Raw genomic sequence first — 55774 nt, forward strand, 5'->3', positions numbered from 1 at the left:
AGCGCTGGGGCGTCGCCGCGATCTGCATCGGCGTCGGCCAGGGCCTGGCCGTGGTCCTGGAAAACGTCACCGCACCCGCCGTGACGTCAGCAAAATCGGTCACAGTAAAGGGCTAGGACATGCTGAACTTCGTAGACACCGTCGGCGCGGCCGTCGCCGGAATTAAGGACGGCTCCACCGTAATGATCGGCGGATTCGGCAACGCGGGCCAGCCGTTCGAACTCATCGACGCCCTCATGGACTGCGGCGCCACGGACCTCACCGTGGTCAACAACAACGCCGGCCAGGGCGATCAGGGGCTCGCCCTGCTCATCAAGGAAGGCCGGGTCAAGAAGATGATCTGCTCCTTCCCGCGGCAGTCCGACTCCTGGCACTTCGACGCGAAATACCGCGCCGGTGAAATTGAGCTCGAACTCGTCCCCCAGGGCAACCTCGCCGAGCGGATCCGCGCCGCCGGCGCCGGGATCGGCGGCTTCTTCACCCCCACCGGCTACGGCACCATGCTCGCCGAAGGCAAGGAAACCCGCTTCCTCGACGGCAAATGGCAGGTCTTCGAAACCCCCATCCACGCCGATATCGCCCTCATCAAGGCCCTCACGGCCGACGGCAAAGGAAACCTCGTCTACCGCAAGACCGCCCGGAACTTCGGCCCGATCATGGCAGCCGCGGCCCGGCACACCGTCGCCCAGGTGTCCGAAATCGTCCCCACCGGCGGCCTCGACCCGGAAAACATCGTGACCCCCGGCATCTACATCAACAGCGTCGTGCGCATCGGCGCCCCCGGCACGGCAGAACAGGTGGCCTGACATGAGCACCCAGACAGCATCGATCCAAACCAGCGGGACACCACTGGGCCGGGACGATCTCGCCCGCCTCGTGGCCCGCGACATCGCCCCCGGATCCTTCGTGAACCTCGGCATCGGCCAGCCCACCCTCGTGTCCAACTACCTGGCCCCGGCACAGAACATCACGCTCCACACCGAGAACGGCATGCTCGGTATGGGCCCGGAAGCCACCGGCAACCAGATCGATGGTGACCTCATCAACGCCGGGAAGATCCCCGTGACCGAACTGGCCGGGGCATCCTATTTCCATCACGCGGACTCCTTCGCGATCATGCGCGGCGGACACCTCGATATCTGCGTGCTCGGCGCCTTCCAGGTCTCCGCCACCGGCGACCTCGCCAACTGGCACACCGGCGCCCCGGACGCGATCCCCGCCGTCGGCGGAGCCATGGACCTCGCCACCGGCGCCAAGGACGTGTTCGTGATGATGACACTCCTGACCCGCGACGGTGCCTCCAAGCTCGTCGAGGCGTGCAGCTACCCGTTGACCGGGATCGGCTGCGTCACCCGCGTCTACACCGACAAGGCCGTGTTCCTGACCGGACCCGGCGGCGTCGAGGTCCGTGAGACGTTTGGCTGCACCCTGGAGGAACTCCAGGACATGGTCCCCGTGCCGCTCAGGGCCGCATCTGCACGCTGAGGTGCCGCCCACGCGGATAAAGTAAAGCGGGATCGAGAGGCATGGACATGATTAACGCAGAAAAAAGCGCAAGGGCCGACGGCGCGCCGGTGGCCAGTGACCAGTACGTACAGTCACTGGCGCGCGGACTGGCGGTAATCCGCGCCTTCGACACGGACCATCCGAAGATGACGCTCACCGAGGTGGCGGCCCGGACGAACCTCACCCGCGCCACCGCCCGACGGTTCCTGTACACGCTCGTGGAGTTGGACTACGTCCGGACCGACGGCAAGATCTTCGCCCTGACCGCCAAGGTGCTGCAGCTCGGGTTCGCTTATTTGTCCGGGCTGTCGCTGCCGCAACTCGCCCAACCGCACCTCGAGGAGCTCTCCCACCGGCTGGGGGAATCGACGTCGGCCGCAGTGCTGGACGGCACGGACATCGCCTACATCGCCAGGGTCGCGACACGCCGGATCATGACCGTCAGTATCACCGTCGGCACACGCTTCCCGGCCTACGCCACCTCGATGGGCAGGGTGCTGTTGGCGGCCCTGCCACCTGCCGGGCTCGAGAAGTACCTCGCCAGCACTGACATCCGGCCACTGACCCCGCATGCCATCGGAACCCGGAAAGAACTGCTCGCAGAACTGGATACCGTCAGGACGCAGGGCTGGTGCCTGCTGGACCAGGAACTCGAACCCGGGCTCATGTCCATCGCCGCGCCGGTCCATGACGGACCCAAAACGGTCGCCGCCATCAATGTCTCCCTGCAAGCCCAGCCGGTCGCGGTCCGGCCGGACCCGGCGGCATACCTGGACTCGGTGCGGAAGGCCGCCGTGACCACGGCCGCAATCATCTCCGCGGATCTCTCCGGCGGCCGATAGCGGCCAGTCCCTGGTGCCGCTGATGGGTGCCATGGACACTGTACGGCAGAGTACGCGGCCGGGACCCGGCCCCCCCTCTAGAGACGCTGGCCGGGACCCTGCGCGCTTACTCCCCATCCGGTTCCCCGTCTTCTGTGAGCTCGCCAGCGGCAATGCGTTCGCCGGTGCGACGGTACGCCTCCGTGATGAAGTCTTCGACGTCGTTGACCCCAACGCGCCACAGGCCCCTGCCGCCAACCTGGATCCCGCACAGCTCACCGATCCTCAACAGGGACCGGACCTGGGCCACTGAGACGTTCAGCTCCTCGGCGGCCTGGCCAATGGTCAGAAACCGGCGATTCTAGGGTTCGTCGGACACCGACCCATCCTACGTGCGGGCCCGCCCGTCCAGCGGGATCACCCCCCCAGCCCGGCAACGAAACCGCCGCCCCCAGACAGGAACTATGCCAGTGAGCCTCTTGGACCTCAGGTGCCAGTAGGTGGCATTCCACATTCCTGGCAAGGGTAGGCCCGAACGGGATGCTCGCCGTCCTTACCGCGAGAACGGACCGACTCCAGAACCCGCAGTGCCAGATACCGGGTAGGGTACGGGCTTTTGTGACCGACCCTTGAGGGCACCAATCGTTGGTGTGACCGAACGGTTCATACCCGCCTACAGCCGCCATGTTCAAAGCGGCTTGCTTCTGTCCGGCCAGCACAGCCCCTGCAGATTAGGCTTCTGAGATGCACACCGATTCGCGAGCACACCAGCCCTCAACAGGCCACGCTCCGCCGAGACCGCCAGTCACCAGGACTAACCGCCGGGCACCGGACCCTGAATTCGTGCAAATGTACCGGAAAGGCATCCCCGCCCCGAAGATCGCCGCCGCCACCGGCCTGGCCGCAAGCACCATCCGGTACCACCTACACCTCGCAGCCCAAGAGGAGCCCGGGCTCCGAGACCAGCACAGAACAGCGCACAGCAAGGCACCACGCAACAACCGGGCCGGACTGCGCAACCTCCACGATGTCCTGGCTTTCCACCAGACACAGGGACAGCTGCCCACGACCGGCGGGAACACAGCACGGGAACGGGCCCTGGGCGTGTGGCTGCACCACCGCCGGCAAGACGCCGCCGCTGGCACCCTCTCCCCCGCCTATCAAGGCCTCAATGTCATTCCGGGCTGGAACAAACAGCCGACACAGAGCGAGGTAAACGCAGCCCGCTGGGACCGCCGGCTGGCCGAACTCGCGACATACCGGGCCGCCGGCAATAACTGGCCCCTGCACAAAAAAGCCGCCACAGAACAGGAACGGATCCTCGGCGTATGGCTGCACAGCCAACGGATCAACCACCGCCACGGCACCCTGAACCCTGCCAAGGAGGCGGAACTGGATGCAAGCCTGCCTGGCTGGCGCGAAGGCCGGGCACGAAGCGGAGGACGCCGGACTATCAGCCCTGCCGCAGGGCCACTAGGGCCGATATCCCCAGCATCAGTGGGTGCGGATGACAATGAGGGCAACAAGCCCCAGACTGACGTAATGCCCCTGCACTCCTCAGCTCAGGTCGAGGTATAGCCAAACCGGACGATCAAAAACGCTCCCCCATACCTTTCGACCAACTTTGATATCGAACTCGAGTTCTGACCACTTGGACCCGAATGCGGCTCCTGGGTCGAACTTCGGGCATGCCGACGCTATCTACACGCCATTGCCGGACATTTGCCGCCGACCCTGGCTGGCGAGCTGCTACCGGATGCGACGGCACTGCTGGAGCAAGGCAGTAAGGGTCGTTTCTGACTGGCGTCGAATGGACTGTCGAGAGGCCGGCATCGTTCGTTCATGCATGAAAGCATGCATGCATTCTTTATCGACCGCCCGATTGCTTTCTTTCATGCATTAATGGGTGCGACAAGGACTGCTGCCCGCCGCAGGCGGCACCGCACCGCGCCAGGGTTTCTTGAACTACAAAAATCGAGCCACGGAAGTCGTGCATTCTGCCATCCATGCATGGATTCTTTCTTGCCTACTTTCTTTCATGCAAGAAAGAAAGAAAGCCTGCAAGCATGGCAAACTGCCCCACGTCAGGTAGGTGTCAAGCAAACGGGTAACGTCCCCCCATCATCGACCGCAGAGTGGGTGTCTGATGACCCCAAGGTAGGAGACTCCACAATCGCTTCATGCATGCATTCATGCTTTCTTTCAAGCATGAATGCATGTTCGCGAGTCCGCAATCTACCGCACGTCATCTAGGCATTTCGTAAGCGAGTAACGTCCGTCAGTTACCGCAGACTGGGTGTCTAACCACCTCGAGGCAGGAGACTCAACGATTCTTTCATGCATGAATGCATGAAAGAATCCATGTATGGCAGCAAGCAAGAATACATGCAAGCTTGATCACAATGGGGGAGTGATCGGCGTGGCTCCTTGTAACGCACTCATGGCTACGGAATCCTTTCAAGCATGCAAACAATCATGGTTTACAGCGAGTCTGGCGGTGCCACGAAGACGACAACTGCTGTGTCCCTCGCCGCAGTCACCGCCGCTTCAGGACGCAAAGTTGTACTCGTCGACCTAGATCCGCGCGCTGCGGCGAGCAAGTGGATCGGAATCGAGCCGAAAGAGGATGGGCTCCACGTCGGCGCTATCCTGGGCGACTCCGATCCTGAAGGCTGGGCCCAGGACCTCGCTGTGGAGTCCAATTGGTTCCCCAACCTTCGCGTCGTTCCCTCCGCCCGCAGCGTATCCAACCGCGAAGCAGACCGCGCCGACCATGCCGAACTCCGCCTGCGCACGTCCCTCATAGGAATTGACGCCGACGTCGTCATCATCGACTGCCCAAACCGCCAGGGCGGGCCACTCACTCTCTCCGCCCTGAACGCCGCCGACACGATCGTGTACGCCGCTGGCGCCACCGTCGATGGCGTGGACGGTGTGGCCGGTGCACGCAAGAGTGTAGAACAGTTCCGGATGTCCCGTAAGCGCCTAGGGGCGCCGGACAACTTGCACGAGGCTGGCATCGTCGTCGGCGCCGTCGCCTCGACGGTTATGTCCCGCATCGCGGTGGCCAGCATCGACGAACTCCGAGAGACCGGAATGCTTCTCACCCCGCTGGTCCCGCACCGGACCATCGTCCAGGAAATGCGCATGACGCAAGAATGGTATGGGGAATACCGCAAGGGCCAGCCCGTCGTGGAAGCCTACAACGAGCTGATGAAGGAGATCGTCCGATGACCGAAGACTTGAAGGACCGCCCGGCCGTCCTGCGCCGTACGCCACGTCCGGCACCTGACGAGAAGGTCGACCCGGTCGACTATTCACCGGCAGCTGTGGCGCCGGCAATCGTGAAGGCTGAGGAACCGGCCCCGACAGGCGGGGGAATAGACGCAGTGGCCCCGACCGAAGAACCGGCCCCCAGCCGCCTCCAGGACTCCGTGACCGAGTCCTTTGTCCCGACTGCCGCCACTACCGTCCCGACAAAGGCTCCAGCGCGCCAGTCCTCCAAACCTGCAAAGGCTTCGAAGACGCACGCGAACCGGAAAACCACGCGCCGCGAGGTGACATTTCCATTGAGCACGCGCCTATCCCAGGAAGTCCTTGACGTGCTATATGCGGCCGCGGAGGACGAAGGCATCTCCGTCCGTGAAGCGATCGAGCAGGCTATCAAGTCCCGCTGGGGCTAGAGCGAGGGGAGTGGCCGAGATCACCGCGACGAGAACTCTTAGTACTGTCATGCATGAATGCATGACAGTACTGGCCCTACGGGCCGAACCCTTACCCGCCCCTGGTGAACGCCATGTCTGCGAGGGCCCACTCATCCGGTGGGCCCTCATACGCCTCCCACGGATAGTCTTCACCGGGGGAGAGGAGCTCCGCGACAGTGTTCACGTTCTTGGACAGCCACTCCTTCCACAGGATCCGTTCGATCCGGTACCGCTGCAGCTGCGCCGCGACGGCTTCCAGCACGCCGAAGTGCTCGGCGAGATCCTTCAACGACGTAGTAGCAACCACAGACCAGGCCCGTGTGATGTCCCGAGCGATCATGTTCCACGCAGCCATCACCTCGAGCGCTTCACTGACCGCTGTCCGGGAAAGCTTGGTCAACTTCACGAGCTCGGCCGTGGAAAGTCCGGGGGAGTTCTCCAGCGCCTCGTAGACGAATGCCGCCGGCAGTCCAAGCTCCCGGAACACCGGCCTCAAGGCATGAATCTTCCCCTTCCGCCAGGTTAGGTCTTCGGCCGCCGCCTTCATCTCTTCCGGCACGGTAAGCATGTAGAGATCCCCTTTGGTGCCGCGGCCTTCTTCGACCAGGGTCACCAAGCCGTCGCTCTCCCCGCGCAACGCCCTCAAATGGGATCCGACAGTCGTGTGGTCGAGTCCTGTGGCAACCGCAATGGACCGGGCACCGAATTCAACGAACCGGGAGCCTGTCATGTGTGCAGCCTCCCCCAGTGCCCTTAGCACCATTCTTCGCGCCAGCCCTGTCCTCGAATCGGTGTAAGCGTGCTCCCTAAGTCTGAGTGCATTTCGCCAAGTCCTGATAGACCGATGCTCAGCATCGGGATTCGTAGAGATCGAGTTTGCTTGTAACCCCTGGGCGTGTGTATTTGGCTGGCTTGTGGGGGATTTACGATCATTGTTCTTACCGTCCCTGGATCCTCGGTCTTTCAAGTAGCTGACCGCATTCAGCCAGTCCCGGCGCAGGGCAGGAACCCTGTGCCGGGAGGCATAACGGGCATAAAAGGAGGCAAGCCCTGGCCAGGTCCCCTGTAGCATCCGACGTTCCACATCGGTAACTTCCATCCCTGCGGACGCAGCCCCCGTGATGATTGCCTGGCGAGCCTCCGAGTCAGACGCGTACCGGTTCGAGTCGTACAGTCCGGTTTGAGCCATCAGCTGCATTACCCTGGACATCCGGCCAGCCGGATGCTGGAGCTCGGGTGTCTCGCCGGCCTCCGACGTGAACGTTTGCTCGAGGCGGAACGCCCGGACGGCTCCGATCTCCCCTGCTAGTTCAGCGTTCATCGCAGTCCACACGGATGTTGAGTTGGGCCGACGGGCAATGTCGTAGGCCATATTCAGGCTCATTGCGAGTTCTTGGTGGCCGCCTCGCTTGTGCTGGGAACCCGGCGTGCGCATGCAGCCGTGGAGGAGGTTCTGGTGCGGGGTCTTGTCCAGGGTCCGGTGCCGGGTGCCCAGAGCCTCGACAAGATCACGCGCTTCGGAGAATGTAACTCGTTGCGCCAACGGGATGTAAATGTGGCGGCCACCGTTGGGGGAGTAGTCCTCAATCCAACGGGCCCCGCAGTTGTGCAGCCAGGCCTGGACCGCGCGGACGTCGGCCTGCACCCAGTCGACGCCGGCGACGGAGGAGTCGAAGTCGAGGAAGATCGCGGCGCAGGTGCCGTCTTTTCCGAAGATCCGTACCGCCGCAGGGAACGTGGGGAGCGCCACAGTTAGTGCCCGTTCGTGCTTCTGTGGGTACGTATTTCCGCCGTCCTTGGAGAGACGTATGCGGGGCTGACCTGCGAGAAGAGGTGTCAGGGCGGCCCAGGTCTGAGCGGCGCTGGCCAAGGAAGACTGCTGGCGAGACACGCCAGCTTCGTCTAGTGCTGGCAGCCCAAGAGCGTGTTGTTGTACGATGATTCTGTTCCTGTCGAGGGAATGGGTAAGGGCCGATCCTGCAAGATCGGTTTTGCAACACAAATGAAGACCTGTGAAGGTCTTCCATACGATTTACGATCTGATCGCCGGCAAGCTTCCCGGATCGTGAATCTTCAGCTTCGAAGGCCCGCCTAGTGCGGGCCTTCTTCTGTTTATGAGGCTATGCGGATAGGAAGTTCCTCCTGGTGCGCGAAATGATCCAGCATTGCCAAGTCTTCGCGTAGCGACCGGTCGACGGCAGCGGAAACGTAGTCAGTAACGGTCATGCCTTTGGCGGTGGCGATCATCTTAACGTCCTCCGCGGTCTTAGCCGGCGTCCGGAAGCCAATGTATTCGCGGAGCCCCTTGCTGGGTCGTCCGCCTCCACGATTGATTACTGCGCTCATTGTCATGTCCTTTGAATCTCGCACAAACCGATAGGTCGTGACTGCTTCATCGCTGGCCCTACTCGATGTCGACGCTAACGAGTTTCTGTTTACAGCTATCGACTCAGTCGAAAGTAGCACTTCCTTGAGGGGTGTTCGGGGATTTGTTTACAGAAAACGACCCCGCGTGTCGCACCGCACTTTTGTTGGTCTTCGCACATCTGGCCTGAATCTCTATTTTCCTCGTGGGGTGGCAGCGATACGAGTCGACATGAGTGTCCCTCCCCTTCGCCCCGACGAACTGGAATGCTGACGGAGCTGTCGGACACATTGTGCTTTCGCGGGTGGGACGTAGACCATGTGCATCCTTCCTTCCCCTGGCGATGACGAGAGCTTCTGGGATCCGCTTGGTATGGTTAGGCCCGTTCTGCCCGGGATTAACTCGATCCTAAACCTGGCTAAGACATGTTTGAAACATGTTTCAGCCTAGCCTATCCCCACTGAAGCTAATGAAGGGTCATGTTGTTGTGACGCAAGCTCTGCGTTCCCTGTCTGTTACTACGTCTGGGCAAGCTTTCAACGATGCCTCCAGTGCATTCGCATCCTTGGAACTCCCGGGAGGCCTGACTTTGAGTCTGCTCCTGAGTGTTATCGAAGACATTCGCGGCAAACGGATCAGGATTCGGGCAACTGAGAAGCTGGTCGGTACATCCATCTGTGGCCTGTGGCTACCGGGGGCGAAGGTCGAGTGGGTGTTTCACCCCCCAACGCCTTGGGAGCTGCAGCGTCAGCAGTTCATTCTTCATGAACTTGCTCATATGGTCCTGGGCCACGACACTACTGCCGGCGCGGGAACCGTCTTAAAGAGCGGCTTTCGTGGCCTGTCTCCGGAGATTGTGAGCAGGGCCCTCATGCGGACCGAGTTCCGGACTTTAGAAGAGGCAACAGCCGAATACCTCGCCGACCTCATGGCAGAGGCACTGAGAGAAGGGCCCGGTGAACCGGGCGCCTTCGAGGAGGTCTTCGGCTAATGGAGTTCATCGCAGCGGGGCTGATGGTAAGTCTGACGCTGATCGTCATCGCGTCACGCGGCCAGGGTAAAGACACCAGCATCCTATGGGCCTCGGTGCTTATTTCCGTGTCCATGGTCCTCAACATCAATACTGTTTATTTTCTCGCGGACGCGTGGGTAGGCGGCAAGAACTACGCGGACCTTGGAGCGAACCTTCTCCTGGTGACTGGTGTCTATTTTCTCGCCCGGGCCATTCATCGGGCTGCACGGCCAGCATCCTACGGCAGGAAATCCTTCTACGACGTATTGGCCAAAGCAGGGCTTGCAGGCGCTGCGATATCGGCGACCGTCCTATTCCTGCTTATCGATGCTCCCGTTACGTCGACGTCGTTCATGCGGGACTACGGCGGGCAGTGGGCGGCAGGTCTGTATTCGGCGGCCCAGTACCTTTACATAGGCGCAGTCATGGCTAGCGCCGGCTGGACCTGCGTGCGCTTTCGGAAGGCTTGGACCACGAGAATCTACACCGCGGCGTTTGCACTCGTCGGCTTGGGATGCCTGTTCGCCGTTTTGCTCGTCGTTGATGTGCTGGTACTCGATGCACTTAACGTTCTCGGCATGGTTGGGGCGCTCACGGCCCTGTCCGGAATCTATGCGGTGTTGAATTCGGCTACGTTCGTTTTTCTTTGCACCGGCATGGCCCTGCCTCCCGCCAGCCGCAAAGTCACTGCCATCTACGAAACAGCGCGAACGAGTTCGGTACTTGCGGGCCTGCAACCCGTCTGGAGACAGGCAGTAGCCGGGAATACGGGGCTGACCCTGGACCTTGGTGTGGTTCCGAAACGCCCGGACCGCCGGCGCCGCGAGCTGCACCGCATGATCGTGGAGATCCAGGACTCCTTGGCACGGGATCCAGAAGCAAGAGAAAGAATCGGTACCAAGGGCCTTGGAAAACTGGCCATCGCCTCCGGTCACCTCGAAAGGCTCTCATGGCGTCCCCGCTGAAGGCCGCTGGCTGGACGGGGTTACTTGGTGCCGCAGGCGCCTTAGCCAGTGCGCTATGGGCCGCACGTCAGGCGACTTCACCCACGCACAGGCCCCGCTATGACATCGTCCCTTTGGCAATTTCCGATAACGAGATAGAGCTCCAAGCCACGAGACACACGCTGGCTCCCGGGCAGTTCGGCATGCAGCTCTCCGCAGGTGGCCCCCCGGCCGTTATCGGCCCGGTCATTTCCACCCGTGAGGGCAAAGTCAGCCGGCGCCTCCTTTATAGGCCTGCTGGACTGTCCCTGAAGTCAAGAGGTAGGTGGAGTGGCGTTGTCTCGATCGATCCATTGTCAGTTGCAGCTGACGTGGTCGAGACCTTCGTCGAGACAACTCTTGGCCCAGCCCCTGCTTGGATGGTCGACCTGGGAACTTGCCGCTGGGCCATTCATGTCCATGGGCAAGGGAGCACCAGAGTACAGACGCTGCGCGGGGTGGAGACCGCATCGCGTATGGGACTCAGCTCATTGGTCATCTCATATCGGAATGACGGCGAGGGCCCTCGGTCGAGGGACGCTCGATCGCATTTAGGCGAATCGGAGTGGCGCGATCTAGAAGCAGCTCTTCGGTTTGTTGCGGAGTGCGGCGGAACTGAATGTGTGGTGTTTGGCTGGTCCCTCGGGGCAACGATGGCTCTCAACGCCGTGCAGCGGTCGTCGTTTGCGGAGATAATCAAGGGAATCGTTATGGTCTCGCCGGTATTGGTCTGGGAGGACGTAATGCGTGCCAACGCCGGCCATCAACGGTGTCCGCAAGTCCTAGGCTCACTTGTAGCCCGGCTACTAGCGCTCAACGGACTCAGCAGACTTGTCGGCCTCGATGGTCCGCTGGACGTACGCGGTCCCGACCGGACCAGATTCCAGGAGGCTCTGAGTATCCCGGTCTTGATCCTCCACAATAGGAATGATTGGTCCGTTCCCTTTGAAGTTTCCGCTCGCTTCGCGCAAGCACATAAAAACCGGATAGAACTTGTGGAGTTCGACTGTTCGGGACACACACAAGAATGGAATTCCGACCCGGTAGGCTGGGATCTGGCTGTTCGCCGCTGGTATCAACATTGGTTTCCACCGAGCCCGGCCGGGGAAAAAGCGGCGGCAAACAGCGAATGAAATTGAATGGGGTTGAATTCATGGTTGGCGGTGACAGTCCCCGCGATCGGCTAGAGCGGGCCGAGACCCTTGCTCGCAAGGTGAACCTCCTCTTGGACGTCGTGGTGGCCGAAGGCGGAGAACCCTATGAGTTCGCCGACATCCAGGCAGGCGTGCGTGAAAACGGTTACGAGCTTTCTCGAACGCGCTGGTGGCGAATTCGCTCCGGTGAGTCGCCCGACACCGCCCCCAAAGAGGCTCTGGTCGCGATGGCCAAATTCTTCAAGGTGGAACCCGCATACCTAACCGATGAATCTGGAGAACTCCCGGAACGGATAGAGCGGGAGCTGCAGCTCCTCAAGAAGATGCGCCGGAACAAGTTGAAGAATATCGCGGCAAGGACTCTCGGCGACATCGACATTAAGACGCTCGAGGCGATCAACGCACTCTTGGACGAAATTGATTCCTACGAAAGCGACGATCCGGAACACGGATGAACCATGGTTGAAACATGTTTCAGTCCTGCTATCGTGGTCAGGTGCCCACAACGATGAGTTTTACGAACCGCGAACGAGCGCCAGCTGGCCCTCGGCCCCGGTTGAGACAGTCGCGGTTACGCACCTACGACATAGCTGGCATACTGCTGAGTCAGCTCCCGGACCCGCGCGGATTGCACGACATAGACAACGTCCTTGCCGTGCCGCATACCTGCCGGAGGATCGGTCAGCACCAAACCTGCCTGGGCGAGAATATCGAGGTGTCGATTCAGGCTGGGTCGGCTGATATCCACAGCAGCCTGCAGGCGCCCAATGGTCGACGGGCCGAGCATCGACAGGCGACGCAGAATCTCTACCCGGGCCCGGTTGCCAATGAGGCCGATTGCCTCCTCGACTTCGGGCGGCAGTATTGGTCGAATCAGGCTTGGCATAGTTCCATCTTGCCTGAGGCCGTGGAGAATCACTGCCCTTTGCGCGGCCCCACTCTATTACTAAAATATAGAGTTCAAGCGATCTGTCTCTGTGGCCCTTATGAAGTCAAAGGTCTCCGGGATGGCTGAGCTGGACGCCCTTGGCGGGCAGATGCGGTTACTGATCGAGCATTTGGAATTGATGGATGAGCACGACTTCGTTGAGGGACGCGCTGCTTGCATTATTGATGAGGCTGAGCTCGCCCGCCGTACAGGGCTGGGGGACTCTCTGGAAGGTGTCCTCAAAGACCTGACCGGCACCGGCTTTGCCTCCCGCAAGGCCGCCGAGGTCTTCGAGGGTGGCCGCCCGGAGGCGCACATGACCGCGCACCCCGCCGCTGAGGTCTTTGTAGACAGGCGCCTGGGGCTGGTTTTCCGTCTCCGACGACCCGATGTCGTCCTGGCCGTCGAATCTACTGGCCCACTGTGCATGGCGGATTCCTGGGTTCGCCGCCCCCACCGAGGGCAGATCTAGTGACCCTCCGAGGTATGGCTGTTGCCACTGGTACCGCAGTGACTTTGTCGCTGGGTTTCGTTGTTGTGGTCCTGGACGACGGCGGAACGCCGGCGCAGGCCGCGTCCGCTTGCATCGCTTCTGGAACGTCTGCAGCGGGCTCTACTGCTGTGCCTGTTCCCGGTACCAGCGTGGCTGGTTTCGATGGTGAGCAGATGAAGAACGCGGCGGCGATCATGAAGGCCGCTTCGGACCTCGGATTACCGGTGGCGGCGCAACTGATAGGCGTCCAGGCTGCCATAGGTGAGTCGACGCTGCGGGTCATTGATTTCGGTGACGGTGCAGGCCCGGATTCCCGCGGTTTGTTCCAGCAGCGCGCCAACGGGGCGTGGGGTTCCTACGAAGACCGCATGGATCCTCACATCAGTGCCACGAACTTCTTCAAGGCGTTGCAGCGTTTGGAAGGCTGGGAGTCGCTGGAGCCTACGATCGCCATCCACCGGGCACAGCGCAACGCGGACCCGAACCACTACGCGCAGTTCCGTTCCCAGGCGACGGAAATCGTTAAAGCCCTGGGCGGGGAAGCAGTTGCCCTGGTGGATTCTTCGGGTGTGTGCCCCGCAGCCGGTAATGAGGTCGTTGGGGACCTGGCCGGCAAGTGGGTCAGGCCGATGGCCGAAGCGATCAACACCAGCGGCTACGGGCCACGTGCAGCCCCGGCAGGTACGGCCGGGGGAGTGCTGGCCAACTTCCACTACGGGATCGACTTCGCCACTCCAGGCCACGCCGGAACCATCGTTGCCATTACGGACATGAAGATCGTGAAAGTCCGGAACCTCGATGGCCTCTTCGGCACGGGCGTGACGGGGCAGACCACGGACGGGAAACTCACGATCGGCATGTATCACATGGAGGCCGGCTCGGTCCGGGTCAAGGAAGGCGACACCGTTGCCGCCGGGACCCCGCTGGGCACAGAGGGCGAGACCGGCAATGTCACCGGCCGGCACCTGCACATGGAATTTTTTGCCGGGGCGCTCCCGAATCCGATGATCCCGATCAACGCCACCATCGATCCGACACCGATCCTAAAAGAGAAAGGCATCCTCTGATGCGTAAACTCGCGGTTTTCCCGGCCCTCATGGCCGGCACGCTCCTACTGGTTGGCTGCAGTGGCGAACCGGCCTCAAAGTCCGCCGGCGCGGCCCCTGCCGCGTCAGAGACCACCGCGGGCAGTGGAGAGGCCGGCGGTGAGCACTCGGCCGATGACGGCCACGACGACTCCACTGAGTACTTCGAAGGCCCCAACGTCACGTGGGATGCCAACGCTGAGATCACGGTCAAGGAGACCGCGGCGAAGGCCATGAGGCTTTTCGGCCGACCCAACGTGCCTGAGACGCAGTGGTTTTCCGAGCTGGAGCCGTTGCTGGCTGCTGCCTACGCGGAGGATGCCAAGTACATCGACCCTGCCCGGGTGCCGATCACCACGATTACCGACGGCCCCTCGATCACCCGCGAGGCACAGAACCCGATGACCGTCACGGCATCTTTTTACACCAACGACGGCCCCTGGGACATGATGCTGCACCGCACCGGCCAGGACGCTCCCTGGTTGGTCACGTCCATCAGTTCCAAGGCCACCCAGTGAACGGCCACCAGAGCATGAGCCTTGATGAATTCGGCACCGCGCCCTTGTTCGCGGATCCCCTGGCCGGTTCCCTGCAGGCGGCCAGCGTAGCGGTCCCGGCCCGTGGGACTGGTCCCGTCGAGTTTCAGGACGGACATATCCGGCCGGCCATCCCAGATTTCCCGAAGTGCGAACACCACGAATGAAAGGAAGAACTCATGAGCACCAACTGGTCAGGCGTGGAACGCAAGTCCCGCACCACCATCAGCCTCACGGACCCCGACGAAACCACAACTGAGGAAAACGGGCAGGATGCCCCTGCACCGGTCATCAGCGCGGTCCCGGATCAGCACGAGGCGACTATGCCGGCGCAACCGTCCAGGGAACCCGTTCAGGCCTCACGAGAAGGTGAGCATGGGCCTCTTGTCAGCGGCCGTCGCAGCGCGTCGGTGCTGCGGAAGGAGAACGTCAACGATCAGTTGCCCCCTGCCACCGGATGGCAGGCCTTCCTGCGGGCGATCACCTTTGGCCTGGTCAAGCCCAAGGTCGGTGCGGCCGAGCTGGCACGGCGGACGGACCTGTCCTCGATCCAGCGCGTGTATTCACGTCCGATGCAGATCATGGTCGCCCAACCCCTGGGCGGGGTCGGTAAGACCACCTGCAGCGTTGGCATTGGCTCCACGTTCGGGATTCACTCGGGTCAGCACGCGATCGTGTGGGATATCAACGAGATGATGGGCACCCTCGGTGTCCGGACGAACGCGAACGAGTCCACCCGCACGGTCTGGGACCTGCTGAACGTGTTGGAGAAGTTCGAGACCATCTCAGCCCGCAAGGGCGACTTCACCTATTACACCCGCCACCAGGGCAAGAACCAGTTTTCCGTGCTGGCCTCCGATGAGGACCCGGACCGGATGAAGTCCATCGGGGCGGATGAGTTCAACCGGATCCACACGGTGGTCAGCCGGTTCTACGACACGATCATTGTGGACACGGGCAACAACACCCGCTCCGCGAACTGGCTGGCCTCGATCGAGGTAACGGACCAGCTCGTGATCCCCACGACGCTCAAACGCAACGCTGTGGTTTCGGCGCTGCGGATGATCGAGCAGCTTGAATCCATGAATGAGCACACCGGGAATGCCCACTATAAGAACCTGGTCGATAACGCCGTTGTCATCGTCACCCAAGGTGGCGGGGCGAAAGTCTCGACCGCTGAGCAGGCGGACCTGCGCGAAAAGCTTGGCTCCGCCGTCCGCACGATCATCGACATTCCTTATGACGCCGCCCTGGACACCGGATCGATCATCGACTGGCAGCTCGTCGGCGATCCGGCCCGCCGCGCCTTCGAACGCGCCACGGCAGAAATCGCCGCCGGCCTGCTCGAAGTAGACAACCGGCCCACCACCAACTCCAACCGATAGGAAGTCACACCATGCTCAGCACGATCCTCAATGAAGTCATCATTCCCGCAGCAGCCGACAACCCGCTGGATGGGGTCACGCCCAACATCGACGTGTTCGGCGTGAAGTTCAAAGGCGCCATTCAGCTGATCCTGGGCGGTATTTGGGCACTGGTGCTGATCCTCGTCACAGCAGCGTTCCTGTGGAACCTGGGCAAGTGGGGCGTCGCCCGCCAGCGCGGCCACTCCGACGACATTTCCGACGGCGCAGACGGCGCCAAGCGCAGCGGCGTCGCCTTCGCCGCCGTCGCAGGGGCCAGCGTCATCATCGGCGGCATCCTCGCCCTGACCGGCGCAGCAGGGGCCTAGCCCCGATCCTGGAGGCCCGAAGACTGCGGTTCCTGACCGCGCCGAACTTCTGACAATGAATGGATTGTGACTCATGAAAAAGAACTGGAAAGCCTTGGTGGCTATCGCCGCGGTGGTGATCATCGTGGCTGTTGCCGTGGTGATCATCAACATGCGGCCAGCCGGCCAAGCTGCACAGCCGAGCGGAGACAGCAGCATCGTCGCTGGCAAGTTCGGGTTCCCCGTCTCCAAAATCAACGTCGGAGAAGGCGGCACCAAAAAAGCCAGCGACGGCAAGACCATCACCGGCTACAACGGCACCTGCGACTCCGCCGCCCAAGCCGCCGCCAACTACGCACCCCTCATAAAGGATGTGAATGTCACGACGTGGCCACAGCAGAAAAAGGCACTTACTGAGGTGTCCAAGCCCGGCCCTTGGTTCGAGAAGGTCACCTTCGAGGGAACCCTCGCATCTGAGGCCAAGGATTGGCTTCCGGGCGCGTTCGATGGCGGGTGGTACACCCGCTCTGATGTGGAGGCCGGCGGCATGTACCGCGTTGCCAGCTGTGAGGACAAGAAGCGCGCCGTCGTCCAGGTGTTCCTAGGAGCCCTCGGCTCGAATGTAAAGACGGCTCCGAGTGCCTTCTTCCAGACTGTCACCTTCGAGCTGGGCTGGGACGGTGACTGGAAAATCTCCGACGCGTCAGTCGTCCCGGTCAATCAGGATTTCGGTGGCCGGGTCAAGGACGGCGGCCCAATGAGCGTCGGCACCAACATGGAAGGAGAAGCCACTCCGGTCCTGCGCGATGAGTTGGTCAACGCCTTCTTCAAAGACAAGAGCCGGGAAGGGTGGGTTGAGTATGCAAACGCTAAACGCTAACCGGACGATCCGCCTGGCCGCCGCTCTGCTGGCGATGTTCCTTGGTCTCGGCGTGGTGTTCGCTGGCCCTGCCCACGCAGCGGAAGACGTGAACACCACTGAGAAGCTGAACGCCGACCAGATCAAGCGGCTGGGCGGGCTGCCAGAGGACCAGCGGAACGGGATCCGGGACCGACTCAACCATGAGCTGAGTAAAGAGGCCTGCGGTGACGGCTGGTTCTTCGGGGCCATGGGTGGCAATGATTGCGAAAACGTTGCTGCCAAGGCATTCGGAACGTTCCTGACCACGCCCGAGAAAGCACTGGACTACGACGGCAAGAACACTGCGCCGTTCTGCGCCGGTCTAGCCACTGTGGGCGCACCTAATACAGCTATTGCCTGGTGTGCAGGTGGCGCGGCCTGGGAGAAGTTTTCTCCGGTTGCTGGTGCGGTGCTGCGGACTGCACTGTCGGTGACACCTGCCGGGCAGGGCGTGTTGGGCATCGTGGATACGGTGGCGTTCATTGCCAATGCGAAGGACGGGTTTGAGAAGTTCGCGAATTCGGTCAAGGACGAGGGTGTTAAGGCTACCAATGAGGTTTTGAACAACCTGATGAAGGTGTCTTCATTTGAGGTCGATGACTCGTTCCGGGATCTTTGGGCGATCTTTGCCGGTGTGGGGATCGTGATCATGGGCCTGATGTATTTCAAGCTCTTCAAGGACGTGTCCAACGAAGAGATCGACCTGGACACGGCCCGACAATCGTTGTTCTGGTACGGGCCGCTATCGATGCTCCTGGTGTTGTTCGGTCCGGCGATTGGCTATGTGATCAATGGGTGGCTGACACAGATTACCGAGTCGTTTACTCCGTGGACGTCGAACCAGATTATGGACTTCGCGACGGCGATTTCCCGGTTCGCGGGCTATGAGTCCAACGGGGTGTTTGGCCCGTTGGCGGCGGTGCTGCTGTTCGGGTTGTTGTTCGTTGGTGCGTGGGCGTTGCTGGGGTTGTTCGCGCTGCAGCCGTTCGCCCTGTATCTGCTCGGTGTGGGGATGGCTCTGATGATCGGTTTCATGATCCACCCGCAGTACCGCGAACGCGTGAGCAAGACCGGAACGCTGTGGCTAGGGATTGCCCTGTCCAAGCCGCTGATCCTTTTGTTGATGGGTGCGCTGTTCAGTTTCATCAGCTCCCGCCCTGCGTTCCAGGGCGTGGGAACCGATGATGCGCTGATCAACGCGTCCTCGGTGTTCCTGGCAGCGGCGGCAATGCTTGTGCTGGCGTTCTCGCCGGCGTTGCTGTTCAAGTTCGTCCCGCTCCTGCCGTCCTCGGCCACAAGCTACGGTGCCGGTCGTCCTTCGATTGCCGGGGCCGCTATGGTCGCCGGCACAGGTGCGGCGGTGGGTTCGATGATCCGTAATCGTCGGATCAGTCAAAACCAGTCCAGCGCTGGTACCGCCGGCGGTGCGGCAAGGGGTGCAGCCCAGGCTGGCGGCACTGCCCTTGGTGGCGCTGCAATGTCCGGGGTGGGTCCCGGCGCCGGGAGCCAGGGGCCCGGCGCTGGTCAGCCGACGTCTCGGGCCATGGCCCGCCAGGGATCCGGCGGACAGGGTTCTGGTGGGGAGTCTGGACCGGATACGCGCACGTTGGGGGAGATGCAGCGTGATGACAGGGCTGCCACACCTTCGGGGAAGGCCGCGCAGGCCGTGCGCGGCGGTGCAGCTGCCATGGGCCGCGGAACAGGGGCCGCTGCGCGGGGTTCCGTAAAGATCGCAGCGGGCGGCGCTACTGCGTTTCTGCTTGCTGGCCGTGAAGGTGCACGGCAGGCCGCGCTGCGCGGCCGCCAGGGAGTCGACTCAGTGGCTCCCGATACCGGCCACATCAGTGGCCGGTAAGTAGTACAGGAATAGGGGAGCAGTCGTTATGGGAAGAATGGTCGTTGTCGGTGGTGAGGTCTCACGCCGTGGCCTGTTCGGTGGGAACCGGACCGGCCCGGAGTGGGTGGCCCTCGCGGTCGCCATCCTGCTTGCCGGTATTGCGTTGTTGGCATCCGGGTCCCATCGGCTGGTCGGCATGATCGTCGCGGCCGTGATCCTGTTGGCCGGTGTTGCGCTGACGACGCCGAACAAGATGACCGGGCACCGTTCCCTGGGTGCGTTGTATGTCGAGGCCCGGCATAAGCGCACCCGCCGGAAGAATAAGACGATTACGTTCGTGCCGGTGAAGTTCCGGGACCAGACCCGCATGGTCAAGGCCGGGAAATCTGACCGCGCCCGGGCCGACGGGAACGGCATGATCGAGGTCCCTGTCCGGTACAAGAACAACGCCCCGTTGATGGTGGGCAATGTCCGGTCTTTCACGACACAGACCCCTGCGGGGCCGATGACGGTGTTCCGTCACCAGGGCAAGATCAAGGAGGCCTACTACACGGTAACCATGGAAATTATGGGCTCGTCCTCCGGGATCCGGGAGGAAAACCGGGAGGACTCCGGATATGTGGCACGCGGCCAGTTGTTGGCCCGCCTGGCCCGCCGGCAGTCCCTCGTTTCGCATGTGCAGTCTTTGTCGCGGGCTGTGCCGATGGACTCGGCCGATCACCTGATCTGGATCAAGAAGCGCCGGGCCGCGAACGTGCCCCGGGTGTTGCTGGAGTCCTACGGAGCCTTGGTGGAAGCGGTGCAGTCCCGGTCTGAGCAGCACCGCACGTATGAGACGTTCCGTGTTCCCCGGTCCGAGACGCTGCGGCGACGGGCCGAACAGCTCGGCGGGGGAGACGAAGGCGTAGGCCAGGCGATATTTCAGGAAGTCCGCTCAGCGATGGCCCAGGCCTCGATGATGGGCTCCATTCAGGACTTCCGGCCCCTCGGTCCGGAACAGATGGCGGCCCTGCTGCGGCACCTGCAGGACCCCGATTTCGATATTGATGACTATGAGGGCGCGGACCTGATGGACTGCTGGCAGCACCTGAACGGGGATGCACCCATGTCCGTCATCATCAATGACCATTGGCACACCCGCACCGGGTACGTCCCGGCCTCCGCGTTCAGTCCCGAAGCTATCCCGGTCTCGGCTCTGCAGTCACTGATTTCGGGCATTCAGCCGGCGGTGGTGCATTCGGTGTCCATGGTGATGGAACTCGAGGATGCCCGGAAGGCACGGGGGAAGGCCCGCACGGACGCGGCCATGGACCGTGCCAAAGAGAAGCAGGTGACCAAATCCGGTGTCGTCACGGACGGTTCGGAGGATGTCCTGATGGGGGCCTCCACGCAGCGGCTCCTGGATTTGAAACCCGGCTCCGGGCACCACGGGGCCTCCTACGCGCTCTACCTTTCGTTCTCCGTCGAATCGGAGGACGAAATCCTTTCCACCGCCGACGTCATTGAAGCAGCGGCAGCGGACGCCGGGATTGAGTTCATTGACTGGATGGATCAGCGCCAGGACCTGGCCCTGATCACCACCATGCCGTTTACGAGAGGAATCCGATGAACACCCACAAAGTGATCAAAGGTCTGCGGATGGCGTGGGCACTAACGGAGAAGTCCCGCCGTGCCCGCCGTTCGGCAGCCCGGTCCACGAAACTTGCCACCGGGAACACTGCCGCTGCGGCCACCGCTGATGCGGTGGCCACCAAGCGGCCCCAGTCCAAAGCCGCGGTCAAGCGCGCCGCCCGCAAAGGGGAGAAGTTCCGCGCCCAGGCAGAAGCTGCGGCCGGGTCAGCGACGCGCTGGAACCATGACCGGGGCTCCAAGCAGGCCTCCCTGCTCGGCTACTTCGATCCGGCGGCACCTGGTGTGTTGTCCTCGACACGGCAGATGGAATTTTCACACATGGCGATCGCCTCGCCTCCGACGTCCCACCGGGGCCTGGTGTTCGGGATCGACGCCGGCTCCGGGTGGATGGTCGTGCATGACCCGTTCACCTCCTACGGAAACGAGCTCGAATCCCCGAACGTCTGCTTCATCGGAGACCTCGGCCAGGGTAAGTCCTCGGCCATGAAAACCTGGGCGGTGCTTCGCCAGCTCATCCTCGGCCGCCGTGTGGTTGTGATCGATAAGAAGTACCAGTTGGACCAGAACGGCGGCGAATACACCTCACTGGCAAAGAAGCTGGGCATCACGCCGGTGAGGTTCATGGTCGGCGGGGGAGGGGCGAGGATCAACATCCTGGATCCCCGGATCGCGGCACGTCTTCACGAGGACAATCACGACGACACTGCTCTCTCCACCCCGGCAGGGCAGTCGATGCTGGTCCGCGCCGTCGTGGAGGAAGCACTCGGCCGGCCGCTGCAGCCCAAGGAAGGCAAAGCCGTCCGGATGGCCCACAAGCAGGCGCTCCGGGCAGCCGCCGCCGCAGGTGAAGTCGCCCACGTCCGTCACGTCCTCATCGCTCTTTACGCACCCGAGACGGACGCAGCCACGGCGTCGGGACTGACAGTGGAAGAGCTGCGGCAGTGGGGGCAGGATCCGGCGTTCGAGCTTGAACGCATGATTGAGGATGACCTGGCCGGCCTGATCGACGGACCAACGAGTGAGGAAATCGCGCTGAACGCCGGCCTGACGGTCTTTGATGTCTCACTGCTCCCGGAAGACGGGCCGGCGCTGGCGATCGTCATGACGATCATCAACACCTGGTTGGCGAACACGCTCTACCGCCAGACAGAGCCGGTGCCTACGGTGCTGGTGATCGAGGAAGCCTGGCATACCGTGCAGGGCTCGGTCGCTAAAGTCACGCGCCGCAACACCAAGCTCTCCCGCGCTTTGTCGCTCTCGTGCATGTTCGCGTTCCATCACATCTCCGATATTCCAGAAGAGAGCCCGGCCATCGCCATGCTCAAAGAATGCGGAACGGTCCTGCTCTACAAGCAGCAGAAAACCGCCGATGCCCTGGCCTGTGAAGAAATGTTCAATCTGCCCTACGGGTCCGCGTCCAGCGTCTCCGCACTCGTCAAGGGCACGTGCATGTTCAAGATCGGCAGCCTGGATCCGTTCGTGGCCATCCACGTCCGCAGCCCCCTGGAAGTCGAACTCACCGACACGGACAAGGCCATGAAGTCCACCGGCACCATGGACTCCGCCGAACAATCAGCACTGGAGGAAGCAGCATGAGCGCCAAAACCTCAACAGATACCATCATGAAAATCGGCCTGGCCGTCATCATCGTCGTCTTGGTGGTCCTTGCCTGGGTATCGGCGTTCCTGGGAGAAATGATTACTCCCACGGCAATGCCGTGGACAGACTTTGAAGCGCTCACGGCCAAGGTCAAAGCTGGCGAGTTTGCGTGGCCGGGCGCGGCCACCTGGATCCTGATGGTGCTGGCGGTGATCGCCGTTGTGGGCGCCGGGATCCTCAGTGCGCTGTTCGGGTCCAAGAAGACCCGTGACGATGGTCTGCCGCGCTACAAGGACCTCGAAAAGCGGATGGGCAAGAACGCAGCACTGGCCAAAGCCAAACAGTCTCTGGAGCTCCCAGCCGATGCCACCGAGGACGAAATGGTCGTGGCACTGTGCAAGCTCGACGGCCAAACCCTCTACGTCCAACATGAAGACTCCATGTGGGTGTTCGCCCCGCAGCGCTCCGGCAAGACCTTGTTCCTGGCCGTAGGCATCACCTTGGACGCACCAGGTGCCGTGATCGCCACCTCCACCAAGAATGACTTGCTCATGCTCACCGCCATCGCCCGCGAACGCCGGGGCGATGTTTCCGTGTTCGACCTTCAGGACATTTCCGGGTGGTCGAACAAGGTCAGGTGGAACGTCGTGGACGGCTGCGAAGATCCCGACGAAGCGCTGGCCCGCGGTAAAGCCTGGGCCGGGGCGCAGCCGATGGGAGATGTGAAGAACGGGGACTTCTTCAACTCCAAAGCCGCCGCGATCCTGGGCAGGTTCCTCCACGCGGCCGCGCTGGGAGATAAGAGCATCGATGACGTCGTAAAGTGGGCCAACGACTTCACCGACTCCGAACCCTTGGAAATACTGACCCAGCACAAGGCCCCCGCAGCGTTCACCGCCCGCCTGCGGACACTCACAACCTCCCGGGCCGGGGAAACTGTGGACTCCATCCAGGAAACCCTTGCCGGGCTCCTGGAACCGCTGACGTCCCCCAAAGCGCTGGACACCCTGACCCCGCTGAAGGGAGAAGGGTTCGACATGGAGAGGTTCCTGGAAAAGCCGAACACGATCTACCTCCTGACTGACGGGGAACGCTCCCCGGTCGCCCCGCTCGTGGCGATGTTCGCCGACTTCATGTTCCGCAAAGCCCAGCGCATCTCCCAGGGCATGCCTGGGGGCCGGCTCTGGCCGGTACTGACGATGGTCCTGGACGAAGCCCCGAACGTCGCGGCCATCCCGGATATGGCTGGCGCCCTCTCGGATTCCGGCGGCCGCGGGATCCGGATCATCGGGTTCAGCCAGTCCTTTGCCCAGAACCGGCAGCGCTGGGGAGCCGAAGCGGCCACGGCAATCCGTGGAACGTCTTCGATCAGGCTGTTCCTGCCCGGCCTGGAAGAACTCGATGAACTGGACAAGATTGCCCGTGCCGCGGGGACCACGCGCAAGGAACGCGTCTCCACCTCCCAGGGGCGCGGCGGATCTTCCCGGACCGTCAGCGAGGAAGAACGGCCCGTGATCCGCGGCAATGAAATTCAGCAGCTCCCGGTAGGAGAAGCGTTCATGCACTACAGCAACGTCGCCCCGGCCAGGGTAAAACTCATGCCCTGGTGGGAACGCGCGGATGCAAACCAGATCAAGGAAGACAAGGCCACCGCGCAGCACCGCCGTGACAGGCAAGGAGCAATCCGATGACCGAAGAAGCCCACGAGCCTCTCCCGCCGTCCTCCGAGGGCGGCAGCGAAACGCCGGCCTCGGGCGGTATTGAAGAAGTTTTAGTCGAGCACGAGGAACGGCTGACCGTCCTCCAAGGATCTGTCGAAGCGATGCAGGAGGCGGTCGAAGACCTCCTGGCCTCACCGCCGAAAAAGACACCAGCTCCGTGGAACTGGAAAGAACTCGATGGTGAGAAGTCCGTCGCCCTCATGGAGGCGCTGCGCGAATGGGTGGACTGGATCAACGACCGGTACGGCGTATCCGACAGCTCCCGCATCTACGGCTGCTGGTACCGGCACGCCCCGGTCGTGGAAGAACTCACCGCAGCCTGGCTCAGCTGGCGGTCAGCGAACTACGGCCATAAAGACCCCGTCACCGACCCGGCCAGCTGGCACAGGGACATATTCTGGCCCATGCTCGAACGCATCGCATCCAAACCCTGGGGACTGAACAACTGCCACACCCAACACGTGGACCCCCGGCCCTCATTCCGGAACTCCACCGACGACACATTCACAGAATTCCTCGCCGAACTGGGCGCGAAGGAACCTTCCACCGCCTGAAACTAGGGCCGAAAAAAGAAAAGCACGGAACCACTGGTTCCGTGCATTTCTTGGGGTCCGGTGGGAAGTCGCTGGCCACGAAGCCCGTTGCGTTCCTAAATCGATCATATTTGCTACAAGCGAGTGCGCGCGTTCAAAGAACTCGCAAGTGCCCGTTTTTTGTAGCGAAACCCAGTGGCCGAGCAGCCAGCCAGGGCGATGGCTGCGGCGATCGCAGCGGCGGGGATGGTCATGTACTTCTTGTTCATGAAAAATCACCGGGCGTGCGCTGTCAAGCCGGCGCTGCCGTCATCGGGAAGTCGTGGCCGCGGAACAGGCCAGCAGAAAGCAACAGTCAGTGTGGTTACGAGGAACACGAGGGTGGCGATCGAAATCGCCGCGTCGGTCCAGAACTGTTCGGGAAAAAGCCGGATCAGCGTGTCATCTACCCGGAATGTCCAGGTACCGGCGGCGAAGAACAAAGCATGGACCTGTGCAAAGAAGGCTTCCCAGCCCAGGACCGCCGCAATGGTCAGCGCCACGATCAGACCCAGTGTCAGCACCGCCCCGGAGAACAGGGCCCTTCGTACCGCTCCGTGATACCTCCGGGCGAGGTGCACGCACGAGGCAACGGCGGCCAGCAGCATCACGAACGCCACCAGGAAGGAGACCGAGAGAACACCCTTAACGTCCGCCATGTGTCCCACTTCGCTCCCAAGGAACAGCCTGTCGCCCTCAGCGTTCACGAGACCGCCGAGGTACCCTGCCGGGGCGAGGTTGAGAACATAATCAAGGGTGTAAGAGCCGTAGATCAGGCGCTCTTCAGTGGAAAAGCCAAAAATGTCTACAGGAAACCCTGGGCGCTGGTATTCGACCCAGAGGAACAACGGCGAAGTCACGGCACGCACGGCGCCGGCGACCACGATCACCGGGAAGAACACCGCCACAAGAACCTGAAGAAACCGTCCGAGCAAGGACCCGCGGACCGCCTCGTGCCCGCTCGGAGGTACGCTGCCGGCACCAGTGGGTGGGCCGCTTCTTGATCCCCCGACGTCCGCCCCGGGTGTCGCTGAGCGGACTGAGTCCCCGGGGCGGCCGGGGACCTCACCGTCGGCACCCTGGCCGGCCGCCAGCGGCTGCGCCGGGACCCCCGGAGCGGCTCGCGGGGATTCCACGGCCCCGCGGGGGTTTTCGGATCCGGCCATATGGGTTCTCCTCGACTGTGCGCCGTCTCACCACGTCACCACGCACGTCCGTGCGACTTTCTTCTTCCAACAAGGCTACAGGCCCCATGGCCCCGCACTTCCGACTCCGCATGAGCCAGCCACACGGAAGGGTCCACCATTTCAGTCCGCCGCCCGGCTCCCATTACGGAACGGCGAGAACCAGCCGCCTGCGCTCCATGGATGGTCACCGGTCACCTCGAGGAAGTCCTGCAGCACAATGAGGAGCCGGGTCAGATCCGTCGCTCGAATCGGAATGGGAGCAGATGCATCAGAACGAAGACGTGAGGGCAAGACACTGGACGGTCGCTCGAACACTGGGACACAGCACGCCAGCCCGCCCACAGGGCTGTGACTGTCCGGAATTGGCGAAGCTCCCGTCAAATAGCGGTTGACAGGAGCTTCGCGACAATTATGCACAGAGAACCCTGAGGGTTGCCTGAGAAAAGAAGGCTTCACCGGCCTCCACGGCGGACCCCTGTATCAGCAGTACGAGCGGACCGAAGACGCTCGCTTCGAACGCATCGCCGGCATGGGCCGCGAGATCGAGGACCTTCGTCACCGGAAAGTGACGACGGCCCACTCCACGCCGATCAGCCGCTGCCGCCGCCCTCATTTGCCCCTGCCTGCCCGCACTGGCGGCGGGTCCAGGGCTGGCATTCTTTCCAGGATCCTGCTGACCGGAGCGCTGGCCGGGACGCTCCTGAGCGCCTGTTCCCCCGTGGTGGATGTGACAGCGGCGAAGGACGCCGCGAACCCCGCGTGCGCCCCCATGATGGTGGCCCTCCCCGATGCAATCGGCGATGCAGCCCTGCGGAAGACCAACAGCCAGGCCACCGCAGCCTGGGGTGACCCGTCCCAGGTGATCCTGCGCTGCGGCGTGAACGTTCCCGGACCGACAACGGACCGCTGCGTCACCGTGAACGGCATCGACTGGGTCATCAAGGAAGGCGACCCGGTATGGACGCTGACTACCTTTGGACGCAATCCCGCCACGGAAATCCTGATGGACCCGGACAAGATCAATTCCGCCAATGTTCTGGCTGACCTTTCCGGCCCGGCCGCAAAGATCCCGGCCATACGGAATTGCGTGGGCCAGGAAGATCTTCAGAACCTGCCCGCCAGCCAAGCAGGCTGAACCGGCAAATCCAGAGCTGCTGCACTCCGGTGCGCCGGGCAGCAACTCTGCGGGGGTCTGGGTGCTCGGCGCGATCATGTCGGGGTTGGCCCTCAAGACCCCAACGGTTATTCCACACCTGGCTGCCGCCCGCGAACACGGACGCACCCGCCACCGGATCCGCGGTCCTGGGCCGGGGTGCTGTTGAAAATGCGTATCCACGGCTTCGTCCAGATCGCCATGCCGCTGCTTCCAGATGCATGGGGGCCTGGACCCCGGCATTGATCACGGTCGGCGTAGCCTCCGTCCTGCATGGGCGTTGGTCGCCCTGGCTCAGAGCGACCACAAGCGCACTTCGGGCACCCACATGGGCTACATGGTTCTCGCCCTCGGTGCAGTCTGCACAGCAGAGACGCACGGGAAACGGCGGTAACCTGAGCAGCGACGCAGATGGAAAGCCATGGCCTGATCACGGGGTCCTATTCCTGCTGGCAGGTGGCCCGCACAGCCGGGCCGGTACCTATGACATGGGGTTTTTTCGGCGGCCTGGCCGCCCGGGCGCAAGGCACGGGCTCGCATCGGCCGGCCTCACCGGACTGCAGGCGGGGTAACCGGCAAGCTGATATCAACAGACGTCCATCCACGCCCATACGTTTTAGAGATGCGAACCGGGTACGGACGCGTGTCCTCACATGACGGGCCTCTCAGTGACACTGAGACGTCACTGAACCAGCAGCAGGTACCGTCCGCCCCGGACGTGAGCGAGTCCTCCAACGTGGTGTCCGGAACAGCGTGCCCGGGCGTCCGATATATCTGCATACGGCGAGCTTAAAGAAAACCGGGAAGGACCAGGCCGTTTCGGCCGAAGTCTGCATCCCATCGAGCAGCTTGACGGCACCGGCAGTGAACGCGTTTCCCGGCTGAAGCCTGCCGAGGGGCGGGTCGGCTGACTCAAGGAGCCGGTACGGCAACCTTTGGTGCCTCCAGATCCGACCGCCTGGCCACCCAGAAGCCTCCCGTCGGCAGCACAGAATCTACAAGAACAATGGCCAGAGCCCGGCCGGTCCACTCATTTTTGCGCCACAGGAACAAGGCCAAAAGAACATAAGCGACGAACAGCGCACCGTGCACCGTGCACCGGCCCCAAAATCTGAACTCCGCCCGCCTCTCCCGTCGTATACTTCACGATCGTTGCCGGAATGAGCAGCAGCCATGACACGGCTTCAGCCACGGCCAACACCCGGAATACACGCAGAAAGTCCATGGACCGAAGTTAGCAGCCTGGGCTGGAAGGATGCTGGACAAGAGCCCCATCGTCCAGCAACATAACCGGCACAGCGCCTCGCCGGGGTCCGCCGCGGCCGGCCCACGGCCCCGCCGGCCGAAGGATCCGTATCTTGTCTCCGACCCTCACCCCCTGGGACTTGGCGACGTCCGGGTTGACAACCACCTTGACCGGGCTGCCGCCCTTATCCGGCTCGGTAAACGCAAACACACAATCGGAGGCTTCCAGTCCGCGGCCATCCGGGCTTGCCTCCTGCGCACAGCTTTCCTGAACCACGCGCTGGATCTTACCGGCCTCAAAGGTCGCCCCGGCCCTCTCCCCGTAAGCCCGGAGCGCCGTTGATAACGGATTTGTAACTTAAGCCGAAGCTTCGCTACAGTTGGATCAACACATACCCCCAACAGGTATGGACGTGACCGCTTCGCCAAACCCCGCCGGCGGTCCGTGAACCTGATCTTTCTCAGGCGGGGGCGGAGGACCCACTTTTGGTGCGTAATGATGCACCTGGGGGTGAAGCCGTCCCTGTGACTGCGCATCTGATCGCGGTCCTGCGGGGGCGGCCGGACAGTCCACTCGTCCGAATCCGACAGCTAACTTCGCCGGCGCCGAGAGGACCACTATCTTGCCTTTCCAGCCAAAACACGGCCGTCGCCGTGCCCATCCGGCAGCTGCCTCACCAGGCCGCCGTCCGTTTTTCCAGGAACCAACGTTCCGGCTCCGCGGCCAGCAGTTCGGGGTGGCAGCCGCCGTCACGGGAATGATTGCCCTCACTGCTCTGTCGGCGGCGCAGGCTGACTCCGGCAGCCGCGCTGCGGCTCAGGACCGGCCAGCGGCCGTGGCAGCCCCGGCCCCGGAAGCTGCGGTTACGGCAGCAGCTGACACTGTTCTCACCTTTGACCGCCCGGAGGTGACCTCCCAGCCGGCGCCTGCGCCCGCTGCGCCGGCACAGCCCGCGGGGGCGGTCAAGGCACCCGAGGCTGTGCCCACGCCCGCACCGGCAACCCCATCCACAGGGTTGCGTGCCCCACTCGCGTCGATTAACGTCAGTTCCCCCTTCGGCTTCAGGATCAGCCCGATCACCGGCGCCGTGGGGGAGATGCACACCGGGATCGATCTGACCGGGGCGTGCACGACGGCGGTCTTCGCCGCCGGTTCGGGCACCGTCACCGAGGCCGGCTGGAGCCCGTACGGTGGCGGCAACCGGATCGTCGTCGATCACGGCAACGGCCTGAAGACCACCTACAACCACCTGGCCAGCATCGGCGTTTCCCTCGGACAGGCCGTGGCTCAGGACCAGCAGATCGCAGGGGTAGGCACAACCGGTGCCTCCACCGGCTGCCACCTTCACTTCGAGGTCATGGTCAACGGCCAGACCGTCGACCCATCTGCCTTCATCTGAGGCCCGGCCCGGCGGGCCCCTCTTAGATGGCTGAGCTGACTGCTTTGTGCTGACTGCTTGCGGGCATGAGCGGTTGCCCGCGTGACGACGATGAAGCGGTACAGTTGCGGGGGCGCCCTCGCCCTGTTTTTGACTTTCCTGATGGACCTGCGCTCACTGCCAGTCAGGGTTCCAGACCCGGGCGGATAACGCACGAAGGCCGTCTGCGGGCGCCCACATATCGAGCCGGACAAAGGACTATACAGTGCAAATCCCGATGGCAGCCGCAGGCCTTTACGCCCTGGCCACGACGCCGGCCCCGGGTCCCGGGAAGGAAGGGCTGAGGCCAGGGCTGGACGCGGATCAGGTAACTCCCGGATTCCTGGGTTTCGCGATGACGGCGTTCATGGTCATCGCAGTTGTCCTGCTCATGGTTTCCATGACCAGACGAATCCGGCGCGTGCGTTACCGGGCGCAGTTTGAGCAAGGAAGCGAACCCGTTTCGGCAGGAACGGACGACAACGCCCCCAGCCAGCCTGGGATCAACAGACCCGAGGTGACCAACGGAACCGGACCGGGCGACGAAAGCCCCGGACGGGACTGAGGCCGCGGCTCCCGCGGCAGGCCGTGTCGTCCAGGTCCCCGGTTGGGTGGTTCCCGCTCAGCACCTGGCCGTGAAGGCCATGGCGGACATAGCCCCGGCCGTGGGACACTGAGGGGCGATTTCCTTCGCCCCTATTGTGCTTGGGAGCCGCCGCGTGGATTTTATTAGTGAAGCGGTGCTCCATGTGGCCGGGCAGTGGTGGATCTATCCGCTTCTATTTGTCTTTTTCTTTATAGATGGTTTCGCGATGGTCGTTCCCAGCGAGACCCTCATCGTTGCGTTGGCCGCTTTCTCCCGGCAAAGCGGCGAACCCAACCTGTGGGTGCTTGGACTCACCGCCTTGCTCGGAGCAAGGCCGGGGACAACATGGCGTATATGCTTGGCCGGAAAATCGGTCTGGAGCGTTGGGGTTGGATGCGTACCCCGAAGGTCCGGAAAGTGTTCAGCTGGGCCCGGTCTGAGCTGGAAAAGCGCGGAGCCGTGCTGATCTTTACCGCCCGTTACATCCCTTGGGGGCGCGTTGCGGTGAATTACGTGGCCGGAACGACAGCGTTCCCGCGCCGCCGTTCTATTCTCCTGGACGCCCTCGCGTGCCTCACTTGGGTTGTGTATTCAGTCGGAATCGGTGTTCTTGCCAGTTCCTTTCCCTGGCTTCACCGCAATCCTCTCTTAAGTGCCGGCCTTGCCGTGGCGTTCGCCATTGTACTTGGCATCATCATCGACCATCTCATGCGGTGGTGGCATAAACGCCTCGGCGGCCATGATACGAAGACCAGCATCGAAAAGGCTCTCAAGAGCTGACTCCGCGGCCGTATGTTTTGCCGACGTACCGGGGCACCACGGCCGCCGAATCCCCAGGTTAAGCCTCAGTGGTGTTCGCAGCTGCCCCGTCTTTGCACGACGCAGGGCAGCTGAACGCTTCCCGTCGTCCGTCAGGACCGTGGCGCGTTAAGCAGCACGTTCACCCGCAGTTTCCTCGAATATGCGTCCGACTTTTCCAGCCTTGGCTATGTTCTTTGCCGTAGCGAGAATCAGGACAGGGCAGCCAGCATGAGGTCTGCGCCCAGAATCAGGGTGCACACCACGATGGTCAGTGTCCGTCCCCGCCGGGTGCGGGACTCTACCCTTAACGGGAAGAGCAGCTGCCGGCCCAGGGTGTAGGCCGTGATGGAGCCCACGAAGACCAGCCCAGGAATGCCCGGTGGCGCTGCCAGCGCGATGGCCAGCGTTCCGAGGCCGGTCAGTAGTGACAGAAACGCTTCGTAGAGCTGGACAGGGTGCCTGAGCCGTCCTACCCGCCGGTCCGAGGACCATAGCCCCCATCGCGAGGCGGTGGGGCGCCCGTAACAGCACCCGCCTAAAGAAACATCCGGGCCGTCCCAGGGCCAGGCCGAAGAAGAGCCCGACCGCTGTAGCGTCCAGAATTCGGCCCGTCGGCAAACCGAAGATCAGTGACCCGGCGACGATGGTGGACAGCGCGCCTGCCAGGAATCCCTGGATGCACGCACCGGTTTTGAAGAAGCTGCTCAGTCGCTGACGGTTCAGGGCAAGGCACCAGAGCCGGGCACACACCCCGCCCACGGCGTTGGCCAGTATGGTCAGCCAGACCGGGCCGTAAGGGTCAATGCCCTGCCTGGTCAGGAACAGGGCCTGAAGGAGGACGGCCAGGACCGCGCCCAGACCCACCAGCACAGGCCAGGACCAGGCGTGGACGCCCGGTCCTTGGGCGAGGGCATGAAACCGGGTGTGGACCGTCGTGCGCTGCGACGGGCGTCCCGGAAGAGCTATCGCGGGGCGCTGAGGGTCTCTGCCGGTCCGCGCCACCGGGGTTGCGGTGACATCCCATAGCCCGCCGGTGATTCCGGATACGCGGGACGTGACGGCGATCCGCCCGGTCCCGGGCGTGACCGAGTCTACGTCTTCATAGACTTCGAAGTACTCCGCGGGTTCCCCGGCGACTTCGCCGGACCGGGTACCGGAGAATCGTACAGAGAGCTCCTGCGGTCCTTCCCAGGCGGCGGTGTCGAGCCAATACGTGGCGGCCAGTCCCTGCGGTTCAAGGGGATCGAAGAGCCGGGGACCGTTGTCTGTTTCTGTATTGGGCGAGTGTTCGCTCGTTGCCTGCTTCGCTGTGACATGCCGGCGTGTGCCCGGACGTGCCGGGTGGTGCGTGGCCGGGGAGTGCCCGGCTCTCTTCGGTGCTGGCCTGCGCCGTTTCTTACTCATCGTGAATATGTCCTTCAGTGATGCGAATGGTCGGGAGCCGGCTTTCAGAGCGTCGCCCAAACGCAAGTTGACTCCACCGCAGGCGCGAGCCCGGACCGATGCTGGGCCTCTCTTGTGACCGTTCAACCGGGGACGGGCAAAGTCCTCGCGATGGCTGCAGGACACCGTTTTCCTGCCACGGGACGGTAAGTATGGCGGTCCCCGGGTTTTGTGGTGACCTCGGCCGGTGTCGAGCCGGTACGTGACGGCCAGCCCCTGCGGATCAAACGGGTCAAAGAGCCGGGGACCGCGATCTGTTTCTGTGGTGAGTGGGTGACGGTCAGCGCGGCGGCGTACCGGCGTGCGCCGGACGTGCCGGGACGTGCCGGGTTGTGCGTGGCAGGGGAGGGCCCGGGCCTTTTCGGTGCCGGCTTTCGCCGTTTCTTAGTCGTCACGGTGTTCCTTTGGTGCGGCCTCCGTCGTATTTTTTTCGACAGGACGCGGGATTTGGTGGGGTGTCTCAGACGTCACAGTCCGTCCGAGGGACACCGCCTGATCGTGGGTCAGCAGGTCCAGTAGTGCCGGCAGCCCGGAAAATTCGGCGACGGATGCCGCGCAACCGGCGCAATCGCCCAGGTGTCTTTCGAACTCGCGCCGCTCGGAGGGACTCAGGGCGCCCAGCACGTATGCCCCGGTCCACTCCCGGTACCCGTCTCCTCCGGTAGGGCTCATCTTCCTATTCCTCTCCTGAATGACCTTTGCTAGGCCAGCCACGGAGACGCTCTGGACTTCCGACGCATGCCCGGAAGGCCCTGCCCTCTGGGTTTCCGGTCCCTGACCGCTATCCCGGTGCCACGGCCCCTGTAATGAGGGATTTGAGGATGCTCTGGTCGGCCAGGCCCAGGATCCGCGCCGCGACTCTGCCTTCCCTGTCCAGAACGAGTGTGGAGGGGACGGCCTGGGGTGGAACGTACTGGGACATGGCCAGCAGGATGCCCCCGTCCTTGTCGTGCATGCTGGGGTAGGTGACGCTGAAGGTCCGTTCGAAGGCGGCGGCGGTAGGTTCCTCATCGCGGATGTTCACGCCGTAGAAGGAGACGCCTTGTGTTTTGAACTCATTCGAGAGCGCCTCCAGCCGTGGAGCTTCGAGCCTGCACGGCGCACATGCGGCGTACCAGAAGTTCAGGACGATCACCTTTCCGGTCCAGTCGCGGGAGTTCACGGCTGTCCCGTCGTACAGTTGCCCCGTCAGCACCACAGGGGGTTTCCGTTCGGCTGCAGCATATTCGGTGACGGAGCCGTCCCCGGCGATGTAGTTTTTGTTGTCCCCGGTTTTGGCCTGCCGGGCCAGGGCGTCGCTGGAGGCGCAGCCCGCGAGCACGGGCAGGCCAAGACCAAGAATTCCCAGGGAGAGAAGACGGCGGCGCGGTAAACCGGTCCTTTGCGCGGGCCCGGGGGCAGCGGTTCGGTCGGAGGGGCTGAACTCATGCATGATTTGTCCTTTGATAAAGGCCGATGCGAAGTTGAATGGGATTGGCGAAAGGACGGCCCCGGAGGGCAGCGGTTGCGGCGGCCGCGGGCGTCCTCGAATGTCAGTTCTCAGGCTCGCCAGGGCATCTGCTGAATCGGATACCGTGATCGGCCTGATCGTGGCGTGTTCCATCTCTGTGTTCTTGGGTGCAATACAGTGATGGGGAGCGGGGGTACGGGAGCGGGCTTTACGCATCACTGCTGCCCCGGGTTGTGCGCGGTCCGTGCAGGTGTTCGCGGTTCAGCGCCTCCAGCTGATCGTCGGTGAGGCTGTCGAAGGAGATCGCTTCGTTCCGGTCGCTGCGGGCGAACCGGACGAACATGAGGATGATCAGGGGCACGTCGACTATTTCGGCCAGGAACCACAGCAGGTCCCCGGCGAGCTGCTGATCCCGGAGCGGGCCCGGTAGCCAGCCCGGATGCCCGGTGAGTCCCTGGGTTGCCCCGTCCAGGATCTGCGGGCTGATTCGCATCATGATCCCTGGCACGGCGTCGGCGACGAGTTCAATGAACACGTAGATGAATTCGACGATGATCAGCGCGCTGACGGCCTTGGCCGACGCATCTTCGATGATGGGCACGACCATCAGCATCCCGGTCAGCGGCACGAGTATGGTCAGGGCCATGTCCCAGAGCGGTTCGGTCCGCAGGGGGTGGAACAGCGGTGTCAGGAAGAGGGTGAAGATTCCCAGGCCCAGCAGCGCGGCGACGACGGTGTTACTCAGCGCCCGCATTACAGGGTGGCCCAGAAATCCGTCCAGTCGTGCCACACCTGCCGGTCCGAGGGTCTCCCGGGCCAGAGTGAGGGGTTTGCCAGCGGTGACCAGGAGCGGAACGATGAACAGGTATGAGGTGATTTTCAGGGTAAAGACCCAGCGCAGGTCGTGGCTGTAGAGACCGGTGAACCCGAAGCTGAGCACGGCGAAGCTGCCCAGGCCCAGGACGTAGAACGTCAGGGTCCGCCACCACGGCCACCGGATCCCTCGGTGCCGTGCGGTGCGGAGGCCACGGCCATAGAGGAGGGCTGCGGCGACCAGCAGAGCCAGGGCCGGCCAGTTCAGGGTCCAGGAGGCCAGGACAACATCCGGGGGCGGCATGCTCAGCGCTTTTTCGTCTCGGTGCGGCCGGCGAGAATTGCGCCGATGAGGATCAGCAGGGCACCGGTGGGGTATCCGATGAAAATGTCCTCGGTAAGGCTGGGCCCCTGACCGGTAGCGGCCAGGTGGGCGATCCAGTGGCTGATGGCGACGAGGGCACCGGCGGCCATGAAGGCTTGTCCGATCCGGACGAGCCGCCGGTGTCGGCGGTAGCGTGATTCGGTGTCGGCTGCTTGTTTGGGTTTGCGGAAATTTTTCATGGTTTTCCTTGGTGGTGGTTAGCCGTTGGTTCCGCCGGTGCAGGCGGCGCCGGGTTCGGGTGCTTTAGGGGATTGGGCGTAGGTGCCGATGAAGGCGGCGAGGCGTTGGTCGCCGGGGTCCTGGACGTTCAGTTGGGTTTCCCAGGCGGTGGCTGTGACCGGTCCGGTCTGGTCCTTGTCGGGGCTGAGCAGGAGATAGGGCTTGGCCTTGGCGAGGTCGGTGAGCTTGGTGATCTCTGCCGCCGGCAGGTCCGGGTTGTAGGTCAGCCACACCGCACCGTGTTCGAGGGAGTGCACCGCGCGTTGTTCGTTGACCGGTTCGGTGTAGACGCCGCAGCTCGTCCAGACCGGCGCATGGTCACCTCCGGCGCCCGGCTCCTGCGGGTAGTCGACGGCGTCCTGGACGTGGTTGCGGGAGAGCCCGGCGAACGTCTGGACCCCGTCGATGGGTCTTTTCGCAGCCTCCGCAGCGGCGTTTTTTTCCTGGACTGATCCGGTGACGGTGAAGGCAACGGCGGTAATGATGATCGCCAGGATCAGGCCGAAACTGCCGTAGACCAGAAGGTTCCATTTGCGTTGCTTGGCCTTCTGCTGGGCCCGGACGGCGGCCAGGACAGTCTCGTGGTCGGCGCGTCGCTTTCCGGCGTTACTCATGTGTTTGTCCTTTCGGCGGCTGCGGCAGGATCCTGGCGCAGATCCGGCGCGCGGGTGCCGGCTTCGGAGCGCGGCCGGGACCGGAAGGCCTGGAAGAGGGCCAGCCCGGCAACAAAGAGCAGGCCGGAGACCCAGGTGTTCACGCGCAGGCCCAGGATGGTGTTGGCGGGGTCGGAGCGCATCAGTTCGAAGGCAAACCGGCCGGTGGTGTAAAGAACGACGTAGAGCGCGAAGACCGAGCCGGCACCGAGCTTGTATTTGCGGTCCAGGAACATCAACAGCGACGCGGCGGCCAGGCACCACAGGGATTCGTAGAGGAAGGTGGGCTGGAAGTAGCCGAGAATCACCGGTGTGCCATCGGGGGTCATGACGGCCTGCCCGGTGGCCTGGTTCATGGTGTGGATCTGGAGTTTCCAGGGCAGGTCCGTGGGTTCGCCGTAGAGTTCGTTATTGAACCAGTTCCCCCACCGGCCCAGACCCTGGGCGATCAGCAGGCCGGGAGCGGCCGCATCCACAAACGCAGTGAAAGGCACCCCGGCTCGCCGTGCCCCGATCCAAGCACCCATCAGGCCCAGGGCGACTGCCCCCCAGATCCCGAGGCCGCCTTCCCAGATCCGGACCGCGCCCCAGGGATCTTTGCCCGGCCCGAAGTAGAGCTGGTTGTCGGTGATGACATGGTAGAGCCTGCCACCGACGATGCCGAACGGCACCGCCCAGGTCACGATATCCAGGGTCTGGGACGTGGTGCCGCCCCGGAACCGCAGGCGCCGGGCGGTCAGCCAGACACCGACAACGATGCCGGCCAGGATGGCGAGGGCGTAGAAGCGGATGGTCAGCGGGCCCATTGCGAAAGCGCTCACGGTGGGGGAGGGGAAGAACAGTTCTGTCATGACAGGGGTGTTCATGGTCGGGTCCCTTATTTGATGTAGGAGAAGACGCCCATCATGCCGCGTTCGGCATGGTAGGCGTTGTGGCAGTGGGTCAGCCACTGGCCCGGGTTATCGGCATCGAATGTCACCGTGACGGTCTGCTTGGCACGGACGATCACGGTGTCCTTGCGTGCCCCGGCGGCACCGACCTGGAAGGTGTGGCCGTGCAGGTGCATGGGGTGCCACATGTCGGTGTCGTTGATGAATCGCACCTCGACGCGTTCGCCGGCTTTGATATCGAAGGCGTTCTCGAAGGGCTTGGTCATGTCGAAGCGGTGCCCGTTGATGCCCCAGTCGTATTTCTCCATGCCGCCGGTGAGTTTGAGCTCGTGGGTCCGGTCAGGCGTTTTGGCGGGGAGGACGACGTCGGGGGCTGCTTTGAGCTGACCGCCGTCGACCACAGTGCCTTCGAGCGTGTTCGGCAGGGTGGCCGGGAGCGGCCGTTTGCCCGTGCCGGTGCTGATGAACCCCAGTGCCTGGCCGGTTTTCCCCTCGGGCAGCGCCATCACGGGAGTGAATCCGTCTTTGACGGTGATGAGGGCATCGATGCGTTCGCCCATCCCGAGCACGACGGCGTCGACGTTCTGATGGACGACCGGGAATCCGTCGGTGTGGGTGAGGGTGAGCTTCTGGCCCGGGATGCCCACACGGTAGGCGGTGTCCCCGGCGGCGTTGATGATCCGCAGCCGGATCACCTGACCGGCCGCGGCGGCCAGGAGGTCCGCTTCATCCGGGGATTTTGAGTTGAACAGGTGGTATGGGTAGCTGACGTCCCCGGCGTCCCCGCCGAGGAAGTCGCTGCGCGAGCCCATCAGCATGTGCTTCATCCCCATCCCTGCTGACCCCGGGTCGGAAGGGGCAGGGGAAGGGGACGCGGAGGACATGGAACCGTGGTCCATGCCGGGCATGGTGCTGCCGGACATCGTGCCACCGGACATGGACATGCCGCCGGAGAGCTCTTTGAGGACGTCGTCGGGGGTACCGGTGATACCGTCCATCCAGTCATCGAGCACGATGACCCAGTCCTGGTCGTAAACGAGTTTCTCTGCCGGGTCCTCGATGATCAGTGCCCCGTAGAGTGCCCGCTCGCGCTGCATCTCAACATGGGAGTGGTACCAGTACGTGCCGGGGTGGGGGAGAAGGAAATCGTAGCTGAACGCGGCGCCGGCGGCGACCGGGTCCTGGGTGAGGCCGGGCACCCCGTCCTGGTCGTTTCTGAGGGCCAGGCCGTGCCAGTGAATGCTGGTTTCGTCCTTGAGGTTGTTGGTCAGCGGGACCTGGAGCCGATCCCCCGCCACGGCCCGCAGTACCGGCGCGTTAAGGCCCCCGTTGTATCCCCAGGTCGTGAGGGGCTTGCCGGCGACGGTTGCCTGGAAGGTAGCGGCGGTCAGGTTTTGGGTGACGGTTTTTCCACCGCCCGCCCGGCGGGCTTCGTACTCGGCAACGATTGGATCGGTGGGCTGGATGCGGGCCGGGAGGCCGGCGGCGCCCTGGGTGTTGGTACAGGCCGCGAGGGCCGCAGCGGCGGCCCCGGCCACCGACAGGCTTAGAAACCGGCGGCGGCCAAGGTGATGATCGGTGAGGGCATTCAAGAAGTTCTCCTTATCGAGGCGCCCATGGGGGACCCATGGAGGTACGGTTTTCAGATTGGGGTCAGGAAGGTTCCGGAAAGGTTCTGGAGCTGATAGATCCACCTCACCCACACACCGGAAACCATGAGGACCCCCAGAATGATGAGCATGGAGGCGCCGGCGATGTTGACGACCCGGATGTGACGTCGGACGAAGGCCAGAGCTGCGCTGACCCAGTTCAGGCCCATGGCCGTCAGGGCGAAGGGGATGCCCAGGCCCAGGCAGTAGGCGAACGCCAGTAGCGCCCCACGTCCTGCACTGCCGGTGGTCACGCTCAGGGACAGGACAGCGCTCAGCGTCGGACCCATGCAGGGTGTCCAGCCGAGCCCAAAGACGATGCCCAGCAGGGGTGCGCCGGCGAGTCCTGTCCGGCGGCCGAGGGTGAGCTTGCGGGTCTGCTGCAGCCAAGGAACCAGACCCAGGAGCGCCAGCCCCATCAGGATCACCACGACACCGAGGCCTCGCATCAGGGCATCCTGCCAGCGCAGCAGCCAGGACCCGATGGCGCCGAACGCGGCCCCGTAGAGGGTGAACACGGCGGCGAAACCCAGGACAAAGAGCCCGACGCCGGTCAGGACGCGGCGGCGGTTGTGCGGTTGCGTCGGATCAGTCAGCCCGGACACGAATCCCAGGTAGCCCGGCACCAAGGGCAGGATGCAAGGCGAGAGGAACGACACCAGGCCTGCCGTCATGGCCAGCGGGATGGCGATAAGCAACGCTCCGGAGGTCACCATGGACGCAAAGTACCCGCCGATGTCCATCGGATCAGACCGCGTCAGCGGGCCGGAACGTGGCCCCGCCGTCCGTGGAGACCACCAGGCCGGTAGAGGTCGCGGCCCAGATCCAGGGATTCCCGTCCGACCCTTCCGTCGCCGCGACGGCCTGGACCGCGCCGCTGATCTGGCCCTTCCGGGTCCAGGTGGCACCGCCGTCAGGGGAGTAGTGGACGGCGCCGCCGGGTTCGACACCGACGGCTTCCGTGGCGCTGGCAAACGCGGCGAACTGGATCACCGGGGCAGCCTTGTCCAGACCCCACGTGGCCCCGCCGTCGGTGGAACGCTGCAGGCCCTCTTGGGTGGTGGCCAGAACGGTGTCGCTGTAAGGGTTACCGGCCAAGGCTGCCGGGGTAAAGCTCGAGGCGGCGGTTTTCCAGGTTTTTCCGTCCGGGCTGGTGCGGAGGGTCCCGTCAAAGGCCACGACGCCGGACTTGGTGGTGGTGAGGGAGTGGAAGTCCGATTCGCCCTGCCGGGAGAGCTGCCCCCAGGTTTTGCCGCCGTCGCTGGTGGTGATGAGTCCGAGCGGGCTGGGCAGCGTTGGGCCTGTCCCGGGGTGGCCGGAAGCGTAAAAGACGCCCTGCTCCATGGCAGCGGTGAAGCCCATGAGGTCGTTCGTGGGCCCGATTTTGACGGCAGGCTTTGTGGATACGTCGAACAGGCCCTCGTGCGTTGCCAGCAGTACCTGGCCGGTTTCACCGTTGACGCTCAGCCCATGGATGTGGGCGCTGGGCAGACCTGTCGCGGCAACGGCTGAAGGGGTATTGGATGCAGGGACGGCGGACGGGGCGCAGGCGGCTAGGGGCAGGACCAGGGCGGCTGCTGCGGCTAAGATCGCGGCCGGGCGGCGGCGGGATGTGGGTGGGAAAGACACGGTAACTCCAGGGATCGGGAGGAACAAGGGCAGTGGGGCGGCCCCTTTGGTGGGACCGCCCTCTGAGGATGCTGGCTAGAGGGTGGTCAGCAGGTCCTTCATTTCCTTCATTTGCGCTTCCTGGGAGGTAACGATGTTCTTGCTGAGCTGCACTGCGTCTGGGTTTTTCCCGTCGGTGCTTTCGGTCTTGGCCATCATGACTGCGCCTTCGTGGTGGGCGATCATCTGGGTCAGGAAGAGCTCGGCCGCTTCGGTTCCCTGCGCGGCGTCCAGTTTCGCCATGTCCTCGCCGCTCATCATTCCGGACATGCCGCCGCCGGACATGCTGCCGGACATCTGGGCGGGTTCCTTCCAGTCGCTCAGCCACGTGGTCAGCTTGTCGATCTCGGGGCCCTGCTCTGCCTTGATTCTGGTGGCCAGGGCGGTCACCGGGGCCGGGATGCCCTGTTTGTTCAGTATCGTGTCGCTCATCTCCACTGCCTGGGTGTGGTGCGGAATCATCATCTGGGCGAACATGGTGTCGGCGGCGTTGTAGCCGCCGGCGGCAGCGGGAGCACTGTTGGCCGGCTTGGAGCTGGAGCTGCCCATGTCCATGCCGGGCATGCTTCCTCCGCCGGATCCTGTGGAGCAGCCGGACAAAGCAATGACTGCGGCAGCGGCGGTGGCGGAAATGGTCAGAAACTTCTTCATCAGAATCAGGGTCCTTCAAGACATCAACCGGCACTGGACGCGGCCGGTGGCTGATGGCGCGCACGAGAACGAGGCCGGGGTAGCCGGCAGGGGCGCGTCAGGGTAAGGGCTTATGCACCGGGCAGGACACGGCGCAACTCAGTCTTTTAGGTCCGGCTGATGCAGAGGTCGCACGGCGAAGGACCGCCGGGCAGATATGCGTAGGGGGCGGACTCGGTCGAGGGGTTGGCGGCGTTCGCCGCCGGCATCAGGGTATCTCCCGGCAACGGCGCCGCCAGCAACGCTGTGCCCGGGAAGGGGACGCAGGCCGCGTCCATGGCGGACATCGTCGCGCACCCGGGCGTGCCCGCACATGACAGCCCTGGCAAGGAGACAGCCACGGGGGTGCCCTGCACGGCGGGACCCGCTACGGTCGTGCACGCGGCAGAAGCCCGCACGTCATGGGCCATGGTCATGGCCGGGCTTGCGGCGCTCACCGGCATGCTTTGGGAACCACTCATGATGTGCATGCCGAGAATCCCTGCGATGATGGCCAGCATTCCGGCCAGCAGGGACGCACGGCGGAGGAAGGCCAGGACATGCCCGGGCAGGGCTGCGGTCATGGTGCTCCTCCTATTCCTGTGGATCATGCTTGCTTTAAGGGTACCGGCCGGGGATGGCCCTCGTGTTCGCCTGGTTCAACGTACTTCTGCGGGGTTGAGCTTTATGCGGCGCAGCAGCTGGGCGTTCAACGCCACCACGATCGTGGACACGGACATCAGCACGGCGCCGGCCGCGGGGGACAGCACCACCCCAGCGAAGGCAAGCACGCCCGCCGCCAGCGGGACGGACAACACGTTGTAGCCGGTTGCCCAGATGAGGTTCTGCCACATCTTCCGGTAACTGGCGCGGGACAGGTCCACCATGGACAGCACCGCGCGGGGGTCATTGCCAGCCAGGACCACGCCGGCCGATTCCATCGCCACGTCCGTGCCGGCGCCGATCGCGATGCCGACTTCAGCCCTGGCCAGCGCCGGGGAGTCGTTGACGCCGTCGCCTACCATCGCCACCTTCAGCCCGCGGCCCTGGAGCTCGGCGACTTTCTTGTCCTTGTCCGCCGGGAGGACTTCGGCGAAGACTTCGTCGATTTGCAGGTCCTCGGCGACTGCCTGGGCCACCTGATAAGCGTCGCCGGTGATCATAGCCACCTTGATGCCCCGGTTCTGCAGAGCTGCCACTGCCTGGCGGGATTCCGGGCGGACGGCGTCTTCGAGGCTGACGGCGCCCAGGACACTGTTCCCGTCGATCACGTGCAGCACGGCGGCTCCACGGTCCATCCAGGCCCGGGTTGAGCGAGCCAGCGGTTCAGGCTCGACGGCGTCGAGCTCGCGCAGGAGCGCGGGCCCGCCGACGTGAACCGTCCGCCCGTCCACCGTGGCGCGGACGCCCCGGCCGGTGAGAGACGAGAAGCCGGTGGCATCCGGGACGGTCAGGTTCCGCTGGCGGGCGGCACGGACGATCGCCCGTGCCACGGGGTGTTCGCTGTCGGACTCGACGGCGGCAGCCAACGCCAGCAGTCGGTCGGTATCCCCGCCCGCAACGGCGGTGACGTCCTTCACGTCGGGCTCACCCTTCGTGAGAGTGCCGGTTTTGTCAAAGAGGACGACGTCGATGGTCCGCATGCGTTCCAGGGCCATCCGGTTCTTGATCAGCACCCCGGCGCGGGCAGCCTGTTCGGTGGAGATGGCGATCACCAGGGGGATGGCCAGGCCCAGTGCATGGGGGCACGCGATCACGAGCACAGTGACGGTGCGGGTGACTGCCTCCGGGACGCTGCCCAGCAGGGTCCAGACGATGAAGGTGATGATGCCCGCGCCTGCCGCGAAGTAAAACAGGAGCCCCGCGGCACGGTCGGCCAGCGCCTGGGCCTTGGACGAAGATGCCTGGGCTTCGGCCACCAGCCGCTGGATGCCGGCCAGAGCGGTGTTATCGCCGACGGCGGTCACCCTGACCCGGATGGTGTTGTCCGTCGCGACTGTGCCGGCCACCACCGCGTCACCCGGGGCGCGGGGCACGGTCTTGGATTCGCCGGTGATCATGGATTCGTCCACTTCCGCCTGGCCGTCGACGACGGTTCCGTCGGCCGGCAGCCGAGCGCCGGAGCGGACCAGGACTGTGTCGCCTTCGCGGAGTTCGGAGACGGGTACGGTCTCGGTGCCAGCGTCGGTGATGCGGTCTGCTTCATCCGGGAGCAGGGCCGCGAGGGCGTCCAGGGCTCCCTGCGCGGAGCCGAGGGCCCGCATTTCAATCCAGTGGCCCAGCAGCATGATCGCGACCAGAAGCGCCAGTTCCCACCAGAAGTCCAGATCGAATCCACCCAGGCCAAGGCTAGTGACCCAGGACGCTGCGAACGCAACAGTGATGGCCATCGCGATCAGCAGCATCATCCCGGGGCTCCGGGTCTTCAGTTCCTGCAGACCGCCCTTGAGGAACGGTTGGCCCCCGTAGACGAAAATCACCGTTCCCAGTACGGCCGGGATCCAGGTTGAGCCGGGAAACACCGGCGGCATGTAGCCCAGGAGGTGGCCGACCATCGGGCTGAAGTACACCACGGGCACGGACAGGACCAGGGTGAGCCAGAACCTGTTCTTGAACATGGCGGTACTGTGCCCGGCGTGCTGCCCGTGGTTGTGGACCGCGTGGTCGTCGTCGTGAACACCATGCTGCTGGCCGGCGTGGTCCACCCCGTCGTCGCGATTGTGGTGGTTTTCCATCGTTGCCCTCCTGTTGGGGGAGTGTTCCCTGACGGCGTCAGCAGAGCTGTCCTCAGGGCCGTAGTCGGACTACCTGCTGCTGAGGCTGTACCCCGCGGCGGTGACGGCGTCCCGGACGGCTGCTTCCGTGTGGGGCCCGGAGACTCTCAGGCGGGAGGTCCCGCCGGCGACGAGTTCGACGGCGGCCGACGTCACGCCGTCGAGCGCGGAGACTGCCTTTTCAACGGTCTGGACACAGTGCCCGCACGTCAGGCCGGTGACGGAGTACTCCGTACCTTCTGCCTGGGGTGACAGCTGCTTCGCTGACGGGGTGGAGCAGCAACTGCACCCTGCGGTTTCAGCTGCAACGATGGGCAGTTCGGTCCGGACCTGGGGTGCACTCATATCAGTTCTGTCCTTTTGCAAGAGAGGTGTCATGAGGTGCTGGGGTTGAACGGCTGTAAGGGCCGAAATTGCACGGGCCTGGACAAACCACTTCACTGGCAACACCCAAAGAATACCCCTAGGGGGTATATTTTGCAAGGCGGATGTCGGCGTCCCCGAGGAAATCGAACAACAGGCGTGAGCGGCCGGGCCGCGGCGTGCCCTCTGTTTAGACCGGCAGGCCGGGTTCGGGTTGCGTCATCGGGCAGGGGTTCTCCGCCCTCGGCTGGCCCCGTTATTCAAATGTGACAATGGGGTGGGTGTCCTGTACGGTCGAGTCCCTGCCGGTTTTCTCCGAGGGCGGCACTCCCGAGCTGATTGCCTAACTCTGCCGCTGCCCGGGATCCGATCTCATATTTCGTCCGGCAGAGACGGGGAACCCAATTTGTGGCCTGCTTCGGGCAGGCCTTGGGGTGAAGCCGCTGTACTGCATTTGGTGCAGGACCGCGGCCGGGTGACTCCCATCCGAATCCGACAGCTCACCTCGCAGGCATTGGGAGAGGCCACTTCATGTCCATTCGCAGAACTCACGGCCGCCACCGCGCGGGCAACGTCCAGGCAAGCCCGCTCGCGGCCCTGTCCAGGACCGTCGCCGCCAACTCCGGAGGTGTAGGCCGCCAGGCGGCCGTTATCGCAGCTGCCTCCGGCCTGGTCCTGACCAGCGGTATCGCCGCGCAGGCCGCAGATGCCCCCGCGCAGCGCGATGCCGAACCGGCTTCAAACCTTGAGGTGACCAGTCAGGCTCCGGCGCCGTTGAGCGCCGACGCGACCGTCAGGATCTCCTACGAGCGTCCCGCCGTCAGCACCACACCGGCCCCCGTCGTGGAGGCACCCAAGCCTGCAGCCGCCCCCGAGGCCGCGCCGGCGAAAGCCACGATCACCGTAGCCCCCGCCCCAGCTGCTGCGCCGGTTGCTGCGCCGGCCGTGGGAGGGGTGAACGCGACCATGGTTTCGGCCGCCTACGCCCAGATCGGTATGATCCAGGACTGCACACGACTGGTGGAGAACGCCCTTAATGCTGCCGGGATCCCCGTTGGGGACCTTGGACCGATGCAGTTCATGAACTACGGCACCGTCGTCACGGACCCCCAGCCCGGGGACATGGTCATGCAGCCCGGCCACGTTGGAATCTACGTCGGCAACGGTCAGGTCCTCAGCTCCGGCCTGAACGGCAAGAACGAAACCGCCGTCCACCCCCTGACCTGGATGACAGCCAAAGGCTCAGTCACCTTCGTCCGCGCCGGCTAAATAAGAAACGTGAAGGCCGGTGATGCGCTGCCTTGGGGGCAGCGAATCACCGGCCTTCTCCATGCCCACCGACGGATCGGACATCCCGCAGAAGGCACCCTGACGCTGATCAGCGGACGGGTACCAGTACCGGCGTGGTCGGCGCCGCGGAAGACTTCTGAGCGGTGAAGCGGCGCAGCCGCAGGGAGTTGGTGACAACCAGGACGGAGCTGGCGGCCATCGCGGCTCCTGCGATCATCGGATTAAGCAGACCCAGGGCCGCGACCGGGATGCCGACGGCGTTGCAGAAGAACGCCCAGAACAGGTTGGTCTTGATCGTGGCCAGCGTCCGCCGGGAGAGCTCGATGGCGTCCGCGACCTGGCCCAGGTCGCTTCCCATCACTGTCAGGTCCGCGGCCGCGATCGCAACGTCGGTTCCGCTGCCCATCGCGATGCCAAGATCAGCCTGGGCCAAGGCGGCAGCATCATTTACCCCATCACCGGCCATCGCCACGATCGCTCCGCCGGCCTCCAGCCGGCGGACGGCCTCTACCCTGCCCTCGGGCAGGACTCCGTCCATCACATCTGCCGCCGGGATGCCCACCTGTGCGGCTACGGCGGCGGCGGCCGAGGCGTTATCCCCGGTCAGCAGGACGGGCCGCAACCCCAGGGATTTCAGTCGTCCGATCGCGGCCGCAGATCCTTCTTTGACCGTGTCGGTGAGGCTGATGATTCCCTCAGGTTCACCATCAGTGCCGACCCAGATGACGGTCGCGCCGGCTTCCTCCCGTGACCGCAGCGCCGCATAGTGGTCCGCGGCGGGAACGATGCCGTTATCCTCGAGCCAGCCGGCCCGGCCAGCAACTACCCGCCGGCCGTCCACGGTCCCGCGGAGGCCCCCACCCGGTGCGCTGTCAAAGCCTGTGACGGGCAGCAGCGGAGCGTTGGCCTTGGCTGCACGGGCGATGGCATGGGCAATCGGGTGTTCGCGGGCGGCTTCGACGGCTCCGGCTAGGGCAAGGATCTCCTCTCTGGTCGCCGAGGTGAAGGTCTGTACGGAGGAAACGGAAAGTTGTCCGCAGGTCACCGTCCCGGTCTTATCCAGCACGATGGTGTCCACCGTCCGGGTGTCCCAAGGACCTGCGGGCCCTTGATGAGGATGCCCAGCTGCGCGCCGCGTCCGGTCCCGGTCAGCAGTGCCGTCGGGGTGGCCAGACCCAGGGCGCAGGGGCAGGCAATCACCAGGACCGCAACCGCGGCGGTAAAGGAGGACTGCAGGTCACCGGTGGCAAAGAACCATGCCGCGAAGGTGATGGCCGCGATGACGAGGACGACGGGGACAAAGACTGAACTGATCCGGTCAGCAAGCCGGGCAATCAGGGCCTTACCGCTCTGCGCCTGGCTGACCAGCTTTCCCATCTACGCGAGGGTGGTTTCGCTGCCCACACGGGTTGCCTTGACCAGCAACCGTCCGTTCGTGTTGATCGTCGCCCCGATGACGGTGTCATCGATTCCGACTTCCACCGGAAGTGATTCACCGGTGATCAGGGAGGTATCCACGGCGCTTTGGCCTTCGATAACGTAGCCGTCAGTAGGGACTTTTTCGCCCGGGCGGACGACGAAGACATCGCCTGGCCGTAGGAATGTCGTGACGACGGCGGCGACCTCGAAGTACAGGGCATGGGCGCTCAGGTCCATGCCCAGGTGCTCGGTCAGGACAGGGTCCGCGAAGAGTTGCCAGGCCGAAAACAGGAAGGCTGCACTCACGCCGATCGATACCAGGGTATCCATGGTGGATGCCAGATGCCGGGCCTTGACCGCCGCGGCACGGTGGAAGGGCCACGCGGCCCAGCTGGCCACGGGCAGGCTCAGCGCCAAGGCCGCCCAGCCCCAGCTCGGGAACTGCACTGCCGGGACCATGGAAATGACCGCTACCGGCAGGGTGAGAATAGCAGCGAGCAGCAGCCGCGGACGCAGGGCGGCGGCTGCGGCAGAGGCGGGCTGAGCCTCATCGTTCAGGCCACTCAGGGCCGGGCCATCCTCAGGCCCCGGGCCGCGTCCTTCGCCTGTCCCGGGGGTTACTTTGAGTCATGCCGAGTAGCCGGTGGCTGTGACCGTATCGATGATCTGCTGGTCCGAGATGGAGTCCGGAACGGTGAGCTGTGCCGATTCCAGCGGAAGGTTCACGCTGGCCTTGACCCCGTCGAGTTTGCCAAGTTTGCGTTCGACCCGGGCCACGCACGAGGCGCAGGTCATGCCTTCGATGTCGAGTTCGATGATGCGGGTAGGAGTCAAGGTTTCGGCGGCCATCCCTAGGACGGCGCTGATTAATCCGGCACCTTAAGGCGCGCCTCCGGGCGGATTCCCGGGGATGGTTAAGACTTGGTGCATGCAGGGTCGTGATGATGGTCAGCGTCAGCTTTTGGATGTCGGTGCCCTGGCAGGGCATATGCTCCCGGCCGGGTCGGTGTTCAGGTTCCTCGCCGAGCACCGGCACGAACTGTTCCCCGATGAGGCCTTCGCGGACCTGTTCGTCTCCGGACGCGGCCGCCCCTCGACCCCGGCGGACGTGATCGCTTCGGTCATGGTCCTGCAGACTCTCCATAATCTCTCCGACCGCGAAACCGCCGAGGCATTAACGTTTGACCTGAGGTGGAAGGCGGCGTGCGGGTTCGGCCTGGATCAGGGCGCGTTCCACCCGACGGTGTTGACGTATTGGCGTCGGCGCCTGGCGAAAAGTGACCGTCCGCACCGTATCTTCGAGGCCGTCACCCAGGTCATCGCCGGCTCGGGTGCGCTCTCCGGGCGCAGGCGCCGGGCCATTGATTCGACGATCCTTGAAGACGCTGTGGCCCGGCAGGACACGGTCACCCAGCTGATCGCGCAGATCCGCCGGGTCGGCCGGGAAATCCCCGGCGCGGACCTGGTGGTGACGGGTCTGAGTGGCCATGACTACTCCAAACCGGGGAAACCGGACATCGCCTGGGATGACAAGGGTGCCCGCGATGATCTCGTGTCGGCGCTGGTTACCGACGCCCTGACCGTGCTGGGCAGTATCGATGCCGAATCCCTGGACGAGGCGCAGCAGGAAACACTTGCACTCCTGGCCTTGGTCGCAGGGCAGGACGTCGAGCCGGCCGAAGGCTCCGACGGCACGGACGGTCGGTGGAGGATCGCCCGCAAGGTCGCCCCGGACCGGGTGATCTCCACCGTTGACCCGGACGCCCGGCACGCGCATAAGAGCCGGCAGAAGAAGATCGACGGGTTCAAAAGCCACGTCGTGATCGAGCCCGAGACCGGCCTGGTCACCGCCGCGGCCCTGACGAAAGCGGCCGGGCCGGAGAACAGCGACGCGGCCCGCGGTGCCGAACTCGTCGCCGCCGACACCAGCATCGGAACGCAACAGGTCCAGGTGCTGGGCGATTCCGCCTACGGCAGCGGCGAGCTGCTGGCCGCGCTCACGGCCGCCGGGCACACCCCGGTCATCAAACCGATGCCGCTGGGCCGTGCCGTCCCCGACGGGTTCACGGTCGATGACTTCAGCATCGACGAGAGCGCGAACACCGTGACCTGCCCGGCGAAGATCACCCGCCCGATCAGCGTCAAAGGACGGGCAAGTTTCGGCAGTGCCTGCCCGTCCTGCCCGCTGATGAGCCGGTGCACGATGGCGAAGAACGGGCGGAAGATGCTGATCCACCCGCACGACCGGCTCCGCCGTGAACACCGGGCCAAGGCTACTGACCCGGAGTTCCTGGCGGACTATCGGCAACACCGGCCGATGGTCGAGCGCTCGATCGCGTGGATGACCCGCGGAGCCAGACGCGTCCCTTACCGCGGCGTGACCAAGAATAATGCCTGATGGATGACCCGTGCTGCCGCAATCAACCTCAAACGACTCCTCAACCTTGGATTGACCGGCCAGAACGGGGCGTGGGCGCTTGGATAAGACCCCGGACCAGGACCGCCACGGAGAGAACGGCCTGAACAGCCGCCAGAAGCCCCGCGGAGTGCCCAAGACTGGCGACGGACCAGGATTTCAGCCCCGCAGCGCCCCAACCGACGTCCGGCTCCGGCGCAAAAATGGCCCTCCGGAAAACCCGGGCGTCCTAGATCCGCCTAAATCAGCAGGCTCCTAGGCCCCGCTGCTGACAAGGAGGTAGCCGGCTTCCGTGATGGCTTCACTGATCTGTTCAGGCTCCAGCTCGGACGCCGAAGTGATCGTGGCAACCGAGAGTCCGTCCTTGTTCAGCTGGACGGCTACTTCTTCCACGCCGTCGAGTTTCTGCAGCTCTTCGGTGACGGAGGCAACGCAGTGGCTGCAGTCCATGCCTGAGATGTTGACTGTTGTAGTGATGCTCACGGCGGTTCGCCTTCGTTGCTAGCGCAGCAGACGCCCGATGGCCTCTGTTGCTTCCTTGACTTTCGCCCCGCCGGCTTCGCCGGATTCGGCCGCGGCGTTGACGACGCAGTGGCCAATGTGTTCTTCCAGCAGGCCCAGACTGACCGCGTGCAGAGCCTTGTTCACGGCCGCGACCTGGGTCAGGATGTCGATGCAGTACGAATCCTCATCGACCATCCGCGCGATGCCGCGCACCTGCCCCTCAATGCGTTTAAGCCGGCGCAGATAGGCGTCCTTCTCGCTGGTGTACCCGTGGTCCGCCGCTACGGCGGTGCCGGTGGCCTCAGTAACGCCCTGGCTCATGGCAATTTCTTCATACATAAAACGATTAGTGGGTATCCGGTTAGCTCAGGTGGTGGGGTCTGGATCCGCGCCGTGGGAGACGATTTGGCGGTATGTGGCCGGGGCCTGTTGTGCCCCGAGGCCGAGCAGCGATTGGAAGGCTGCCATCGGGGTGCTGCGCCGGTTGTAGCGGAACGTGAACTCGTCGAGATAGACCTGCAGGTGTTCAGCGCCCACGGAGCGGTGGGTGCCGCTTAACCAGGTTTTGAAGTTGCTGATGGCCCGGTGCACACGGGGAAGTACCGGGTCGGGGTCCCCGGCCTTTTTGGCGGCCCGCTGGGAGCGTGGGCGGTGGTCGTAGCCCTTCCGGGTCAGGGGCGTGTATCCCATCCAGCCGTCGGTATGGACGATGGCGCCCGGAGCCACGGTCTCCTTGACGAACGTGCTCAACGTGTCGCCTGATGCGTTCGGGATGATCCTCATCCGCACCCGTCCGGAACCCTGACCACGCGCCTCTACCGCGACTACCACCTGCACGGCTTCGGATGTGAGGTTCCTACCGCCCCGGCGCCCGGTCTCGCGGCCACCGACCTCACACTCGTCGACCTCGACCTCACTGGTCAGCAGAGTGCGTTCGGGGTTGACCATCGCGCGGCGCAACTTGTGCAGCATCGTCCATGCCGTCTCATACCGAGTCAGTCCGAGCTGGCGTTGCAACTGTCGCGCGGAGATCCCCGGTCTTCCCGTCGTCATCAGGCAGGCCGCCCAGAACCACAAATGCATTGCGGTATGGGTCTTGTGGAGTACCGTTCCCGCGGTCAGCGAGACCTGGTAGCGACAGGCAGCACACTCCCACAGCCGCCGTGAGGCAACGGGCCACGCGACCTGCCCCTTGCAACGAGGACAAAGGTAGCCCTCGGGCCAGCGACACGCGAACATGTAGTCCAAACAGGCCTGTTCATCGCCGAACCTCGCTTGAAACTCCAGGATCGTCCGCGGGAAGTCTGGTCTGGCCATCTGCCGATGGCCTACCTGAGCTAACCGGATACCCACTAAACGATTTATTACCCCCATGGGTATTCTCGCAACTACCCCCTGGGGGTATGTGGGAAACTGGTGGGAGGCCGAAGCCGGTGTTACCCGCGGGTCAGCATGGGGTGACACGAGCAAATAGCCAGTCCGATGCGAACATGCCAAGCACTACCGCCAAACCCGTGAGGACCACAGAACCCTATGAGCAGCGATGACCACGAAGATTCCCTCCCCACGCCTTCAGTGCGGGCACCAGTTGGCAGCACGCGGATGCCGCTTCCGGCCCGACGGCTTGTCCTGATCGGCGCAGCCTGCGTGCTGGTGGGGATTCTGGCAGGCCGGTTCATCTTTGGCGGCCTCGTCCTGGCTGCGGCAGGAACAGGGACCCTGGCCGTGGCGCTCTCCTACAGAGCCGGCCCCCGATGGTTCTCCCCTTTGTCCTGGCTCGTCAGCATCGCCGGCGCGATCTGGACAGCAGCAACAGCCGGGTACTGGTGGGTCATTACCGCGGCCGCCGACGCCACCGCAGCAGTGCCCGTCATCGCGCCCTCCTTGTTCTACCTCGGCGTCGGGGGACTCATCGTCATGGCGGCAGCCCTGCTTGCAGCCACGATCCTGCGGGCAGTCTCCGGAGCCGGGGAGCCAGTCCGGGCCGGGGGCTGACGAAGGGACCCGGGAAAGGACGCGGCTCAGCCGCTCAGCCGTAGAGTTCAGCGGGTGAGGTTGAACGACTGAAAGGCCACGGACACGCCCACTCTCTTACCGGGCCGGATCCGTCACCGGGCACGTCGGTCATGAGGCGTCGGGCAAACCGGCTGCTTTTCGCCCTGCTGGCGCCTCCCCGGGGAATCATGTCAAGATGCCCGCCTGGGCTGGTTCGTGGAATCATTTGATTTTGCCCGGATGGCCGGCTGGGTTTTGGGACCCTGTTTTGCGGTGGTCAGGGTCAGCAGTTCGGCGCAGAGAGCTTGCACATGACGTTGAATAGCCGCCGGATTCAGGGGCTTGTTTTCCCTCGTTAACCGGGTCTTCACGCCCTGGCGGACAGTGCCCTTATCGGCCAGGACTCGCTGGTACGGGGTTGCCGGCAGGTCGTACTTCTTGCTGATCTTCGCGCCGGTCCTGACTTTCTTGATGAGTTTCTGCTGGGGCCCGAAATGGTTGCCCAACTGCCCCTGCAAGGCCCAGATCCGGTTCAACAGCTCCAGCTCTGCCGCCGTGTCGTAGCGGTGGTAGCCGACGGTCTGACGGACGACATGCCAGTTCTTCTGCTCCACATGCGCGCCGTCGTTCTTATTCCCGGACCGGGACCGGGTGAACGTCAGTTTCTCCTGTTCGCACCAGCGCAGCAGCTCCCAGTTGATGAACTCGCTCCCATTGTCAGTGCTAAGCCGAATTCGGCTTAGCTCGGATTATGCCGAGGAAAACGCTAAGCCGAGTATCGGCTCTACGGGTCCGTGTTTCCGCGGTTTCGCGTCCAGTTTCTCGGCTTAATGTTTCGTGGACTATCGGGGCTGTCGAGCTTTTATGGTTGGCATTGGTCAGGTCAATCCTCGTGTCTGAAATCATCAGGTGGAAGGCCCGGCGGCTTTCATGGCGTGTTTCGATTCGTGCAGCATCAGGATGGCGTTGAAGGCGCATGTAGTAGGCCGAGGTAGCGCTCATACCTTTGTGTCGGAGCCGTTGCCCGTGGAGCCAAAGAGAGCCAGAACACTAAGCCGAGGAATCTAACCCTGATCCCCGGAACGGCGCGGCGACGAGCCCGACGCCCGGCTTAGCGTTTTCCTCGGCATAATCAGAATCGATCCCCCGGATCGGAAACGGAAACGCCGCGGTGGCTTCCTTGATCGCGGCAAACACCCATTTCTGCGCCTTGTTCCTCACCGAACGGGTCTCGGTCCACCCCGTGGAAATGTCAGTGATCGTCAAGGTAAAACAGAACTCTCCCTTGCTGTTTCCGCCCTCGTGGCCGACCAGATCAATCTCCACAAACCCGGGCACCGCATCATCCCACTCGGCCCAGGTCCGCATCGGAATCGAGTCCTTCAGCAGCGTTCCGGGCTTGGTATGGGACCGCCCCCGCGGATCCAGTTTGACCCGGTCCGCCGCCAGCCGGCGGTCGATGGTCGCCGGGGCGATCTTCAGCAGCAGCGCCGCCGTCCCGTCGTCGATCTGCAGCTCCTTAAGCCGGCGCAGCCGCGGCACCAGGTCCGGCAGCGCCGCCGCCAGTAACCGCCCGCACGGGGTCCCCTGAACGGCCCAGATGAACCGCAGCGCCTCGATCACCGGCTCCCCGTAGAGCGGAGGCCGTGGTGGCCGCGGTATGACCTGCTTGAGGACCAGGGCCTGTCTGAGTGCCTTGCGCGCGTGGTCGCGGTGCCAGTGCGTCAGGGCACATAGCTCGTCCAGGATGGTTTTCTTGGCGGCCCGGTCCGCGCGGGCATACCGGAGGGCGGTGGTCTTCGTGACGGCTCTGCGCTGGCTCATCGAAAGCTCCATGGCTCACAGTGCCGGTGCGGCGGGTGCCGTCCCGGCAGACGCGCCGCTACGCGGGCATTATCAAATGATTCTTCGATAGCAGCTACGCGGGCATCTTTGATGAGTCAACGCGGCCTCTTGCTTTGCTGACGTTGGCCGCTATGATCCTGATGTGGCCCTCCGGGGCAGGAGGGGCTAAACCGTACGCCGGTGCGCCCGGGGCGACCTTTGAGACCGGAAAGATCCAGCGCGTGGCTCAGGAAAACGAAGCATCAGTCTACTTACCCTGGGTTGAAGGTCCTCGTGTAAGGTCCGATTCGCGTGGGCGGCCACCTCATTTGAACGGGCTCACGTGTGGCGGTTTCGTGCTCGGAGGGTTTGAGGCAAATCCGTCCGGGTGGTTGCGGCGATGCCGTGCTCAGCCACTGAGGTTCGCTGGGTGCCGGTCAGCTCGGCGGTCGGGAGCCGTCAAAGGGGGAGTGTCGTCGGCGTCGCGGTTAGACTCGTTGTCATGGCCGATGATTCCGCGAAGTTGTCCCTTGCCGGTTCTGTCTCGCTTGGGACGGGGGTCATGGTCGGGGCCGGGATTTTTGCCTTGGTCGGCCAGGTTGCCGGTCTCGCGGGAGGGTTGGTTCCCGCGGCGTTTCTTGCCGGCGCAGTGGTCGTTGCCTTCAGTTCGTACTCGTATGTGAAGTATTCCGGGGCCAATCCATCCTCCGGAGGCATCGCCATGCTGCTCAAGGATGCCTACGGCCCAGGCGTGGTTGCAGGGTCGTTCTCGCTCTTTATGTACGTTTCCATGGTGGTAGCGGAAAGTCTGCTGGCACGGACCTTCGGCACCTACATGCTTCGTCCCTTCGGACTCCAGGGATCGGCTTTCTTAGTGCCGGCGTTGGGTGTGGCAGCGATCGCTCTGGCCGCTGTGGTAAATATCTTCGGCAATACGCTGGTGGAGCGCTCCGCTACCGTCACGGCTGTAGCCAAGATCGTCGGCATCGCGGCGCTGGCGATCGCTGGGCTTCTGGCCGCAGGGTGGTCCTCGCTGGGGACCACCCTCAGCGGCGGTTCGGGTGAACCGCCGCAGCAGGGCATCATCGGGTTCCTGGCAGGCACAACGCTGTGCATTTTGGCCTACAAGGGGTTCACCACCATCACCAATCAGGGCGGTGACATCAGGGAGCCGAAGAAAAACATCGGCCGGTCCATCATCATTTCACTCGCCGTTTGCACGGTGATTTATCTACTGCTCACGGTATCTGTTGTCGGAAGCCTGAGCGTCCCGCAGATCATCGAGTCCAGGGACTATGCATTGGCACGGGCCGCCGAGCCACTGTTCGGCGCGTGGGGCGTGGGGCTGACGATCGCCCTCGCAGTTGTGGCGACGTTATCGGGTCTTCTGGCCAGTATCTACTCGGTGTCCAGGCTCTACGCAATGCTCCAGGAGATGAAGCAGGCGCCCGGGCTCCCCGATAAAATCAAGCACCAGCCTTTGCTGATCACGGCCGGTCTGGCGATCCTCGTCACCGTCTTCTTTGACCTCACCCAGATTGCTTCCCTCGGTGCGCTGTTGTATCTCAGCATGGACATCGCCGTCCACCTTGGCATCATCCGCCGCTTGTACCAGGACATCGGCGCAAAGAGGTGGGTTCCCGTGGCAGCGATCGCCCTCGACGTTGCGGTTATGACCGCTTTCATTATCGTCAAAGCAGAACAGGATCTGCTCATGCTGGCTGTGGCCGCCGCAGTGTCCCTGGCAATCTTTGGTGCACAATGGTGGGCCGTACGTCGCAGGGATCAGGACGAAGAGGTCAAAGACGGGCAACACTCCCGCACCTGAGTTACCAGCGCCGGCTCGATCGGGGACGACCACCAACCTCGCCGGCGCTGATGGTGGAACTCACGGTCGGCGACACACGTGTTCTGCCTGGATCAGGGCCGATGCCCAATCCCGCCAGCGAAGCTTCCGCCAAAGCCGACACGCCCGCCGGACGATCTGTTCGCCGACCTCGACGATGCCGAGGCGGACAGGCGGATCATCCAATACGGAGTCGATGGCATCGGCCCGTCGCCGCTGCCATATCAGGCTATTGGCATGCCGTTCAGCTCCCCGGAGTTCAAGGACGCGGGCGATATCCGAGTTCGCGCGATGACCGTCAAAGACTTGAAGGTTCCGGTCGGCTATGTGGGCAAGGACGCCTCTGTAACCGTCACGGCCATGGACCGAGGGGATAAGGACGCCTTTTCGAACGTCGTAGTCGACGTGCCCGGGACTCGCCCGGCTAAACTTGCCGAAAATGATGCGTCCGCACCTGGGAACCCGTTCCTAATCTCCGGGGGTATCCGCCGCTCCAATACGGACCCGCAAACACGTACGGGTATCTGTTTGAATGCTCTCCATGCGGCGGTGTC

Annotated in this window: 53 protein-coding genes, 5 pseudogenes and 2 riboswitches (2 of these 60 cut by a window edge); of the genes and pseudogenes, 29 read left to right on the forward strand and 29 right to left on the reverse strand. The window is 63.7% G+C overall.

Features of this window, described 5'->3' with window-relative positions:
- The 4 genes in view from ACVWZ8_RS24085 to ACVWZ8_RS24100 are tightly spaced (at most 47 nt apart) and all read left to right on the forward strand, a layout consistent with a single transcriptional unit that may run on beyond the window.
- On the forward strand, positions 1-116 hold the 3' end of the coding sequence (locus tag ACVWZ8_RS24085) for a thiolase family protein (RefSeq protein ID WP_456506320.1). The gene continues 1111 nt to the left of window position 1, outside the view; the window shows 116 of its 1227 coding nt (coding positions 1112-1227); its start codon lies off the left edge, out of view; its stop codon occupies positions 114-116.
- A 3-nt stretch (positions 117-119) separates the two neighbouring features.
- Positions 120-806 carry a 3-oxoacid CoA-transferase subunit A gene (locus tag ACVWZ8_RS24090; protein ID WP_456506321.1) on the forward strand — a complete coding sequence of 229 codons (687 nt, stop codon included), beginning with the start codon at positions 120-122 and terminating at the stop codon, positions 804-806.
- Position 807: 1 nt separating this feature from the next.
- Positions 808-1485, forward strand: a complete 678-nt coding sequence (locus tag ACVWZ8_RS24095) for a 3-oxoacid CoA-transferase subunit B (RefSeq protein ID WP_456506322.1) — start codon at positions 808-810, stop codon at positions 1483-1485.
- Between the two features lie 47 nt (positions 1486-1532).
- The gene (locus ACVWZ8_RS24100; RefSeq protein ID WP_456506323.1) at positions 1533-2348 is read left to right on the forward strand and encodes an IclR family transcriptional regulator domain-containing protein; all 816 of its coding nucleotides are present in this window, start codon (positions 1533-1535) and stop codon (positions 2346-2348) included.
- Positions 2349-2454: 106 nt separating this feature from the next.
- Here the strand turns inward: ACVWZ8_RS24100 and ACVWZ8_RS24105 are convergent, their stop codons facing one another.
- Positions 2455-2676, reverse strand: coding sequence for a helix-turn-helix domain-containing protein (locus ACVWZ8_RS24105; RefSeq protein ID WP_456506503.1), 222 nt, complete (start codon positions 2674-2676; stop codon positions 2455-2457).
- Positions 2677-3176: 500 nt separating this feature from the next.
- Between ACVWZ8_RS24105 and ACVWZ8_RS24110 the strand changes: the two genes are divergently transcribed.
- The 3 genes from ACVWZ8_RS24110 (at position 3177) to ACVWZ8_RS24120 (ending at position 6010) form a co-directional block, all read left to right on the forward strand.
- On the forward strand, positions 3177-3905 hold the full coding sequence (locus tag ACVWZ8_RS24110) for a helicase associated domain-containing protein (protein ID WP_456506504.1): 729 nt from the start codon (positions 3177-3179) through the stop codon (positions 3903-3905).
- 885 nt (positions 3906-4790) lie between these two features.
- Positions 4791-5561, forward strand: a complete 771-nt coding sequence (locus ACVWZ8_RS24115; RefSeq protein ID WP_252610486.1) for a ParA family protein — start codon at positions 4791-4793, stop codon at positions 5559-5561.
- Entirely contained in the window at positions 5558-6010 is a 453-nt protein-coding gene (locus ACVWZ8_RS24120; RefSeq protein ID WP_456506324.1) for a hypothetical protein, read from the forward strand. The genes ACVWZ8_RS24115 and ACVWZ8_RS24120 overlap by 4 nt, the downstream gene beginning before the upstream one ends.
- Positions 6011-6101: 91 nt before the next feature.
- On the opposite strand, the gene ACVWZ8_RS24125 is transcribed toward ACVWZ8_RS24120, so the two are convergent.
- Both ACVWZ8_RS24125 and ACVWZ8_RS24130 read right to left on the reverse strand, forming a co-directional pair.
- Positions 6102-7922 (reverse strand): MarR family transcriptional regulator, encoded by a 1821-nt coding sequence (locus ACVWZ8_RS24125; protein ID WP_456506325.1) that lies wholly within the window; start codon positions 7920-7922, stop codon positions 6102-6104.
- 221 nt (positions 7923-8143) lie between these two features.
- Positions 8144-8377 (reverse strand): hypothetical protein, encoded by a 234-nt coding sequence (locus tag ACVWZ8_RS24130; protein ID WP_456506326.1) that lies wholly within the window; start codon positions 8375-8377, stop codon positions 8144-8146.
- Positions 8378-8985: 608 nt separating this feature from the next.
- On the opposite strand from ACVWZ8_RS24130, the gene ACVWZ8_RS24135 reads away from it, so the two are divergent.
- From ACVWZ8_RS24135 to ACVWZ8_RS24145, 3 genes are all read left to right on the forward strand, one after another.
- Positions 8986-9387, forward strand: coding sequence for a hypothetical protein (locus ACVWZ8_RS24135; RefSeq protein ID WP_354251394.1), 402 nt, complete (start codon positions 8986-8988; stop codon positions 9385-9387).
- Entirely contained in the window at positions 9387-10373 is a 987-nt protein-coding gene (locus tag ACVWZ8_RS24140; protein ID WP_456506327.1) for a hypothetical protein, read from the forward strand. Before ACVWZ8_RS24135 ends, ACVWZ8_RS24140 begins: the two co-directional genes overlap by 1 nt.
- Positions 10374-11472: 1099 nt before the next feature.
- Positions 11473-12000: a hypothetical protein gene (locus ACVWZ8_RS24145; protein WP_456506328.1), complete on the forward strand. Its 528-nt coding sequence runs from the start codon at positions 11473-11475 to the stop codon at positions 11998-12000.
- A 116-nt stretch (positions 12001-12116) separates the two neighbouring features.
- Here the strand turns inward: ACVWZ8_RS24145 and ACVWZ8_RS24150 are convergent, their stop codons facing one another.
- On the reverse strand, positions 12117-12431 hold the full coding sequence (locus ACVWZ8_RS24150) for an ArsR/SmtB family transcription factor (protein ID WP_456506329.1): 315 nt from the start codon (positions 12429-12431) through the stop codon (positions 12117-12119).
- Between the two features lie 121 nt (positions 12432-12552).
- Here ACVWZ8_RS24150 and ACVWZ8_RS24155 point away from each other — a divergent pair, with 121 nt between their 5' ends.
- The 11 genes from ACVWZ8_RS24155 to ACVWZ8_RS24205 all read left to right on the forward strand — a co-directional run bounded on the left by ACVWZ8_RS24155 (position 12553) and on the right by ACVWZ8_RS24205 (position 24542).
- Positions 12553-12945 (forward strand): hypothetical protein, encoded by a 393-nt coding sequence (locus tag ACVWZ8_RS24155; protein ID WP_456506330.1) that lies wholly within the window; start codon positions 12553-12555, stop codon positions 12943-12945.
- 14 nt (positions 12946-12959) lie between these two features.
- Positions 12960-14033, forward strand: coding sequence for a M23 family metallopeptidase (locus ACVWZ8_RS24160; protein WP_456506331.1), 1074 nt, complete (start codon positions 12960-12962; stop codon positions 14031-14033).
- Positions 14033-14569, forward strand: coding sequence for a hypothetical protein (locus ACVWZ8_RS24165; RefSeq protein WP_456506332.1), 537 nt, complete (start codon positions 14033-14035; stop codon positions 14567-14569). The genes ACVWZ8_RS24160 and ACVWZ8_RS24165 overlap by 1 nt, the downstream gene beginning before the upstream one ends.
- Positions 14570-14766: 197 nt before the next feature.
- A complete protein-coding gene (locus tag ACVWZ8_RS24170) occupies positions 14767-15972 on the forward strand; it encodes a MinD/ParA family ATP-binding protein (RefSeq protein WP_456506333.1) in 1206 nt (401 codons plus the stop codon).
- A gap of 11 nt (positions 15973-15983) precedes the next feature.
- A complete protein-coding gene (locus ACVWZ8_RS24175) occupies positions 15984-16319 on the forward strand; it encodes a hypothetical protein (RefSeq protein ID WP_456506334.1) in 336 nt (111 codons plus the stop codon).
- A gap of 73 nt (positions 16320-16392) precedes the next feature.
- Positions 16393-17178 (forward strand): hypothetical protein, encoded by a 786-nt coding sequence (locus ACVWZ8_RS24180; RefSeq protein WP_456506335.1) that lies wholly within the window; start codon positions 16393-16395, stop codon positions 17176-17178.
- A complete protein-coding gene (locus ACVWZ8_RS24185) occupies positions 17159-19054 on the forward strand; it encodes a hypothetical protein (protein ID WP_456506336.1) in 1896 nt (631 codons plus the stop codon). The genes ACVWZ8_RS24180 and ACVWZ8_RS24185 overlap by 20 nt, the downstream gene beginning before the upstream one ends.
- 28 nt (positions 19055-19082) lie before the next feature.
- Positions 19083-20645 carry a hypothetical protein gene (locus tag ACVWZ8_RS24190; RefSeq protein WP_456506337.1) on the forward strand — a complete coding sequence of 521 codons (1563 nt, stop codon included), beginning with the start codon at positions 19083-19085 and terminating at the stop codon, positions 20643-20645.
- Positions 20642-22264: an ATP/GTP-binding protein gene (locus ACVWZ8_RS24195; protein WP_456506338.1), complete on the forward strand. Its 1623-nt coding sequence runs from the start codon at positions 20642-20644 to the stop codon at positions 22262-22264. Before ACVWZ8_RS24190 ends, ACVWZ8_RS24195 begins: the two co-directional genes overlap by 4 nt.
- Positions 22261-23958 (forward strand): type IV secretory system conjugative DNA transfer family protein, encoded by a 1698-nt coding sequence (locus ACVWZ8_RS24200; protein ID WP_456506339.1) that lies wholly within the window; start codon positions 22261-22263, stop codon positions 23956-23958. Before ACVWZ8_RS24195 ends, ACVWZ8_RS24200 begins: the two co-directional genes overlap by 4 nt.
- Positions 23955-24542 (forward strand): DUF4913 domain-containing protein, encoded by a 588-nt coding sequence (locus ACVWZ8_RS24205; protein ID WP_456506340.1) that lies wholly within the window; start codon positions 23955-23957, stop codon positions 24540-24542. Before ACVWZ8_RS24200 ends, ACVWZ8_RS24205 begins: the two co-directional genes overlap by 4 nt.
- 254 nt (positions 24543-24796) lie before the next feature.
- Here ACVWZ8_RS24205 and ACVWZ8_RS24210 read toward each other — a convergent pair whose 3' ends face one another.
- Positions 24797-25726, reverse strand: a complete 930-nt coding sequence (locus ACVWZ8_RS24210; RefSeq protein WP_456506341.1) for a DUF1461 domain-containing protein — start codon at positions 25724-25726, stop codon at positions 24797-24799.
- A gap of 550 nt (positions 25727-26276) precedes the next feature.
- Between ACVWZ8_RS24210 and ACVWZ8_RS24215 the strand changes: the two genes are divergently transcribed.
- Complete coding sequence (locus ACVWZ8_RS24215; protein ID WP_456506342.1) at positions 26277-26882, forward strand: DUF3515 domain-containing protein; 606 nt, start codon at positions 26277-26279, stop codon at positions 26880-26882.
- A 930-nt stretch (positions 26883-27812) separates the two neighbouring features.
- On the opposite strand, the gene ACVWZ8_RS24220 is transcribed toward ACVWZ8_RS24215, so the two are convergent.
- Together ACVWZ8_RS24220 and ACVWZ8_RS24225 are read right to left on the reverse strand one after the other, a co-directional pair.
- Positions 27813-27992: a DUF3817 domain-containing protein gene (locus ACVWZ8_RS24220; RefSeq protein WP_456506343.1), complete on the reverse strand. Its 180-nt coding sequence runs from the start codon at positions 27990-27992 to the stop codon at positions 27813-27815.
- Positions 27931-28125 (reverse strand): DUF3817 domain-containing protein, encoded by a 195-nt coding sequence (locus tag ACVWZ8_RS24225; RefSeq protein WP_456506344.1) that lies wholly within the window; start codon positions 28123-28125, stop codon positions 27931-27933. The genes ACVWZ8_RS24220 and ACVWZ8_RS24225 overlap by 62 nt, the downstream gene beginning before the upstream one ends.
- A gap of 460 nt (positions 28126-28585) precedes the next feature.
- Positions 28586-28763: riboswitch (cyclic di-AMP (ydaO/yuaA leader) on the forward strand.
- A 5-nt stretch (positions 28764-28768) separates the two neighbouring features.
- Between ACVWZ8_RS24225 and ACVWZ8_RS24230 the strand changes: the two genes are divergently transcribed.
- The 3 genes and pseudogenes from ACVWZ8_RS24230 to ACVWZ8_RS24240 all read left to right on the forward strand — a co-directional run.
- Complete coding sequence (locus ACVWZ8_RS24230) at positions 28769-29545, forward strand: M23 family metallopeptidase (protein ID WP_456506345.1); 777 nt, start codon at positions 28769-28771, stop codon at positions 29543-29545.
- A 244-nt stretch (positions 29546-29789) separates the two neighbouring features.
- Positions 29790-30128, forward strand: a complete 339-nt coding sequence (locus ACVWZ8_RS24235; protein WP_456506346.1) for a hypothetical protein — start codon at positions 29790-29792, stop codon at positions 30126-30128.
- Positions 30129-30282: 154 nt separating this feature from the next.
- A pseudogene (locus ACVWZ8_RS24240) lies at positions 30283-30893 on the forward strand (DedA family protein); the annotation flags it as partial.
- 266 nt (positions 30894-31159) lie between these two features.
- Here ACVWZ8_RS24240 and ACVWZ8_RS24245 read toward each other — a convergent pair.
- From ACVWZ8_RS24245 to ACVWZ8_RS24315, 15 genes and pseudogenes are all read right to left on the reverse strand, one after another.
- Positions 31160-31462 (reverse strand): annotated as a pseudogene (locus ACVWZ8_RS24245) (hypothetical protein); the annotation flags it as partial.
- 25 nt (positions 31463-31487) lie between these two features.
- Positions 31488-32354, reverse strand: a pseudogene (locus ACVWZ8_RS24250) (prolipoprotein diacylglyceryl transferase family protein); the annotation flags it as partial.
- 423 nt (positions 32355-32777) lie between these two features.
- On the reverse strand, positions 32778-33065 hold the full coding sequence (locus tag ACVWZ8_RS24255) for a zf-HC2 domain-containing protein (RefSeq protein WP_456506347.1): 288 nt from the start codon (positions 33063-33065) through the stop codon (positions 32778-32780).
- A 109-nt stretch (positions 33066-33174) separates the two neighbouring features.
- Positions 33175-33825 carry a TlpA family protein disulfide reductase gene (locus ACVWZ8_RS24260; protein WP_456506348.1) on the reverse strand — a complete coding sequence of 217 codons (651 nt, stop codon included), beginning with the start codon at positions 33823-33825 and terminating at the stop codon, positions 33175-33177.
- A gap of 226 nt (positions 33826-34051) precedes the next feature.
- The gene (locus ACVWZ8_RS24265) at positions 34052-34960 is read right to left on the reverse strand and encodes a cytochrome c oxidase assembly protein (protein WP_456506349.1); all 909 of its coding nucleotides are present in this window, start codon (positions 34958-34960) and stop codon (positions 34052-34054) included.
- 2 nt (positions 34961-34962) lie between these two features.
- Positions 34963-35220, reverse strand: coding sequence for a hypothetical protein (locus tag ACVWZ8_RS24270; RefSeq protein WP_354249703.1), 258 nt, complete (start codon positions 35218-35220; stop codon positions 34963-34965).
- Between the two features lie 18 nt (positions 35221-35238).
- A complete protein-coding gene (locus tag ACVWZ8_RS24275; protein WP_456506350.1) occupies positions 35239-35874 on the reverse strand; it encodes a DUF3105 domain-containing protein in 636 nt (211 codons plus the stop codon).
- Complete coding sequence (lgt, locus tag ACVWZ8_RS24280; RefSeq protein WP_456506351.1) at positions 35871-36779, reverse strand: prolipoprotein diacylglyceryl transferase; 909 nt, start codon at positions 36777-36779, stop codon at positions 35871-35873. Before lgt ends, ACVWZ8_RS24275 begins: the two co-directional genes overlap by 4 nt.
- Before the next feature lie 11 nt (positions 36780-36790).
- Positions 36791-38395, reverse strand: coding sequence for a multicopper oxidase family protein (locus tag ACVWZ8_RS24285; protein WP_456506352.1), 1605 nt, complete (start codon positions 38393-38395; stop codon positions 36791-36793).
- Positions 38396-38445: 50 nt separating this feature from the next.
- Positions 38446-39195: a cytochrome c biogenesis CcdA family protein gene (locus ACVWZ8_RS24290; protein ID WP_456506353.1), complete on the reverse strand. Its 750-nt coding sequence runs from the start codon at positions 39193-39195 to the stop codon at positions 38446-38448.
- Between the two features lie 4 nt (positions 39196-39199).
- Positions 39200-40081, reverse strand: coding sequence for a F510_1955 family glycosylhydrolase (locus tag ACVWZ8_RS24295; RefSeq protein ID WP_456506354.1), 882 nt, complete (start codon positions 40079-40081; stop codon positions 39200-39202).
- A gap of 75 nt (positions 40082-40156) precedes the next feature.
- Entirely contained in the window at positions 40157-40771 is a 615-nt protein-coding gene (locus ACVWZ8_RS24300; RefSeq protein WP_456506355.1) for a DUF305 domain-containing protein, read from the reverse strand.
- A gap of 146 nt (positions 40772-40917) precedes the next feature.
- Entirely contained in the window at positions 40918-41373 is a 456-nt protein-coding gene (locus tag ACVWZ8_RS24305) for a hypothetical protein (protein ID WP_456506356.1), read from the reverse strand.
- A gap of 75 nt (positions 41374-41448) precedes the next feature.
- A complete protein-coding gene (locus ACVWZ8_RS24310; protein ID WP_456506357.1) occupies positions 41449-43524 on the reverse strand; it encodes a heavy metal translocating P-type ATPase in 2076 nt (691 codons plus the stop codon).
- A gap of 69 nt (positions 43525-43593) precedes the next feature.
- Positions 43594-43908 (reverse strand): heavy-metal-associated domain-containing protein, encoded by a 315-nt coding sequence (locus ACVWZ8_RS24315; RefSeq protein ID WP_456506358.1) that lies wholly within the window; start codon positions 43906-43908, stop codon positions 43594-43596.
- Positions 43909-44257: 349 nt separating this feature from the next.
- Positions 44258-44454: riboswitch (cyclic di-AMP (ydaO/yuaA leader) on the forward strand.
- A 3-nt stretch (positions 44455-44457) separates the two neighbouring features.
- Here ACVWZ8_RS24315 and ACVWZ8_RS24320 point away from each other — a divergent pair.
- Entirely contained in the window at positions 44458-45195 is a 738-nt protein-coding gene (locus ACVWZ8_RS24320) for an NlpC/P60 family protein (protein WP_456506359.1), read from the forward strand.
- A 109-nt stretch (positions 45196-45304) separates the two neighbouring features.
- Here the strand turns inward: ACVWZ8_RS24320 and ACVWZ8_RS24325 are convergent.
- Positions 45305-47484: pseudogene (locus ACVWZ8_RS24325) on the reverse strand (heavy metal translocating P-type ATPase).
- A gap of 79 nt (positions 47485-47563) precedes the next feature.
- On the opposite strand from ACVWZ8_RS24325, the pseudogene ACVWZ8_RS24330 reads away from it, so the two are divergent.
- Positions 47564-49120 (forward strand): annotated as a pseudogene (locus ACVWZ8_RS24330) (IS1182 family transposase).
- 186 nt (positions 49121-49306) lie between these two features.
- Here ACVWZ8_RS24330 and ACVWZ8_RS24335 read toward each other — a convergent pair.
- The 3 genes from ACVWZ8_RS24335 to ACVWZ8_RS24345 are packed head-to-tail and all read right to left on the reverse strand — an operon-like array spanning position 49307 to position 50872.
- Positions 49307-49534, reverse strand: coding sequence for a heavy-metal-associated domain-containing protein (locus ACVWZ8_RS24335; RefSeq protein ID WP_456506360.1), 228 nt, complete (start codon positions 49532-49534; stop codon positions 49307-49309).
- Positions 49535-49552: 18 nt separating this feature from the next.
- Positions 49553-49876: a metal-sensitive transcriptional regulator gene (locus ACVWZ8_RS24340; RefSeq protein WP_456506505.1), complete on the reverse strand. Its 324-nt coding sequence runs from the start codon at positions 49874-49876 to the stop codon at positions 49553-49555.
- Between the two features lie 45 nt (positions 49877-49921).
- The gene (locus ACVWZ8_RS24345) at positions 49922-50872 is read right to left on the reverse strand and encodes an IS1595 family transposase (RefSeq protein ID WP_456506361.1); all 951 of its coding nucleotides are present in this window, start codon (positions 50870-50872) and stop codon (positions 49922-49924) included.
- A 216-nt stretch (positions 50873-51088) separates the two neighbouring features.
- On the opposite strand from ACVWZ8_RS24345, the gene ACVWZ8_RS24350 reads away from it, so the two are divergent.
- A complete protein-coding gene (locus tag ACVWZ8_RS24350; RefSeq protein WP_456506362.1) occupies positions 51089-51550 on the forward strand; it encodes a hypothetical protein in 462 nt (153 codons plus the stop codon).
- A gap of 191 nt (positions 51551-51741) precedes the next feature.
- On the opposite strand, the gene ACVWZ8_RS24355 is transcribed toward ACVWZ8_RS24350, so the two are convergent.
- Together ACVWZ8_RS24355 and ACVWZ8_RS24360 are read right to left on the reverse strand one after the other, a co-directional pair.
- On the reverse strand, positions 51742-52164 hold the full coding sequence (locus ACVWZ8_RS24355) for a hypothetical protein (protein ID WP_456506363.1): 423 nt from the start codon (positions 52162-52164) through the stop codon (positions 51742-51744).
- Positions 52165-52600: 436 nt separating this feature from the next.
- Complete coding sequence (locus ACVWZ8_RS24360; RefSeq protein ID WP_456506364.1) at positions 52601-53374, reverse strand: hypothetical protein; 774 nt, start codon at positions 53372-53374, stop codon at positions 52601-52603.
- 502 nt (positions 53375-53876) lie between these two features.
- Here ACVWZ8_RS24360 and ACVWZ8_RS24365 point away from each other — a divergent pair.
- Complete coding sequence (locus ACVWZ8_RS24365; RefSeq protein ID WP_456506365.1) at positions 53877-55202, forward strand: APC family permease; 1326 nt, start codon at positions 53877-53879, stop codon at positions 55200-55202.
- A gap of 486 nt (positions 55203-55688) precedes the next feature.
- On the opposite strand, the gene ACVWZ8_RS24370 is transcribed toward ACVWZ8_RS24365, so the two are convergent.
- Positions 55689-55774 carry the 3' end of a heavy metal-responsive transcriptional regulator gene (locus ACVWZ8_RS24370; RefSeq protein ID WP_456506366.1) on the reverse strand. Its footprint extends 397 nt past the window's final position, so only the last 86 of its 483 coding nucleotides appear in the window; its start codon lies beyond the right edge, outside the window — the gene reads right to left on this strand; its stop codon occupies positions 55689-55691.

This window comes from Arthrobacter sp. UYCu723 (assembly GCF_054059215.1).

Excerpts from the sequence above, each read along its gene's own strand:
- ACVWZ8_RS24290 (WP_456506353.1), bottom strand. The coding sequence starts at position 39,195 with ATGGACATCGGCGGGTACTTTGCGTCCATGGTGACCTCCGGAGCGTTG.
- ACVWZ8_RS24140 (WP_456506327.1), top strand. The coding sequence starts at position 9,387 with ATGGAGTTCATCGCAGCGGGGCTGATGGTAAGTCTGACGCTGATCGTC.
- ACVWZ8_RS24255 (WP_456506347.1), bottom strand. The coding sequence starts at position 33,065 with ATGAGCCCTACCGGAGGAGACGGGTACCGGGAGTGGACCGGGGCATAC.
- ACVWZ8_RS24095 (WP_456506322.1), top strand. The coding sequence starts at position 808 with ATGAGCACCCAGACAGCATCGATCCAAACCAGCGGGACACCACTGGGC.
- ACVWZ8_RS24305 (WP_456506356.1), bottom strand. The coding sequence starts at position 41,373 with ATGACCGCAGCCCTGCCCGGGCATGTCCTGGCCTTCCTCCGCCGTGCG.
- ACVWZ8_RS24100 (WP_456506323.1), top strand. The coding sequence starts at position 1,533 with ATGATTAACGCAGAAAAAAGCGCAAGGGCCGACGGCGCGCCGGTGGCC.
- ACVWZ8_RS24320 (WP_456506359.1), top strand. The coding sequence starts at position 44,458 with ATGTCCATTCGCAGAACTCACGGCCGCCACCGCGCGGGCAACGTCCAG.
- ACVWZ8_RS24260 (WP_456506348.1), bottom strand. The coding sequence starts at position 33,825 with ATGCATGAGTTCAGCCCCTCCGACCGAACCGCTGCCCCCGGGCCCGCG.
- ACVWZ8_RS24345 (WP_456506361.1), bottom strand. The coding sequence starts at position 50,872 with ATGGCCAGACCAGACTTCCCGCGGACGATCCTGGAGTTTCAAGCGAGG.
- ACVWZ8_RS24115 (WP_252610486.1), top strand. The coding sequence starts at position 4,791 with ATGCAAACAATCATGGTTTACAGCGAGTCTGGCGGTGCCACGAAGACG.
- ACVWZ8_RS24180 (WP_456506335.1), top strand. The coding sequence starts at position 16,393 with ATGAAAAAGAACTGGAAAGCCTTGGTGGCTATCGCCGCGGTGGTGATC.
- ACVWZ8_RS24120 (WP_456506324.1), top strand. The coding sequence starts at position 5,558 with ATGACCGAAGACTTGAAGGACCGCCCGGCCGTCCTGCGCCGTACGCCA.
- ACVWZ8_RS24175 (WP_456506334.1), top strand. The coding sequence starts at position 15,984 with ATGCTCAGCACGATCCTCAATGAAGTCATCATTCCCGCAGCAGCCGAC.
- ACVWZ8_RS24155 (WP_456506330.1), top strand. The coding sequence starts at position 12,553 with ATGGCTGAGCTGGACGCCCTTGGCGGGCAGATGCGGTTACTGATCGAG.
- ACVWZ8_RS24365 (WP_456506365.1), top strand. The coding sequence starts at position 53,877 with ATGGCCGATGATTCCGCGAAGTTGTCCCTTGCCGGTTCTGTCTCGCTT.
- ACVWZ8_RS24110 (WP_456506504.1), top strand. The coding sequence starts at position 3,177 with ATGTACCGGAAAGGCATCCCCGCCCCGAAGATCGCCGCCGCCACCGGC.
- ACVWZ8_RS24340 (WP_456506505.1), bottom strand. The coding sequence starts at position 49,876 with ATGAGCCAGGGCGTTACTGAGGCCACCGGCACCGCCGTAGCGGCGGAC.
- ACVWZ8_RS24315 (WP_456506358.1), bottom strand. The coding sequence starts at position 43,908 with ATGAGTGCACCCCAGGTCCGGACCGAACTGCCCATCGTTGCAGCTGAA.
- ACVWZ8_RS24275 (WP_456506350.1), bottom strand. The coding sequence starts at position 35,874 with ATGAGTAACGCCGGAAAGCGACGCGCCGACCACGAGACTGTCCTGGCC.
- ACVWZ8_RS24225 (WP_456506344.1), bottom strand. The coding sequence starts at position 28,125 with ATGGACTTTCTGCGTGTATTCCGGGTGTTGGCCGTGGCTGAAGCCGTG.
- ACVWZ8_RS24195 (WP_456506338.1), top strand. The coding sequence starts at position 20,642 with ATGAACACCCACAAAGTGATCAAAGGTCTGCGGATGGCGTGGGCACTA.
- ACVWZ8_RS24210 (WP_456506341.1), bottom strand. The coding sequence starts at position 25,726 with ATGGCCGGATCCGAAAACCCCCGCGGGGCCGTGGAATCCCCGCGAGCC.
- ACVWZ8_RS24360 (WP_456506364.1), bottom strand. The coding sequence starts at position 53,374 with ATGAGCCAGCGCAGAGCCGTCACGAAGACCACCGCCCTCCGGTATGCC.
- ACVWZ8_RS24130 (WP_456506326.1), bottom strand. The coding sequence starts at position 8,377 with ATGAGCGCAGTAATCAATCGTGGAGGCGGACGACCCAGCAAGGGGCTC.
- ACVWZ8_RS24185 (WP_456506336.1), top strand. The coding sequence starts at position 17,159 with ATGCAAACGCTAAACGCTAACCGGACGATCCGCCTGGCCGCCGCTCTG.
- ACVWZ8_RS24270 (WP_354249703.1), bottom strand. The coding sequence starts at position 35,220 with ATGAAAAATTTCCGCAAACCCAAACAAGCAGCCGACACCGAATCACGC.
- ACVWZ8_RS24265 (WP_456506349.1), bottom strand. The coding sequence starts at position 34,960 with ATGCCGCCCCCGGATGTTGTCCTGGCCTCCTGGACCCTGAACTGGCCG.
- ACVWZ8_RS24350 (WP_456506362.1), top strand. The coding sequence starts at position 51,089 with ATGAGCAGCGATGACCACGAAGATTCCCTCCCCACGCCTTCAGTGCGG.
- ACVWZ8_RS24090 (WP_456506321.1), top strand. The coding sequence starts at position 120 with ATGCTGAACTTCGTAGACACCGTCGGCGCGGCCGTCGCCGGAATTAAG.
- ACVWZ8_RS24160 (WP_456506331.1), top strand. The coding sequence starts at position 12,960 with ATGGCTGTTGCCACTGGTACCGCAGTGACTTTGTCGCTGGGTTTCGTT.
- ACVWZ8_RS24200 (WP_456506339.1), top strand. The coding sequence starts at position 22,261 with ATGAGCGCCAAAACCTCAACAGATACCATCATGAAAATCGGCCTGGCC.
- ACVWZ8_RS24300 (WP_456506355.1), bottom strand. The coding sequence starts at position 40,771 with ATGAAGAAGTTTCTGACCATTTCCGCCACCGCCGCTGCCGCAGTCATT.
- ACVWZ8_RS24170 (WP_456506333.1), top strand. The coding sequence starts at position 14,767 with ATGAGCACCAACTGGTCAGGCGTGGAACGCAAGTCCCGCACCACCATC.
- ACVWZ8_RS24190 (WP_456506337.1), top strand. The coding sequence starts at position 19,083 with ATGGGAAGAATGGTCGTTGTCGGTGGTGAGGTCTCACGCCGTGGCCTG.
- ACVWZ8_RS24205 (WP_456506340.1), top strand. The coding sequence starts at position 23,955 with ATGACCGAAGAAGCCCACGAGCCTCTCCCGCCGTCCTCCGAGGGCGGC.
- ACVWZ8_RS24310 (WP_456506357.1), bottom strand. The coding sequence starts at position 43,524 with ATGGAAAACCACCACAATCGCGACGACGGGGTGGACCACGCCGGCCAG.
- ACVWZ8_RS24150 (WP_456506329.1), bottom strand. The coding sequence starts at position 12,431 with ATGCCAAGCCTGATTCGACCAATACTGCCGCCCGAAGTCGAGGAGGCA.
- ACVWZ8_RS24215 (WP_456506342.1), top strand. The coding sequence starts at position 26,277 with ATGGGCCGCGAGATCGAGGACCTTCGTCACCGGAAAGTGACGACGGCC.
- ACVWZ8_RS24165 (WP_456506332.1), top strand. The coding sequence starts at position 14,033 with ATGCGTAAACTCGCGGTTTTCCCGGCCCTCATGGCCGGCACGCTCCTA.
- lgt (WP_456506351.1), bottom strand. The coding sequence starts at position 36,779 with ATGAACACCCCTGTCATGACAGAACTGTTCTTCCCCTCCCCCACCGTG.